Genomic DNA, 57671 nt, shown 5'->3' with positions numbered 1-57671 from the left:
AAGCGGGTAACAGAGCGCGAAATAGATCAGCGCGACGAGCCCGTACACGACGAACGGCCGGAACGTCGCGTTCGAGATCGCGATGCCGACCTTGGTCAGCTCGGTGAAGCCGATGACCGACACCAGCGCCGTATCCTTCACGGCCTGCACGCCGAAGCCGACCGTCGGCGCGATCGCGATGCGTGCGGCCTGCGGAAGGATCACGTGACGCAACTGCTCGACATAACTCATGGCCAGGCTCGCCGAGGCCTCCCACTGCCCTTTCGGCACCGCCTCGACACAGCCGCGCCAGATTTCGGCGAGGTACGCACTGGTAAAGAACGTGAGCCCGGCCGTGGCCGCGACCCACGGCGGTACGTCGAGCCCGACGAGCGGCAGGCCGAAGAACACGATGAACAGCTGCATCAGCAACGGGGTGCCCTGGAATACCTCGATGTACAGCTTCGCACTGCCGCGCAACACCGGCGAACCCGACACGCGCATCACGAGCACCCCGAGGCCGACGAGGCCGCCGGACAGGAACGACACGATCGACAGCACGATCGTCCAGCGCGCGGCCAGCAGCAGGTTGGCGAGAATCTGCCCGAACGTGAAATCGATCATCGCACACCTCGCACACGACGGGAGAACAGGCGGCGCCCCATCGAACCGAGTGCGCCGCGCAGCAGCAGCGCCATCGCCAGGTACGCGAGCGTGATGACGAAATACGTCTCGAATGCGCGGAAGTTGCGCGATTGAATGTAGCCCGCCGCATAGGTCAGGTCGGCCACCGAGACCTGCGACACGACCGCCGAACCGAGCATCGTGATCACGATCTGGCTCGAGAGCGCGGGAAACACCTTGGCGAGCGCCTGCGGCAGCACGACGTGGCGCAGCATCTGTGCGCGCGACATCGCAAGCGCGGACGCCGCCTCGAGATGCCCGTTCGGGACGGCGGCGACGCCCGCGCGCACGATCTCGACCGAGTACGCGCCGAGATTGAGCGTCATCGCGAGAATCGCGGCCGTGTATTCGTCGATGTGCACGCCGAGCGCGGGCAATCCGAAGAAGATGAAGAATAGCTGGACGACGAACGGCGTATTGCGGATCGCCTCGACGTACGCGCCGATCAGCGGGCGCAGCCGCACGACCACCGGCGCGTCGACGCTGTACGCGGCCGCGCCGAGCACGCCGATCGCCACGCCGAGGACGGTCGCGACCGCGGTCAGCGCGAGCGTGATCGCCGCGCCGCTCGCGAACACGCCGGCGTATTCGGCGAGATCGCCGAATTGAAGCTGGTAGCTCATGACGATTGAGTAAGTTCAGGTTCGGACAACGACACCCGCCGGACCGGCGCTGCCGGCCACGGCGGTGCATCAGGCGACACGGCGGTCCCTCACAGCCCCGCCGGCAACGGCTGGCCGAGCCATTTCCGCGACATCGCGCCCAGCGTGCCGTCCTGCTTCGCATGCGTGATCGCATCGTCGATCTTCGCGAGCAGGCGCGGCTCGTTCTTGTTGACGCCGACGAAGCACGGCGAATTCTTGATCACGAACTTGACCTCGGGCCGGCGCGGAGGATTCTTCGCGAGAATCGCCGCCGCGACGATGTTGCCGGCGGCGATCAGCTGCACTTGCCCCGACAGGAACGCCTGGATCGTCGCGTTGTTGTCCTCGAAGCGCTTGATCGTCGCGTTCGGCGCAAGCTGCGTTAGCGCGATCTCCTCGAGCGCGCCGCGCGTGGCGCCGACCGTCTTGCCGGTCAGGTCGGCGGGCCCACTCACCTTCACGTCAGCCGGCCCGAACACGCCCTGGAAGTACGGCGCGTACGCGGTCGAGAAGTCTATTACCTTCTCGCGCTCGGGCGTCTTGCCGAGCGACGAGATCACCATGTCGACCTTGTTGGTCGTCAGGTACGGAATCCGGTTCGCGCTGTTCACGGGCACAAGCTTCAGCTTCACGCCGAGCGATTTGGCGAGCAGCTCGGCCATGTCGATGTCGTAGCCCTGCGGCTGCATGTCCGTGCCGACCGAGCCGAACGGCGGATAGTCTTCGGGCACCGCCACGCGCAGCGCGCCGTTTTTAGCGATGGTGTCGAGCGCGTCGGCATGCGCCGGGGCAGCAGCGAACAGCGCCATCGCGGGTGCTGCGATCAGCGCAGCCAGCCAGGTGCGTCGGGGAAACGGTCGAGTCGTCGGGCTCACAGTGGTTCTTCCTTGTCTGGTTTGTCGCCGGGCAGCGCGCAACCGTTGCGCGGCCCGAGCCATTTCAGCAAGAACCGGGCCATCGCCGGGCGAAGCCAGCCCCGCCGGCACCGGACGGAGTGCCTGGCGAACAGCATTCCTCATTTCGGTGCACGACCCGGCACCGGCCGTGGCGGTTGCCCATTCGCTGCGCGCGCCGGCGCACCAAATTAACCAATCTGTTCACGCGCCGGCAGGCAACCGGCTCGATGTGCGCGTGATGGCCAGCCCCGTATGCACGGATTCGACCAGGCCCAGTCGAAATTTGCATTCCGTTTGTGATCCGAATTACGGCTGAATACGTTCACGACGTACCGTACCTCGCCGCGCCCGGCGACGCACGATCAGGATGACCAGGCTTGATTCCGCACCCCTATTTCTCCGGTACCGGTGGTTCCGGTCGTCTCGCGACCGGGATGAATCCAATCACATTCGTGCACGAGGATGCAGCCATGGCATCGATTCCCACCCCGTCGACAACCCGCGAGACCGACAAACGCAACTGGCTCGAATCGCACGAAGCCGGCTATCACAAGACCCTCGGCAATCGACAGGTGCAGATGATCGCGATCGGCGGGGCCATCGGCACCGGTCTGTTCCTCGGCGCCGGCGGCCGTCTGCAGGCCGCCGGACCGTCGCTCGCGATCGTCTACCTGGTATGCGGCGCGTTCTCGTTCCTGATCCTGCGCGCGCTCGGCGAACTCGTGATGCATCGCCCCAGCAGCGGCAGTTTCGTGTCGTACGCGCGCGAATTCCTCGGCGAGAGGGCGTCGTTCGTCGCAGGCTGGATGTACTTCCTGAACTGGGCGATGACCGGCATCGTCGACATCACCGCCGTCGCGCTGTACATGCATTACTGGGCGCCGTTCGCGGCCGTGCCGCAATGGGTGTTCGCGCTCGTCGCGCTCTGCATCGTCGCGACGATGAACCTGATCGGCGTGAAGTGGTTTGCCGAGATGGAGTTCTGGTTCGCGCTGATCAAGGTCGCCGCGATCGTGCTGTTTCTCATGATCGGCTCCGTAATCCTCGGCACGGGCGTGCCGGTGGCCGACCACGACACCGGCATGCATCTGATCACCGACAACGGCGGATTCTTTCCGCACGGACTGATGCCAGCGCTGGTGCTGGTGCAGGGCGTGGTGTTCGCGTTCGCGGGCGTCGAACTGGTCGGCACGGCTGCCGGCGAATGCAAGGATGCGCGCAAGGTGCTGCCGCGCGCGATCAACAACGTGATCTGGCGCATCGCGATCTTCTACGTCGCATCGGTCGTGCTGCTGGTCTGCCTGCTGCCCTGGAGCGCATACAAGGCAGGCCAGAGCCCGTTCGTCACGTTCTTCGGCGCGCTCGGCGTGCCGAGCATCGGTTCGATGATGAACCTGGTGGTGCTGACCGCAGCGCTGTCAAGCCTCAACTCGGGCCTGTATTCGACCGGGCGCGTGTTGCGTTCGCTGTCGATGGGCGGCTCGGCGCCCGCGATCCTTGCGCGGATGAGCGCGCAATCCGTGCCGTACGCAGGCATTCTCGTGACGGTCGCGATCTACGTGGTCGGCGTGTTGCTCAACTATCTCGTGCCGTCGAGCGTATTCGAAATCGTGCTGAACATCGCGTCGCTCGGCATCATCAGCACGTGGGGCTTCATCGTCGTGTGCCAGATGAAGTTTCGCGCGGCGGTCAGGCGCGGCGAGGTGGACGACGTGTCGTTCAGGATGCCGGGCGCACCCGTCACATCGTGGCTCACGCTGCTGTTCCTGCTCGGCGTGCTGGTCCTGATGGCATTCGACTACCCGAACGGCACGTGGACGATCGCGTCGATCCCGCTGGTCGCACTGTTGCTCGTGGCCGGCTGGAAGTGGCTGAGCAGCCGCGCGCACCGCGCATTGCTCAAGCCGACGATTCCGTCGGTCACGCTCACGCAGAACGTGCTCGAGAACGGTGACAACTAAAGCAACGCGTAATTAGGGTGTGCTCCCCCCCGGCCTGACGTCGGCAACCGCACCCAACCAAAAGAGAAGAACTCCATGGCACCATTTGACGAAATGCTTGCGGGCGATCAGGTTCGCCCGCCCTACTCGCGAGTCAAGGCATGGCTCGACACGCAGAATCCCGCGAGCCTCGCCCAGAAAGCCCACGACGCGGAAGGCGTGTTCCGCAAGGCGGGCATCACGTTCGCCGTCTACGGCGACGCGGAGGCCGCCGAGCGGCTGATTCCGTTCGACATCGTCCCGCGCATCATCTCGGGCGCCGAATGGAGCCGCCTCTCGCTCGGCATCGAGCAGCGCGTGATGGCGCTGAACGCCTTCCTCGACGACATCTACCACCGCCAGGAAATCGTGCGCGCGGGCATCGTGCCCAAGCACCTGATCGCGCACAACGAAGCGTTCATCCCGGAGATGATCGACTTCCGGCCGCCCGGCAACGTTTACACGCACATCATCGGCGTCGACATCGTGCGCACCGGCGAAAACGAGTTCTACGTGCTGGAAGACAACGCGCGCACGCCGTCCGGCGTGTCGTACATGCTGGAAAACCGCGAGACGATGATGCAGCTCTTCCCGGAGCTGTTCCAGCAGGTGAAGGTGCGCCCGGTCGAAACCTATCCGCAGATGCTGCGCCAGTCGCTCGCGGCCGTATGCCCGCCGGGCGGCAACGCCGACAACCCGACCGTCGCCGTGCTCACGCCGGGCATTCACAACTCCGCGTACTACGAACATTCGTTCCTCGCCGACCAGATGGGCGTGCATCTCGTCGAAGGCAGCGACCTGCAGGTAATCGACGGCCGCGTCGCGATGCGCACGACCGAAGGTTTCCAGCCGATCGACGTGCTGTATCGCCGCGTCGACGACGCGTTCCTCGATCCGCTCACGTTCCGCCCCGATTCGGTGCTCGGGGTCGCGGGGATCATGGACGTGTACCGCGCCGGCAACATCACGATCGCGAACGCGCCCGGCACCGGCATCGCCGACGACAAGGCGATCTACTCGTACATGCCGGAGATCGTCGAGTTCTACACGGGGCGCAAGGCGCTGCTGGAGAACGTGCCGACCTGGCGCTGCGGCGAGGCCGACAGCCTGAAGTACGTGCTCGACCATCTCGACGAACTGGTCGTGAAGGAAGTGCACGGCTCGGGCGGCTACGGGATGCTGGTCGGCCCGTGCGCGTCGAAGGCCGAGCTCGAGGCGTTTTCCGCGAAGCTGCGCGCGCGTCCGGCGAACTACATCGCGCAGCCGACGCTCGCGCTGTCCACGACGCCGATCCTCACCGACGCCGGCCTCGCGCCGCGCCACGTCGACCTGCGGCCGTTCGTGCTGGTGTCGGACCGGATCCGCATCACGCCGGGCGGGCTGACGCGCGTGGCGCTGAAGGAGGGATCGCTGGTCGTCAACTCGAGCCAGGGCGGCGGCACCAAGGACACCTGGGTGCTGGCCGACTGAGCCGGATGCGACCGCGCGCGCCGCAGCCGGCGCGCGAACCGAACGAAGACGGAGTGGACACGAGATGCTTCTGGGACGTACTGCAAGCGGGCTCTACTGGATGTACCGCTATATCGAGCGCGCGGAGAACATCGCGCGCATCGTCGATGCCGGGCTGCGGATGGCGCTCACGCGCACGTCCGACGCGCCGGCCGAATGGTCGTCGGTGCTCGTCAGCTCGGGCGCGGACGACGGCTACCGGGAGAAATACGACGCGTATGCGGCCGATACGGTGACCGACTACCTGCTGCGCGACCGCGACAACCCGTCGAGCGTGCTGTCGTGCATCGAGGCCGCGCGCTCGAACGCGCGGATGGTGCGCACGGCGCTCACGCGCGAGGCGTGGGAAAGCGTGAACGGCGCGTGGCTCGCGCTGCGCCGCGCGCTGGCGCAGCCGGTGCCGGAGAGCGAGCTGCCGGCCGTGCTCGACGAAGTGAAGCGCGAAACCGCGCTGATCCTCGGCAGCTTCTACAGCACGATGCTGCGCAACGAGATCTTCGATTTCGCGCAGATCGGTGCATTCATCGAGCGCGCGGACAACACCGCGCGGATCATCGACGTGAAGTACCACCTGCTGCTGCCGTCGGTGTCGCACGTCGGCACGATCCTCGATACCAACCACTGGGAATCAATCCTGCGGTCGGTCGAAGCGCACAACTCGTACCGCTGGGTGTACGGCGTGAAGTACAAGCCGATGAACATCGCCGACTACCTGCTCCTGAACGGCCGCATGCCGCGCTCGCTGCGCCACTGCTACGGGCGCGTCATGTCGAGCCTCAACTTGCTCGTGAAGGAGCATGGCACCGCTCACGCGTGCCACGACACCGCCGCGCAGACGCTCACGATGCTGTCCGACAGCACGATCGAACGCATCTTCAAGAACGGCCTGCACGAGTTCCTGACTGGATTCATTCGGCGCAATCAGCAACTGGGGCTCGACATCGCCCAGGCCTACAATTTCGATTGAGTACCGCAATGCATATCGGAATCGCCCACACCCTGCGTTATACCTTCGACGCGCCATTGCCGCAGGCACTGCAGCGCCTTCGACTGCGACCGTTGTCGAATCCCGGCCAAACGGTCGGACGTTGGGAATTGCTCGCAAACGACAGGCAGCCGGAATTGTCGTACATCGACGGATTCGGAAACCATGTCGACCTGGTGCGTCGCCCGAACGACGACCAGGAGATCGTCATCGTTTCACGCGGCGAAGTGACGACGCACAACAAGGACGGCGTGCTGGGCTCCGCGGACGATCGGATCAATCCGTGGCTGTTTCTGCGCGAATCGCCGCTCACGCGCCCCGGAGACTCGCTGATCGAACTTGCGTCGGCCCTGAAGAGCACGCAGAACCGTCTGCTGCAACTACACGAGTTGATGGACATCGTGCACGATCGCCTCGCATCGGGGTTCGAGAACGGCAACGACGCCACCGATGCGGAAGCGGCATGGATCCGTTCCGGCGGGACATGTCGCGACCATGCGCATGTCTTCATCGCCGTGGCGCATCGGCTCGACCTTCCCGCGCGCTTCGCTTCCGGTTATCTGATCAGCGACGATGACGAAACCGGAGCCGCTGATCATGCGTGGGCTGAAGTTTACGTCGGCCCGCTCGGATGGATCGGCTTCGATCCGGCGAACAACCTCTGCCCGGACGAACACTACGTGAAGCTGGCGACCGGCATCGACGCTTGCAGCGCCGCGCCCGTCACCCGCATCCGGTCGAATTCGGGCGCGGAAACGCTGGCTGTGGACATCGCGGTCACCCTGCCGGCCCGATGAGTCGAGCGACGAAAATCCCGGCACTCGCACCGACGATGCAAACGACCCGCGCCCTGCCATCCGACTTCGAGCTGCCGGATTCGATCGACGCGATCGACCGCTATCGCGCCCCGGCGCTCGACAAGGGACTCGACATTCTCGAACTCCTGTCCGAGCAGAAGGAAGGCCTCACCCGCACCGAAATCACGAAGGAACTCGGCCGCAACGCGAGCGAGATCTACCGGATGCTCGAGCGCCTCGTCGCACGCCGCTACGTGATGCGTTCGACCGGCGGCGATCGCTACACGCTCGGCCTCAAGCTGTTCGTGCTCGCGCACCGGCATCCGCCGATGAACCGGCTGATCGCCGATGCGTTGCCGCCGATGCAACGCTTCGCCGATGCGGTCGAACAGTCGTGCCATCTGACCGTCTACGACCGCGGCAACCTGCTCGTGATCGCGCAGGTCGACGGCCCCGGCACGTGGGGTGTATCCGTGCGGCTAGGCTCCCGTATCGCGCTCGCAGATACGGCGTCGGGGCGCGTGATGCTGTCGTTCCAGGGCCCCGAGCAGCGCGCGCACATGTTGGCCGAGCATCGCAAGGTCAAGGGCGAGGCGCCGCTGAACGAGCAGGAACTCGCGTATGCATGCCAGTCCATCCGGCAGTCCGGCTACCTGCGCCAGGACAGCCGCCAGGCCTATGGCGTGACTGATCTGAGCGTGCCGATCCTCGGGTCGTCGGGTCATGCAATCGCAGTGCTGACCTGTCCGTACATGCGCCGGATCGACGCGCACATCGCGCCGACTGTCTATGCAGCACTTGAACGGCTGTGCGATACCGGCCAACTGCTTTCGAGACTTTGAGCGTCGAGATGTTGTCAAACGAGGAGTGGTAAGTACACTGAGATTCGGGCTTCATTACTGATACCCGCCCGCATAAAGCAGCGCCTAAATGACCCCGCCTTGATTCCACGTACAGCAAGAAGTTTTATAACTTTTTGCCTGTATGGAGAAGAACGTGGTACCGAGACGGCGGTACACGAAGGAATTCACGGTTGAGGCGGTGCGGCTCGCTGAGAGCGTCGGTCAGCATGAATCCGCTCGCAGGCTGGGCGTGCCAGTGGCGACGCTGGGAAACTGGTGCCGTGATCAGCGCGATGGCAGTGCGCAGGCTGCAGCGGGGCCGGCGTCGAGTGCACCGAGCTCAAGTCGTCGTCCGGTCAGCGACCTGGAGGCCGAGAGCAGCCGTCTGCGTAAGAAACTGGCCAGCGCAAAGCTAGATATCGAAATTCTTCGAAAGGCGACTGCGTACTTCGCGAAGGGGGTGCGGTAAGGTACTTCCGTACCTTACCGCACCCCCTGGGGAGCTAATCTCGGATCTGGTGTACGGCGGCAGGCGGGGAATATGAGGAAGGCGGTGGCGGTTGGCTCAGAATGTTGCTTTCTCAGGGTAACAAACCAGCGACCGAGCTCCACCACCATGGCGAAACGTACGCACGAAGAGAACAACAGTCAAGCAACAGAGACGGAATTCAAGGCGCTGCCGGGCCTGAACGATCTGATCCAACAAGGCGCGGCAAATCATCCAACAGGCGATCGAGGTGGAATTCGCAGCATTGCTCGAACGGTATTCGAACGTGAAGACGCTGGAAGGCCGGCGTGCGGTCGTGCGTAACAGCTACCTGCCCGAGCGCGAGGTCGTCACGGCCATCGGCGCGGTGCCCGTTAAAGTGCCGAAGGTGCGCGATCGCTCAGGCTCGGGCGTGAAGTTCAATTCGAGCCTCGTGCCGCCGTATGTGCGCCGCTCGCCGCGGGTGTCGGCTGCGCTGTCGTGGCTCTATCTGCGCGGCGTCTCGACGGGTAACATGAGCGAGGCGTTGAGCGTGCTGGTGGGCGAAGATGCCAAGGGGCTCTCGCCGAACGTCGTGATGCGGCTTAAGGCGCAATGGGCCGAGGAGTTTGAGCAGTGGAACAGGCGCGATCTGAAGCAAGCGTGCTGGGTCTATTGGTGGGCCGACGGCATCAGACCGGCGCACGCAGTGAGGACAGCGACGGCCAATGCCTGCTGGTGAGCATCGGCGTGAAGCCCGACGGCAGCAAGGAGCGTGTAGCGATCGCCGACGGCTATCGGGAATCGAAGGCATCCTGGCGGGATCTGCTGCTTGATTTGAAGGCGCGTGGCTTGCAGGCCGGCCCGTTGCTGGCAGCGGGTGACGGCGCGATGGGCTTGTGGGCCGCGCTCGAAGAAGTGTTCCCGCAGACCAGGCAACAACGCTGCTGGCTCCACAAGATCGGCAACGTGCTCAACGCGTTGCCGAAGGCGCAGCATGGCCGTGCGAAAACAGACCTGGCGCAAATCTGGAATGCCGCCACTCGTGCCGAGGCACTGGTTGCCTTCGAGCGATTCGTCGCGACGTATGGCGCCAAGTATCCGAAGGCCGTTGAGAAGCTCACGAAGGACCGCAATGAACTGCTCGCGTTCTACGACTTCCCGGCGGAACACTGGCAGCACCTGAGAACGACCAATCCGATCGAGTCGACGTTTGCCACCGTGCGCCATCGCACGAGCCGCGCCCGAAATTGCCTGTCGCGCGCAACGTTCCTCGGCATAGCGTTCAAGCTTGTGGAGTCGGCCGAGCAGTCGTGGCGTCGCATTCGCGGCACCGAAAGAATCGAACAGCTTCTGAAGGGCATTCCCTTCGAAGATGGCATCCCGGTGATCGAAAGCGCACCGGCTCAGCAACCGCTTGCCGCCTGATCATGCACGCCGTCGCGCGTACACCAGTCTTTACATTAACTCGATCGGTTGAATCACTCAAGCGACCGGTTGAGTGATTCAACCGGTCGTCGCAACACCTTAATCCAGGAGGTGTTTCATGGGTCGTCCATCGAAGTGGATGCAACAGTTGACGCGGCGAGGAGCGATGCGTTCGCCAGGCGCACCATCGCTTCGTCGTGAGGTTGAGCGCCAGTTTTGGGAGCAGGTCGCGACCGGAACGACAAGCCGCATTTTGGTTCTGCCGATGTGGCTTCAATGAATAAATAAAAACCCAATGTGACCGATGGAAATCGCCGACGAACCTGAGATTTAAAAAGCGCCGCATCGAGGTGCCCTCAATCGCGCTCTCGTACTGTCAATAGCTGTCGGTCTGATAGTGTCTGCGCTTGTGACGACGTTGCGGCCGCGGAGGCGGAACATCGTCGTCATCATAGCCATATCTGGGCGCACCGAGTGCGGCACCGGTCACATTCGCAGCGCCACCGAGTGCGGTTCCTGTAATGTTTGCCACACCGCCAAGCGCGGCACCGGTGACATTGGCTGCTCCTCCCAGTGCCACACCAGTGATATCGGCAGCTCCACCGAGCGCCGACCCGACAATGCCTTGGGCTTGAGCAGACGCTTGAGTCAGCGCAACGGTCACGATACTCGCGAATACTAAAATCAATGCATTTTTGCTGATGAACATATGGCACCTCTTGCCGGATAAATCTTTATACCTCTGACCACCAAATCAGGTCGACTAAGTATCCTGACGGCAATGATTTCCTACCATATGGCTTACAGAATGTTACGTTAACTGATCAATAAAGGTTTTCCTGTCAATTACATCGAAAAACGTCGCCAATCATAAGAAATAAGCGGCATTATATTCAACGGTTTTTTAAACTGGCAACTTTGCCATAACTCCGCAACGCTTGATCGACTATGCTCAGGTACCTACCGGCTGGTGTCGGCGGATGACCCTCCGTATGAGGCGATTCATCTCAATCGTTCGCCCGGCTACCGGCATTTCCTTGGCGAGTGCGACTTCCCAAGCGCCGGCGGCGTAGCAATCTAGATAGCCCCCCTCCCAGAACTGCACCCAGCCCCACAGTCACTAGCCAACCGAGTGTCCTCGTCCATTCGCCGCTATCCGCGAGCCCGGCGCAAACGACCGCAGCCATTGTGAATGCGACCGATACCAGCGGCAGTACCTTGTACCCGCTCATTCGCTTTCTCCTGTCGTACGCATCACGCGCCTCCGCCACGTAACGAATACGCGAGCGCCGCGAAGCCGATGATCGCTCCCTGCAGCATCAGGTGTCCTGCCTCGCCGAGCCCGAAGCTCGTCAGAAGGTTGAACAGGAAAACGACCATGAACGCAGCGATCGCCGGCCCGGCCATCCCGCCGCGCCCGTCGCCGAAGGTCACGCCACCCAGCACCGCGGCCGCGAGCGAATTGAGCGCAAGGTCCTTGCCGAGCGTCGCACTGCCGACGCCGACGAAGCTCAGCAGCAGCAACGCGCTGCACGCCGACACGACGCCCGACACGACATGCACGATGAAAATCACGCGCAGATGAGGCAGCCCCGACAGCTCCGCCGCGCGCGGACTGGAGCCCACCGCATCCACCACCCGCCCGAATACGGACCACCGCATGAACAGCGCCACCGCAACGAGGATCGCGAGCCACACCAGCAGCGCGACCGGCACACCGCACGGCCGGGCCGCGCCGATCGTGGTCAACAGCTCGGGCACATCGCCCGATGCACGGAACTGGCTGATCGCGACGACGATGCCGGACAAAATCATCGACACCGACAACGTGACGATGACAGCCGAAGCGCGCCGGTAAGCGATCAACAGGCCGTTGAACGCGCCGACCGCCGCGCCGAACAGCACGCACAGCACACACGCGAGCGGCGTCGGCATCGTCAGTATCCCGCTCGTCAGCAAGCACGATACGGCCGCCATCACGCCGCCCACGGACAGATCGAGCGAACGGCAGCGCATCGTCAACGACTGCCCGATCGTGACGATGCCGAGCGGGACGGCCTGCCGCAAGATCAGCAGGAACAGCAGCGGCGAAAGCAGGTTCGGGCGCACGAGATACGCGCATCCGACCAGGCAGGCGGTGCCGGCATACGCGGGCGGTAACGCCAGGCACCAGCGCACGCCGCGTTGAAAGGGCGCCGCCACGGGCGAGCGTGCCAAAGCCATCGATCTCATGTCACAACCCCACGGTTTTTCGGCGCTGCCCGCCGACTGCCAGCAGCAGGAGCATCCCGACCGCCACGCTGGCCAGGAACGGCGAGATGCCGAACAGATTCAGTCCATTGGTCAGCAAGCCCAGCGTCGCCACGCCCACCAGCACGGCCGCGACTCCGCCTACGCCGCCCGTCAGTTGCACGCCGCCGAGCGCGACCGCCGCCACCGACTCGAGCGCGAACTCCGCGCCGATCGTCGGATCGCCCGCCGACACGCGGGCTGCCAGGTAGATGCCTGCCGCGGCCGCCATCAGCCCGCACAGCACATGCGCCGCGATCGTCGTCGCCCTGACGCGCACGCCGTTCAAGTGCGCGCTGTGCGCGCCGGCGCCGATCGCATGGAGATGCAGGCCGAGACGGCTGCGCGCGACGACATGCCACGCAAAACCGATCGACACCGCGCACCACGCGAGCGACAGCGGCACGCCGTACAGGTTGCCGGACGCAAGCCAGCCGAGCGCGGGCGCGATCTGCCCGCCCGGGACCGGCAGCACCAGGTAGCACACCCCCTGCAGAATCGTGGCCGTGCTGAGCGTCGTCACGAACGGGTGAACGTTGCCGATCGCCACGCCGACCCCGTTGAGCAACCCGACCGACGCCCCCGCCAACAGCGCAAGCAGCACGCCCGACGCGGGATCGGGCTGCATTGCGACGATGCAACTCGCGAGGCTCACGACGGAGCCGACGGACAGGTCGATGCCGCCTGCGAGTGTCACGAACATCTGCCCGAGCGAGACCATCAGCAACGCCGCAATCTGCCCGCTGAAGTTGACGACGTTCTGCATCTGGCGGAAATCCGGCACCGCGACCATCAGCGCGATGCACAGCAATAGCGGCAGGCTTGCCGCGTAACGCGTCACCCCGGTGCGAGTGGCCTTCATGCCTCCTCCCCGTTCACGGATGCGCGACTGCCGCGATCCGCCGCCGGCTCCGTCAACGCGAATGCGAGCAACTGCTCCTCGGTGGCCTCCGCGGCACGCACGTCCGCGACGAACGCGCCGTTGCGCACCACCAGAATGCGGTCGCACATACCGATCAGTTCCGGCAGGTCTCCCGACACGGCGAGCACGGCTCCGCCCTCTTCCGCGAATCGCCGCAGCAACGCGTAGATCTCGGCCTTCGCGCCGACGTCCACGCCGCGCGTCGGCTGCTCGACGAGCAGCACGTTCACGCCAGCCGCGAGCCAACGCGCAAGCATCACCTTCTGCTGGTTTCCGCCCGACAGCGACTGCACGGCGTCGGCCGGCAGCCCGCGCAGCCGGATCCTGTCGATCCATGCCGCGACGACCGACGGCGCGCGGTGCGCCCGCCGCCAGAGCGGCCGGCCGCGCAGGAAGCCGAGCGCGATGTTGTCGCGTACCGAGAGGCCGAGATACAACCCTTCCGACTTGCGGTCTTCCGGCATCAACGCAATGCCTTGCCGCACCGCCGCCTGCACGCCGCGCGCGGGGTCGTGCCGCGCCATCGCGCCGTGCCGATCCGCGATGCGGATCTCGCTCTTCGCCGGTACGTCGATGCCGGCGAGCGTCCGCAGGATCTCCCGCTGGCCATGCCCTTCGAGCCCCGCGATGCCGACGATTTCGCCGCGGCCGACCGACAACGAAACGTCGGGGCCGCCCGCGCGCACCGACAGCGACGCGACGTCGAGCGCCGGCTCGGCGCAGCTGGCGCGCCGACGCGGCGGAAACAGCGCCGTCAGTTCGCGCCCGACCATGAGCTGAACCAGCCGCCGCTCCGACAGGTCGGCAGCGGCGTGAGTCGCGACGAGGCGGCCGTCCTTCAGCACCGACACGGTGTCGCAGAAGCGAAAGATCTCGTCGAGCCGATGGCTGATGTAGAACACCAGCTTGCCTACGTGCCTGAGCCGCACGAGCACCGCTTCGAGTGTGTCGATCTCGGCGCGGTTGAGCGGCGCAGTCGGCTCGTCGAAGATGAATACGCCCGCGTCGTCGACGAGCCCCTTCGCGATTTCCAGCATCTGCTGCTCCGCGATCGTCAGATCGCCGCAGAGCCGTTTCGGCTCGAGCGCGACGCCGCCGCGTTCGAGCACCTCGACGGCATTGCGCACGATGGCGCGACGGTCGAGCGCGCCGTACCGCCGCGGCTCGCGCCCCAGGCAAAGATTCTCGGCCACCGTCAGGTTCGGCAGGATCGTCAGCTCCTGAAACACCGTGGATACACCCGCGCGTCTTGCCTGCGCGGGCGTCGCGAGCCTCACGCGCTCGCCGTCGACACGGATCTCGCCCGTGTCGGGCAGGTGGACGCCCGACAGCAGCTTCATCAGCGTCGATTTGCCCGCGCCGTTCTCGCCCGTGATCGCATGAATCGATCCGCGCTCGCCGGCGAGCGTGACGTCCGTCAGCGCATGCGTGCGGCCGAATGCCTTCGACACGCCGGTCAGCGCGACGCGCGCCGGACGCCGCGTCGTTCCCTGTTGAATGGTCATCGCGCGCCTCAACGATGGAACAACTGGGTCAGCCTGGCGTCCGGCAGCGTCGACGGAAACCAGTAGCCGTCGTTCAGGTCCGGACGAAGATAGCGATCGAGCGTCGCGTTCGTGATCGGCGCGGGTGCGGAAAAATACGCGCGGTACAGCGGCTGGCCCTGCAGCAGCGCGACCGCCGCGCGCACGGTGGCCGCCCCGAGCCCCGGCGTAAAGATCGGCGCGACGCTCTTCACGCCGGAGCGCTTCCAGACGCGCAGAAAGCCGTTGTTCGCCTCGCCGGTCATCGGCACCAGCGGCTTGCCGGCTTCCTTGAACACGTCGATGCACGCGCGCGTCATCTCGGCGCCGGAGAACCAGATGCCGTCCACCGGCTGCCCCGACAGCACGAGGTTCTCGCAGAGCTGCTTGCCCTTCACGTAGCTCCAGTCGCCAAATACCTCGTTGGTGATCTTCAGCCCGCACCCATCGACTGTCTTGCGGAATCCGTCGTAGCGAAGCTGCTCCTCGTCGACGCCTGCCACGCCGCGAAACGCCCAGATCCTCCCGTTGCCGTGCAGTTCGTTACAGAGGAATTCCGCGCCCTGGCGGCCGAACACCCGTCCGCCGCCCATGATCTCCACCGTCGACTTCGTGTTGCCGCCGTACGCGCCGAACGTCACGACCGGAATGCCGCGCTGCGCCGCCTCCGCGATCAACGGTGCACCGATCGCTTCGGAAATCGGCCCGATGATCAGCAGGTCGATCTTGCGCGTCAGCAGATCCTCGACGTCCGACACCTGCTTCGCCGCCTTCCAGTCGGCCTCGGTGAAGATGAACTGGCCGATCTCCTTGTGCAGCGCCGCCTCGTCGCGCATTTCCTGGATCATCTGCACGATCCAGCTGTTGCCGACTCCAGCGAACGACACGCCGATGCGCCACGGCGGCGCCTTCTTGAACGCGTCGCGCGACGTCTGTTGCGTCGACGTCGGGGACAGCAGGTCGCCCGGCAGCAATGGCATGTCGGCAGCGTGTGCGCCGAACGCTGCGCACCCGATCAACATTCCACCCAGCGAGAGTACGAGTTTTCTCATCACGGCATTCATGTTGGTCTCCTTCAGAACGCGTGGCGGATGCCGACTACGGCCCCGCTCGTCGAGCCTTCGCTTGCGTAGAGCGCACCGTTCAGGGAAAGCCCCGTATTCATCTTTCCGTGGTTGTTGACGAACGCGAATTGCCCGTACAGCGTCGTGCGCTTGGACAGGAAGTATTCGACGCCGACGCCGGTCAGGATCGAATGGTTGGCCGTGTCGTTGCCGTCGCTCGTGTACCACGCGCCGGCGTCCACGTTCAGCGCCGGCGTGACGGCAAAGCTCAGGCCGCCGCCGTATACGCGGTTGTCGAACGAGCCGGCCAGCTTGTAGTTCACGAACGACGCTTTCGCGGTCAAGCGGCCGTATGTGTAGCCTGCCCCGATCGTGCGTCCCGTGAAAGCGACCGTGGTCGGTACGGGTGTCGACGCCGCCGTGCCGCCCGCGTTGCCGCTGTAGAGCGCCGTATCGACCGTCAATCCGCCGATTTCGTATTTCAGTCGCGCGCTGTATTGCCGCCCCGCCTGGAAATTGCCGGGCTCGCCGCCCAGCGCGAGCATCACGCTGCCTTGCAGGCCGGCGATGACCGGGCTCGTATAGGAAATGGCGTTCGGGTTGAACAACCCCGTATCGAGCACGTTGCCGACGTAGATGACCGCAGCGCTGCCGAAATACGACACGTTGCGCGGGTCGGTGTTGATCAGCGACAGCACGAACGGCGAATACTGCACGCCGGCCTGCACCGTGCCGAGGTCGCTCGTCAGGCCGACCCAGGCCTGGCGGCCAAAGAAATTGCCGTTCGAATTCGCGATGCCGCCGTTCGCCATGCTGATGCCGCTCTCGAGCGCGAAGATCGCCTTCAGGCCACCGCCGAGATCCTCGGTGCCCCGCATGCCGAATCGCGACCCGGCCGTGCCGCCGTCGATCATCGAGAACTGATGCGCGCCGCTGCCCGCGGTGCGGCTCGTATAGAGCAGCCCCGCGTCCAGTATGCCGTACAGCGTGACGGCGCTCTGCGCGTATGCCGATGAAGCCACCATGCCGGATGCCGCGATGGCAAGCGCGATGGTCCGACTGCCATGATTTTTCATAACCTGTCTCCTAACCGATCAATTCGTTTTTATATTTCGTATACCTTATTTATTTTTCGACTTCTTTCCTCCTTCGATGCCGCTTCACGCGGCATCAGATCATTGTCTGCCCCTGAACGAGGCCCGCCCTAGCCCGTCACGCGCGTGACCCACGCGATCAGGTTCGCGATCACCTCGTCGCGGTTCGTTTCGTTCAGCACTTCGTGTCGCGCGCCGCCGTACACGTGCGTGGACAGATCGCGGAAGCCGACCTGGCGCAGCCGCGCCACGAGCGGATCGAACCACGCAAGATAGCCGTTCACCGAATCCTGGTCGCCCGTGAAAAGATAGAGCGGCAACTGCTTCGGTACGCGCTCGAACTGCGCGGGATCCGACGTGCGCAGCCCGTGATCGAAAATCGAGAACAGCGACGCTTCCGTCAGCGCGAAGCCGCACAGCGGATCAGCGAGGTACGCGGCCGGCACGGCAGGCTCGCGGCTCAGCCAGTCGACCACGGTGTCGGGCGCCGCGATCGCCGCATTCGCGGTTTCCAGCGTCCAGCCGGAACGCCGCGGGTCGAGAAGTTCGAGCGCACTCGTGCCCGACAGCGCGAGCCCGTCGAGCAGTGCGCCGTGATCGAGCAGGTAGATCTGCGCGGCGAACGAACCCATGCTGTGCGCGAGCATCACGAGCGGCACGCCCGGATGACGCTCGCGCAGATGGCGGCTGACGGTCGCCATGTCGTCGACGAGCGCGTTGAATCCGCCCGGGCCGAAATCGCCGAGCGTGCCGTCGTCCAGCGCCGCCTGGCCATGGCCGCGGTGCTCGGTTGCATACACCACGTACCCTTCGTTCACCAGCGCCTGCGCGACGTGCCGATAGCGCCGCGAGTGCTCCGCCATGCCGTGCACGATCTGCACGACGCCGCGCACCGGCAGCGCGCCCTGCCAGCGGAATGCCTCGATGCGATGCCCGCCGGCCGCATCGATCCGGAATGTGGATTCGGTCGTTGTCATTCTGTCTCCTCATGGGTTATCGGTGGTCCGGCGCAGCGCGCGCTACGCGGCCTGCAGCGAATCGACCAGCATGTCGCCGAACGGCAGCGATCCGAGGTTCGACTGCCCGCCGTCGATCGCGATCACCGTGCCGTTGATGTAGCTCGCGGCGCCGCTGCACAGGAACAGCGCCAGATCCGCGATTTCGTCGCGCTCCGCGGCGCGGCGCATCGGGATCCCGTCGAGCAGGCGCGCCCAGCTCGCTTCGCCGTCGGGCGCAAGACGCTTCATACCTTCGGTATCGGCGACCGGCCCCGGCGCGATCGCATTGCAGCGCACGCCGCGGCCCGCCCATTCGATCGACAGCGTGCGCACCAGCATGTCGATCCCGGCCTTCGCGGCGCATACATGCGCCTGCGCGGCCGTCGGCAAGACCGACTGCACCGCGGAAATGGCCAGCAGGTTCGCGCGCTCGGGGGCCAGGAGTGGCAGCGCCGCGCTAAACGTATTGAACGTGCCGATCAGGTCGATGTCGATCACCGTGCGAAAGCCGTTGCTCGACATCGCCGCAGCCTCGGCGACGAAATTTCCGGCGGCGCCGGCAATGGAGATGTCGATCGGCCCGAACTGCGCATGCGCATCCTGGAACGCGCGGCCGAGTTCGTCCGCATGACGCACGTCGGCGGCGAAACCGGCCGCTTCGCCGCCCATCGCACGGATCGCTGCGGCGGCCGCGGCGCATTTCTCCGCGTTGCGGCCGATGATCGAGATGCGTGCGCCCTGCATCGCGAAGCGCTCGGCGATCCGCTTGTTGATGCCGCTGCCGGCACCCGTGATGACGGCATGCTGGCCGCTCAGCAAATTGGCTCTGAATACCGAGCTCATCAATGATTCTCCCTGGAAAGCGATACCTGATCGAAACGGATGTGGGCAAACTGCTCGCGTAGGCGCGACTTGAGCAGCTTGCCGGTGGCGCCGTGCGGCAATGCGTCGACGAATTCGATCGCATCGGGCAACCACCACCGCGCGACGCGTTCGCCGAGCCACGCGGACAATTCGGCCGCCGATACCTGTTGGCCGGGCCGCAGCACGCAGACCATCAGCGGGCGCTCGATCCATTTCGGATGCGGCCGTCCGATCACCGCGGCCTCCTGGATCGCGGGGTGCCCCATCGCGGCATTCTCGAGCTCGATCGAGCTAATCCATTCGCCACCCGATTTGATGACGTCCTTGGTCCGGTCAACGATCGCCATGTAGCCTTCTGCGTCGATCGTCGCCACGTCGCCGGTATCGAACCAGCCGTCGGCACGCTCGCCCGGTGATCCGCCCGCATAGGTTCCGACCACCCAGGGCCCTTTCACCAGCAGCCGGCCCGGCGTTGCGCCGTCTCGCGACGCCGCTGCGCCGGACTCTGTCTCGATGCGCATCTCGATACCAAACGGCTCACGTCCCTGTTTCGTCTGCAAGCGGCGCCGCGCATCCGCGTCGAGCGCGTCGTGCACGGGCTTGAACTGGTTGACGGCGCCGATCGGGCTGACCTCCGTCATCCCCCACGCGTGGACGACGCGCACGCGATGCACGTCCTCGAATTCGCGAATCGTCGCGTCGCTCGCAGCCGAGCCGCCGATCACGATCCGCTCTAGCGACGCGAACGAACGGCCGGTGGCGCGCAGGTGATCGATTACGCCGAGCCAGATGGTCGGCACGCCGGCCGCGATCGTCACGCGCTCGGCCTCGCAGAGCGCGTGCAGGCTCTTCGAGTCGAGCGCGGGCCCCGGCAGCACGAGCTTCGCGCCGACCATGGGCGCCGCATACGGCAGCCCCCATGCATTGACGTGAAACATCGGCACGACCGGCATCACGCTGTCTCGTGCCGACAGGCCGAAGGAATCGGGCAGCGCGGCCGCATACGCATGCAACACGGTCGACCGATTCGAATAGCACACGCCTTTCGGGTCACCGGTCGTGCCCGACGTATAGCACTGGCCGCAAATCTGGTCTTCGTCGATGAGCGGCCAGTCGAGTTCATCGGCCAGCTCGCCGGCGATCAGATCTTCGTGGAACAGCAACCCTTCGATCTGCACGGACGCGTCCCGGCCCGCATCGCTGTCGCGGCTTCCCATCAGCACCCAATGCCGGACGCCCGGCAATTGCTGGCGCAGCTCGCACACCAGCGGCACGAACGTCGCGTCGAAAAACAGGATCTCGTCCGCCGCGTGACGGGCGATCCAGGCCAACTGCTCGGGAAGCAGGCGCGGGTTCAGCGTATGGCACACCGCACCGAGGCCGGCACACGCGTAGTAAAGCTCCAGATGCCGATAGCCGTTCCACGCGAGCGTTCCGACCCGGGCATCGCTGCCGATGTCCAGCCGGTCCAGCGCGCGCGCAAGCTGGCATACGCGCCGATACGCATCCGCATACGTATAGCGATGAACATCGCCCTCGACGCGACGGCTGACGACTTCCGTGCGCGGATGATTGCGGTTCGCATGCCGCAACAGGTCAATGACCCGCAGCGGCGCTTTCATCATGGTTCCGCTCATGTCCCCTCGTTGATATGGAAATCCCTGCGGAACATCATAATGAGTCGGGCCGCCGCCACGCCATTCGGATTCGCCGGAATCGCCGCGAGCCTTGTCCGGCATGGCTTTCGGCTCGTTTACCGGCGGCGTTTCGGAATTGTTCGGATATCGCGGGATATCGTGCTGCACAATCGTCGCCGACCGGCGGCCGGCGTGATTAAAATCGATGCCCGGGACCGGATGCCGGACGCAGCGCAGACGGCATCGCGGAAAAGTCAGGATTGTTGAAAGGAGCAAGTCGTGTCATTCGGCAAAAACACGCGCATGACTTCACAGATCGCGGTCAGGCGCCGGCCGCGCCAGAGTCGCTCCGTGATGACGGTCGACGCAATCCTCGAAGCGGCGAAGACGCTGTTCGCGCGAGACGGGTTCGAGGCGACCAGCACCACGCGCATAGCCGATGCGGCCGGCGTCAGCGTCGGCTCGCTGTATGAGTATTTCACCAGCAAGGATGCATTGATCGCAAAGCTGATCAAGTGCCATTGCGAACACCTGATGAATCTGTTCGGCAAGGCATTCCAGGCAGTCGAGGGCCAAGGCATCGACGCCGTCGTTGACACATGGGTCGACACGACGGCCGATGCGTATGCAGAGAACATCGCGCTGCAACGCGTGTTACTTGAACACATGGGACGGGTCAGCCGGTTGCATCACATGAAGCGCGTGTCCCTTGCATTCGCGGATCTGCTCGAGCAGGCACTGAACGTTTGCGGTGAGCCCGTCGCGCGCCCCAACATCCATTTGGCCGCGTTCGTGCTTGAATCGACCGGCGAGGCGCTGATCCACCGGTCTATTACCTACACGGAAGATCTGTTCGGATACGAACTGCGGCGCGAACTGAAGATCATGCTCTCGCGGTACTTGCGCGCGCCCCTTCCAGAGTCATCCGTTTGCACGGTGCCTCAATCGTGATCTGTCCGGCGTTGCCTAGCGCTACGAGTCGGTCGCTCGGGATCAAAGCGCGTTGCAGATGCACATCAGGAAGATCATGGAAGTGCAGGTCCAGGACGGTCGTGATCTAGGATCAGTGTCGGCTGGAATCGCGCTCAGACAGCAACCACCTGACTTTAAGCAATATTATATCGGGGTCAGTCCGCGGGGCTAGTCGCTGGTTAGATCGGGCTAACCGGGATGTCGAGTAGCGCACGGGAATCGCACCCGCACGCTCTCACAGAACCGGACGTGAACCTCTCGATTCATCCGGCTCCTATCGTCCAACCGTAGTCTCCACAGCCCAATGCGCGAACAAGCTCGGCTGCCGGGACTTAATGTCCCTTAACCATGCTGCGGCGCGCACCTTCCGGCCGCGGAGGTGTTTGTATTTCCGTTGAGCCCAACGGACCAGAGCGGCATCTACCGCAAGGAGTACCTGGCCCAGTGCGGACCGATAAAATCGACCGTAGTACTGAATCCAGCCAAGCAAAGTCGGACGCGTACGGTCCGCCAACTCAGACAGACTCAGGTCGCGACGGTGCAATGCACTGCGACGACGCAATTGCTGCCGCATCGCCTTCGCAGCCTTGTTGCTGACCGCTGGCAGAAAGCCTACCGTCAACTTCCCCATCCGATTCCTGGCACTTCGCGGTCTGAACGTATAGCCCAGGAAGTCGAACTGACAAAGCGGATAGCTGGCTGGCCGGTTGGCCCGCTTGCAGTACACGATTTTGGTCTTTTCCGGATGCAGATCCGGCTTGCATTCGGTCAGCCGCGTCTCCAGGCCCTGCCGGAGCTCGCGCGCCTGCGCTTCGCTTTTGCAATGACAGATGACGTCATCAGCATAACGTTCGAATGGCACGCCCGGATTATGCTTCTGCATCCACCGGTCAAACGCATAGTGGAGAAACAGGTTGGCCAGCAATGGACTGACGACACCTCCTTGCGGCGTGCCCCTGTCCGGATGCACCACAGACCCGTCAGGCATTTGCACGGCCGCCTTGAGCCAACGCTCGATATAAAGCAGCGCCCACGCGCAATCCGTATGACGACGCACCGCCCTCATCATCAAGTCCCATTCGATACTGCCGAAGAAGTTCTTGATGTCGAGGTCCAGCACCCACTCGTACTCCCAGCATCGCTGCCGGGTCGCGTCGAGCGCCTGATGCGCCGAACGTCCGGGACGATACCCGTATGAGTCGCGGTGGAACACAGGCTCCACGAGCGGCTCCAGATATCGCTTGACCACCGTCTCCGCGATGCGATCAGAGACCGTCGGTATCCCCAACGGCCTAGTGCCCGCACCTCCCGCTTTGGGTATGTCAACCCGCAGAACCGGCGGCGGCATGTAGCTGCCGGAAGACATGCGATTCCAGATCCGATGCAGATTGTTTTTCAGATCCGCCTCGAAATCCGCCATCGACTGCCCATCCACGCCCGCCGCCCCACGGTTGGCCTTCACCTGCTGATACGCTTCCCACACCTCACGTTTGGAAATACAAAACGGTTTTGCCTTATCCATGCCGGTCCTCCCCTCGCGGGTTGCCTGCTGGATAAAGCCAGACGATGACGCCCCTTCGGTCCAGTCCCATTACAGGCCCTTCATCCCTACTACGGACGTCTCCGCCCCTGTGTCCCGCATCGGTACTCTCATCCTTACGGAGGCCTTCCGCTTGGATTTCTCCCTTCGCATCGGGAAGACAGGTTCCCAAGTTCCTCACCGAAGCCTGAGTCAAAGTCACGCCGCCTTTATGCCGGATGCCGAATGGGCCGTCGGCAGGCATCGCCCAAACTGGTCCCGAGGCATGCACTCCCCTCGGTTTTGACATCGATTATGATCTTTACGACACGTCATCAGCGGTTCACTCACGTTCGTCTCTTTGACTCCCACCTGCCGGGCTAAACCCGACTTTTCCAACAACGCTCACCACGAGGGCTCTTTACCCACGCAGCTTGTGGCGGTTTGAAGCCTGCTCCTGCAAGCCGACTTCGAGAGGCCGCCCCTCGTCTTCGGTAAAGCATCGCAAGCATTGGTCAGTTGATGCCCGCGTTCTTGGCACACAACGCATGGAAATCAAAGGCGCCCCAATTTTGGTCGAAACCGCCAGATCTTGCACGAAAAGAACGATTGCCCCTAATCGCGCTCGCGCCGGATCCGTGCGGGCGTATTGCCGGCCAACCGGCGAAAGCAAGTGGTCATATGAGCCTGATCCGCGAAGCCGCAGTCCTGTGCGATCTTGATCAGCGGCGTATTGGTATGGACCAGCAGCTTCGCGGCATGCATGACGCGCCGCTGCATGAGGAAGCGTAGCGGAGTCTCGCCAGTCGACGCGCGAAACGCCCGCATGAAATGCGGCAGGCTCACTTCGGCCAGCGTGGCCAGTTCACTCACGGCCAGGTCGGCGGCGAGATGTGTCTCGATGTAGTCGAGGACGCGGCGCAGCCTGAAGGGCGCCAGTCCTCCTTTGACCGCCTGCTGCTGCACACGGCCGCACATCCTGGCCAACTCCACGGCGAGCATGCCGATCAGGCTTTCGCAATAGAGCCGCTGCCCGACGCGAGGCGTCACGCATTCCAGCGCAAGCCTGTCTGTGATTGCCCAGATTGGCTTGTTTTCGAACATCAAACGAGACTGGAAGCAGTCCGTCCCGCCAACACCATCGGCGCCCTCGCAGGCGTCGCGCAGCAGCGCATCGTCGAAATGGACGGCCACGCAGCGAAAGCCGCGGATAAACGACGTGTGGCCGTAGGCTTCGCCGCCGCGCTCGATCAAGCTCAGGTGGTCGTTGCCGCGATAGCCCTCGGTCATCGGCTTGGCCGGCTTGTGACGTGCCTCGATACATCCGCCGACCTCGCGCAATGCTGCGCGCAGGCTAACACGTTGCGAGCCGATCGGCCTCGCAACGTCCTGCAGCTCGCCGTACTCGATGACCTCGATCTCGCCTCCCGCACAGACACACGCAGTGCGGCTCTGATGCACATCGGTGACAATCTTCACCCTGTTCCGTCTCCTGCCATTCCAGAAATTTCGACCCTTGATTCGACTCTTGAGCCAGCGCCATCACTCGATCCCGACACCATGAGGCCATGCATGAAGTCATGTGGGTTTACGTGCCGTTCGGCGCGGTCTGCCGCGGCTCGCGCCCGAAGCATCGCATGAAATCCCTCCGGTGCCGTGCCGCTCCCCCAACGATGGAACTGCAGTCGGCCGCCGCCCACGCGCAGAAGCCTCGCGGCTCACGCCGGCTACCGGCATCCGAATTTTGCCGCAGCAGCGTGGTCCGGGCGACCTGAATTCATCGTTGTCGTCCGTCATGTGGATGCGGCAAAGCGTGCAAGACCGTCTGTGCTGCCGTGCATGACGCGACTCGGGCATGCGCGCGCGCAGCCGCGCTGTTGCGAATGGCCCACCGCAATAGCCCACATGACAGGCGCATCGCGGGTTCGGGAAAGCCGCGCACCAGCCCTGTCAGCGGTTCGCCGAGCATGGCGCTGATCCAGGGCGGCAGCAGACGGATCGCCGCACCCAGGAAAATCCGCATGGCCAGCCGTTCGGACGCACGGGCATCGGGGTGCGTAGCCAACTGCGCGATCACTTCATGCATCCGGCCGCTGGCGACCAGGCTGCCGCGCTGGCCGCTCATGTACGCGAGCAGCACTTCCCGGCTCTCCGGCACCTCGGTTGCGCCAAGCCGACGCGCCACCACCGCGGTCTCGGCCAGATAGCGGTCCTGATCCGCCAGTGTCAGCTGCGGATTCACGTAGCGCAGGTGGGCATCCAGGAAGCTGGAGACTTCTGCGGCATGCACCCACTTCAGCAGCGGGGGATCGGTCGCGGCATAGGGCCGGCCATCGGCACTGGTGCCAGCGACATCGCGATGAATGCGGTTGACGTGGTCGATCAGTCCGTTGGCGTCACGGGCACTGCCGTAGGTCGTGCCAGCGATGAACTGCGCCGTGCGAGCCAGTCGGCCGCGCATATCTTGCCGGAATCTCGAATGCTCGAGCACACCCGCCAGCGCAAGGGGATGCAGCGCCTGGAGAATCAGCGCACGGATGCCGCCGACCATCATGGCGGGAAAGTCGTCATGGACTAGCCACGCCACGGACCTTGGGCCGAACAGCCCCGGGTCGCCGGGGGGCGTCGACAGGTCGATGGGAAAGCCGGTCCGCGTGCGGGTAATCGCCCCGATCTTTCCGTCGATATGACGCCGCAGCAATTCCAGCGGCGAATATGGCATAAGCAGCATCGCCCGTTTTCCCTTGTTTGAAAGGCTGGATTCTAAGAGCGCGGCCGCGCAGCATTTCACACCGACCCACAAAAATGATCACGTCGTGAAAAAAGTGCACGCGCCGTACAAAGATTTGCGCGACATGCTGCCTACACTGCTGGTCGCCCGTGAACGCCTTGCACGCTTTGGAGCCCGATCATGACGACACCGCGTACGGCATCGGCGACATTTGACGGGGGCACCCGATGATTGCACCTCCCGTGCGACCTGATTCGAAGATGTGTCACGCATGAGCCAATCTCGTAGCGATTGGCTCACGCATTTTCCAACCGACCTCTGACTGACTCATGAGCATCAAGATCCTTGCATTCTGCGGTAGTACCCGCAGCGGTTCCTTCAATCAAAAACTCCTTGAAATCGCCGCACAGGGCGCCCTCGAATCGGGTGCACAGGTGACTCACGTTCATCTGAACGACTACGTGCTGCCGTTCTACGACGGCGACCTTGAGCGAGAATCCGGTCTGCCGGAAGCCGCGAGGGCCTTGCAGAAGCTCGTCAAGGAATGCGACGCCCTGCTCATTGCATCGCCAGACTATAACGGCGGCTATAGCGCGGTTCTGAAGAATTCCCTGGACTGGATGAGTCGTCCGAACGGTGATGGACAAGCGGGACTCGCCTGCTTTGCCGACAAGCCGGCAGCCGTTCTGTCCGCATCGCCCGGCTTGTTGGGTGGTTCGCGAGGTCAAGCTGCAATCCGAGGGGTGCTCGACAAGCTTGGAATGCTCGTGATTCCGCAAACCTTCGCTCTCGGGTCGGCCCACGAAGCCTTTGACGCGCATCGTCGTTTGAAGGATGTGCGCGCAGACGCCATGGTCCGCGCGGTCGGATCGGCATTGGCGCAAACAGCCGTCAAGCTCCGGCGCTAACACCGAATTGCTGGGGACAACGCGAAGTTCATGGTGGCTCAAGCATCCGCGGCAACCTGGTGAATCCCGCTCGCCGGTCCTCCCGGGGATCGGCTATCCGGTGATACCGCGTCGCTCCGTAAGCGGACCGTCCGCGCGGGCCGCAACACCGTAGCACAAGCGCCAGCATGTCGGCGGGACCAGCGGTTCATGCTCGTGCAGAGGGTGCGCAAACGGTCCGCGCGAGCAGGCGAGCCTCATCACTTGCAGCCCGTGCCAGGCTGCGTCAAGGACGTGCCCCACCCCGCTGCAGCAACCAAACAGATTGATATTTGAATGGACGATCTTCTGTCGATGCGGCTGTTTGTCAAAGTCGCCGATTTGCAAAGCTTCGCGCGCGCCGCCGCCGACCTCAACATTTCAAACGCATCGGCATCGCGCCTGATCATGGGCCTCGAGGACAGGCTTGGCGCGCGGCTACTGTACCGTACGACGCGCAGCCTATCGCTCACAGACACCGGACGTGTCTACCTGATGCAGATCCGCAAGGTGATCGACGAGATCGACATCGCCGGAGATACGATCACGATGCTCCATCACGAGCCGATCGGGTCGCTGCGGATCGTTGCGCCCGTGATGTTCGGCATTCATCTGCTTGCACCCGTCATCGGGTCGTTCAAGCATCGCCATCCGAACGTGGTGCCCGAGATCACGATCGTCGACCGTCACGTCGATCTCGTGTCCGAAGGGTTCGACGTTGGCCTGATGGTCACACAACGCATCCGCGGCGCCAATACTGTGAAGCGCCTGCTCACGCGTCTGAAGTTGGTCGCGTGCTCGACTCGCCGCTATCTCGAGCGGCACGGTCGACCGCGCCATCCGGGCGAACTCGAACAGCACGCGTGCCTGTGGTTCCAGACCGACTATGCGAGAGACTGCGTGTCGTTCGAGCATCACGCGACGTGCGTCGCGGTGCGGCCGAGGAAGACCGCGTCGTCGAACAATCCGGGCCTGATTCGGCAACTCGCGCTCAACGACATGGGGATCGCAATCCTGCCTGCCTACCTCGTCGACCAGGACATCCGTGAGCACCACCTCGTGCCGCTTCTGGACGACTACCGACTCCCGGATCTCGAGATGAACATCGTCTATCCGAGCCGGCGCCATTTTCCGCGCAAAGCGCGGCTGTTCGTCGATCTCGCGCTCGAGCACTTCGCGGCCTGAATGTGGCAGCGCTCTTCGTGCGAAGGGAAGATATCAACCTCTTCCCGGCAGCGCTCGCCATCACCCGAACGAATTGTCGTGTACCGCCCCACTACGCATACGCCGCATGCCGCTTGGCGCCGATTTCGGCAACCGGCGTCGTACCCAACTTGCGCACAATCAGCATCGCGATCTCCAGCGACTGCTCATAGTTCAACCTCGGATCGACGGTCGACTTGTAAGCGCGGGCCAAATCGGCCTCAGTCAGATTGCGCGCGCTGCCCAGGCATTCGGTCACGTCCTCCCCGGTCAGCTCCAGATGCACGCCGCCCAGATGCGTGCCGCAGGCGGCATGAATGTCGAAGGCAGCCTCGAGCTCGGCGCGGATGTTCTCGAAGCGCCGAGTCTTCACGCCGCCCGGGGTCGTTTCGCCGTTGCCGTGCATCGGATCGCAGCACCACAAGACACGCCGGCCCTCGGCCTTGACGGCATGCAGATGCTTCGGCAACTCCGCTTCGATCTTCGCCGCGCCCATGCGCGTGATGAGCGTCAAGCGACCGGCCTCGTTCGTGGCGTTCAGCGCGTCGATCGTGCGCAGCAACTGGTCGGTGCTCACCCCGGGCCCGACTTTCAGGCCGATCGGGTTGCGGATACCGGAGCAGTATTCGACATGCGCGCCGTCCAGCTGCGCGGTGCGCGTGCCGATCCACGGAAAATGCGTCGACAGGTTGAACCAGCCCCAATGCCGCGGCACTTGCCGCGCCATCACCTCTTCGTAGTTCAACAGCAGGAGCTCATGCGACGTGTAGAAATCGACTCTCGCATCGCTGCCGGAGGGCTCACCCGCAAGCGCCTCCATGAAGCGCAGCGATTCGCCGATCGAGCGCGTCATCTTGCGATACTCGCCATAAAGCGGCGAATGCGAGGCCCGGCCAGGTCCCAATGCTCGGGGTGGTGCAGATCGGCAAAACCGGCATCGCTCAGCGCGCGCACGAAATTCATCGTCAGCGCCGATCTGGAATGCGCCTCGAGCAGGCGCTGCGGGTCGGGCTCGCGCGCGTCTTTCGTAAAAGCGCTGGCGTTGACGATGTCGCCGCGGTAGCAAGGCAGCGTCACGCCGTCGCGCGTTTCGGTATCCGCCGAGCGCGGCTTGGCGTACTGGCGGGCAAAGCGGCCGACCCGAACCACCGGCAGCATCTGCCATGCACGAGCACCAGGCTCATCTGCATCAGCACTTTGAGCCGATTGGCGATGATCGGCGCTGTGCAATCGGCGAAGCTTTCCGCGCAGTCGCCGCCCTGCAGCAAGAAGCATCCTCCCGCCGCAGCGTCTGCGAGCTTGCGTTTGAGCGTCAGCATTTCCCATACGGCGACGAGCGGCGGCAGTGCTTGCAGCTGAGTCAGGGCGCGATCGAGCGCCGCCGCATCGCGATAAGCCGGTTGTTGCAGCGCCGGCTTCGTCTTCCAGGAAGCGGGCGTCCAATTCTCGGCCACGCGCGCCGAAGAGAGATTGCATTCCACAGTTCCACTCCAATACTGAAATGCTGCCGATCCGTAGACCAAAATAAAGTCGTCACCGTTCGCGAAGTAAAGATGTCACTTCGCCGGTTCGCAGTCACCCAGGAGCTGCGAAACCGCCCCGCTGAACGACGCAGAGTGCGCCAGGCACAGGCGGTCCCGTTGCTCGACGACATGAAGCGCTGGTTCGAAGCGACGCTCGCCACGCTCTCTGCGAAATCCGACACGAGCAAGGCAATTCGGTATGCGATGAATCGCTGGCCGGAACTGGTCTATTACTGCAGCGACGGGCGGGTGGAGATCGACAACCTGATCGCCGAGCGGGCGCTGCGTGGCGTCGCGATCGGGAGGCGCAACTACTTGTTCATCGGCGCCGACTCCGGTGGTGAACGGGCCGCCGCGATGTATAGCCTGATCGGCACGGCGAGCCTGAACGGCCTCGATCCGGAGGCGGATCTCGCCTACGTACTCGAGCGCATCGCTGACCATCTGATCAACCGCATCGAAGAACTCCTACCTTGGAGCGTGGCGCCGTCGCTGCCGTCTACCGCTCACGTCGAGCCCATCCGATAGCATCGCGGATACCATCCGTCAACGACATGCGCTACGGTGCTGACCGGGTGCTTACCGCTATGACAACGCCCTGGCTGAAACGATCAACGGCTTGTACAAGACCGAACTCATTCATCGCCGCACCTGGAAAACGCGGGAATCCGTTGAACTGGCAACGCTGGAGTGGGTGGCCTGGTTCAATTATCATCGATTGATGGAACCCCTCGGCTATATCCCGCCCGCCGAAGCTGAGGCAAACTACTATCGGCAACTTGAAACAGCTGCCACTGAACCCGCATTAACTTAAACCAACCAGCCTCCACGATTCCCGGGGCGGTTCAGTTGTGCTGCGGCGGATACTCTCCGCAGTACGCCTCCGGTCAAACCTCCGTGTTGCGAACGAAGTTCTCCGGAACCGCCGGTCCCCACAAGTAGAGCGATTCTTCCGGGGGAAAATCACCCGCAAGCCATGGGTGACCCGCCGAAACGAAATCGATGTCGGCTGAGTACTCACAGAATGAGCCCCAGGGGTCTTCGACATAGTGGAAATAGTTCGAACCCAGCACATGCCGGCCCGTACCCCAGCCTTTCGTGTAGCCCGCAGCCGCCATCTGCGACGCGCCTTCGCCCACCAGGTTGATGTTGTCCACGTCCCATGCCGAGTGGTGCCAACCTCTTGCGCTGCTTTTCGCGAACGCGACCAGATGGTGATCGCTACCGTGCGGGGCATGGGTAAACGCAATGATGTCGAGCGAGCGGTCGGAAAGTCGCAAGCCCAACGTCTTGCCGTAGAACTCAACTATACGCGGCACATCAGGAGAAAAGAGCAGTACGTGTGACAAACGACGTGGCCGCACGGTCTTTGACTCCGAACGGGTATGCGAACCGCGCTCGTCCGCCGCGCTGCTGCTTAATACGCACTGAATCTTGGACGATGGACTGGTTTTGGGGCCCGATTTGACCTGGATGAGATTGCCATCAAGATCGCGAAACCAGAAGCCGACCGAGTCGGGTGCAAGGTCCGTTTCGATCGCGACACCGGCTGCCTGCACCTGCGCACGCAGCGTGTCGAGATCCGCCTCGAAGCAGTTGAAACTCAGCCACGCAAGGCGCTTGGTCAATGCCGGCAGGATGCGCGCCCAGCGGTGGCCATCCGCCGCCCGGAGCTCCAGTTCCTGTCCTTGCACACCCGCCGTTGCAACGTCGAGCCCGAAGGCGTGAAAGAAACGAGCAGCGTCGCCGATTGAAGGAACATTAAGCGCGAAGTGATCAATCGAATGCACACTCACACCGGAAGCAGTAAATACCGGGTTAGACATGACCGTCTCCATCCGTGGGTTGACGCGCCGGCTCTGAGGACGGCTCACGCGGGTCGTGCTGCTCAGTTGGCGGCTTCGTCAGCGACGACGTTCCTGAGTGTGCCGATCTTCTCGACCGTCACCTCGCACACGTCACCCGCCTTCATCAGCAGTCTCGGCGCGCGCGCCCAACCGATGCCCGATGGTGTACCCGTCACGATCACGTCTCCCGCCTCGAGTGTTATAGCCTCGCTCAGGATTCTGATGAGACTGGCGACATCGAACACCATGTCGTCGGTGCTGGCCGACTGGACGACTTCGCCGTTCAGACGCGTCTCGAGCCGCAGCCCCTTGGCGCCGGCAGGCAGTTCGTCCGCCGTCACCAGATCCGGACCAAAGGCGCCTGTTCCGTCAAAGTTCTTGCCTACCGTCCATTGGGGAGACTTGAACTGGTACTCGCGCACCGAGCCGTCGTTAAAGAGCGCGTAGCCCGCCACGCAGGACAATGCGTCTTCCCTGCTGATATACCGGCCACCCTTGCCGAGCACCGCAGCGATCTCGCCCTCGAAATCGAGTGAATCGGATGCGTTCGGCCGGATCATCGGCTGCCGATGGGCGATCAGACTCGTATGGACGCGAAAGAAGATTGTCGGGTAGTCAGGCTGCTCGTATTTGCTTTCCCTGGTGTGGTCAGCGTAGTTCAGGCCGATGCAGATGATCTTGGGTGGACGGGTAAGCGGCGGCAGAAAAGTCACGTCGTCTGCGCTCACGACTTCCGCACTCATCCGGTCGCGCCCATAAGTGGCGAGGTCGACACCGCGTGCAAGCAGAGACTCGAGTGAATCGTCTCCGATTACGCGAATGTCATTGCCCTCGCGCACGCCGAGCCACGATTTCCCATCCTTAACAAAGGACACATACCGCATAACGATCTCCAGTACATTGAAATGAAAAGGTGTGTGCCTGTCACTAAGCGACAGGCAACGCGTATTGCTCAAGCCACGCTGCAAAGGCGTGGCAAATTTCATCACTCGCGCGGCGCGCCGCCGCCGAAGCGTCGAAGAATGCGAAGAATGGATGGAACATGTCGTCGAATCGATGCACCTGTACCGGAACGCCCGCAGCACAAAGTCGTTCTGCGTAGACGAGACCTTCTTCAAGAAGCGGGTCCTGTCCGGCAACGGCGATCAGCGCGGGCGGCAAGCCCGTGAAATCCGCGGCGTGCAGGGGTGATGGCGGAAACGTTGCGGCCTGCGCCAAGTTGGCCCCCATATAAAGCCGCGAAATGTCGCGCAAGTCCGACGGCGACAGCATCGGGAAGTCGCTCCGCTTCGCCTCGATCAGGGAGATGTCGCGGGACAGATCGACACCCGGCACCACGAGCAGTTGTGCCGCGAGGCGGACTCCCCGGTCACGCAGCGTCAGCGCGGACGAAGCCGCGAGGTTGCCCCCTGCGCTTTCCCCCGCTACCGCAATACGCGACGCATCGCCCCCCAGAGCCGCGACGTTGCGGATAGCCCATAGCGTGGCCGTCAACGCGTCGTCGTGCGCGGCAGGAAACGGGTGCTCCGGCGCCAGCCGGTACTCGACCGACACGACCACGACGCTCATGTCACGGCATAGCTTGCGTGCGATGTCGTCCATCAGTTCGACGCTGCCGAGCGCGAATCCGCCACCGTGGAAAAACACCACCGTCGCCAAATCCGGTCGAGCATCCTGGGGGCGATAAACGCGCACCGGCACACGAGCACCGTCGAACTCGGCGAGCGCATCCTCAACCGCGCCGACGACGGGCAATGGAAAACGTTCGCGCGCCGCCATGATCGCGCGCCGCATCCGCTCGCGGGCCTGCTCCGGTGTGCCGGAGAACGGTGGCGGTGCGCTGGCGGCACGCGCTGCCGACACAATGGCCGCCAGTTCAGGATCGAGCGACGCGGGCATGATGGTATTTCTCATTGCAATCCGAGAATGTAGTGCTGGGAGGCAAACGCGCGTTGCCGCAGCGCGTCGAGGTCGATATCCAGCATGTGGCCATGCCGCTTCACGGGCCGCCCCGAGACAAAGACGGTATCGACGTTGCCCGGATGGGCAGCCAGCACCACAGCGCCTACCGCATCGGAAACCGGCGTGAGATTGAGGTCATCGCCTCGGATCATGATGATGTCGGCCTGTTTGCCAGGCGTGAGCGAACCGACTTTGTGATCGAGACCATTCGCGCGCGCGCCCGCGACCGTGGCGAATTCGAGCACGTCACGCATCGACAGCGTGGCCGGTGCATTCGCCACACTCGAATGATTGCCGCCCATCCACGAACGGTAGTAGGCGAACGCATGCCGCATCTGCGTGAACATGTCGCCGGAGCATTTCGTTTCGGTGTCGCCGCTCAGACTGGGCCGGATGCCAACTGCCAGCAGGCGATCGAGCGGAATGTCGCCTATGCCTTGCGCGTTCAGTTCGCAATGCACGCCGAGCGAGGCGCTGACGCCCGCATCGGCCATCATTGCAATTTCATCCTCGCCGCAGAAGCAGCAATGCACGAACGTCAGGTCGTCGCTCAGTACGCCGGCGTCGTGCATCTGTGCAATGGCCCTCACGGATGCATTGCGTGCATAGGCGCCCATATGGATGGTCGAGCGAATATCGAGTTCGCGGGCGAGTTGCAGATCGGCGAGCCAGACGTCGCGCTGCGCCATCTCCGGGCCGCGCGCCGCCATCGCCAGCGTGAGCAGTTGATCGTCGGACGAGAAGAACCGTTCGCGCAGGCGACGAATGTCGTCCAGGTGGCCACGCTGACTGTCGAACATCCACGAAGCACCATCCACCAGCGGCCAGCCGTGAGCAAACACGCCGCGGATGTTTGCATCGCGCAAGCCCAGAATAGCAGCGTCGGAGTGGTCCGGCGTGTTCTGCACATGCGACCAGTCGAGCATCGTGGTGATCCCGCCGTCCAGCGCGGAAACTGCGCCGAGCAGGGTACCGATGTAGACATCCTCCGGCCGGAACGCGGCGCCTTTGGCACCCAGCATCTCGGCGAAGTAAATCTGCGGATTGATATCCGCATAGCGATGGCGCACACAGGTCTGCCACGTATGACGATGCGTATCGATGAACCCGGGCAGCACGATCATGCCGCACGCGTCGACGCGCTCGGCGTCGGGGGCTTCGATTTGGGGCTCGACGGCAACGATGTTTGCCCCCTCGACGAGGATGTCACCGTGGCGCAGGTCGCCGATTGCGGGATCCATGCTCAGGATCCAGCCACCCGTCAGCAGAATTCGTTGCTCGTTCATGATGTCACCGCTTCAGCCATTTGCCGATTTGCGCTTCGGCTTCGCCGGCGCGCCCCACCTCCGTGCTGGCCCACGCCACGTAGCCGTCCGGGCGCACCAGCAAAGCCCTCACGCCGTCCATCGACGCGGGGAGATGCGCGGCGCGCGCCTGCAACACTGTGACCGGCAACCCGGAAACATCGAGCGTCTCGAACTGACGGCTAAACCCCTCCAGATCGAGCAACACAAAGTGCCGGCTGCGCAGGGTTTCCGTCACCGCGACGGAACGTCCATCCAGCAACACGAGATCGAAGTCGGGACAACGCAGTCCCGTTAGCGGATGGCTATCCGCATCGCGCGGATAAGGCGATTCCAGACCGCATAGTTCCAGCACCAGTTTGCGTTGCACGTCAGGCAGCGGAACGATGTGCGCCTGCATGCGGCGCTTGAGGGCCACCGCCTCCGGTTCGAAATTGAACTGCAGCGCGCACTGCGCTTTCACGCTGTCGAGCAGCGCATGCATGACGGGAAGACGTTCCGTGTCGTAAGTGTCGAGCGTGGCAACATCCGCCACGCCGTTGATCACGTTCGCGAGCTTCCAACCGAGATTTAACGCGTCCTGCAGACAGAAATTCATGCCCACGCCGCTGGCCGGGTAATGAATGCGCGCGGATTCGCCGACAAGGAACGTACGTCCTTCGCGCAACCTCGGCACAGCACGCATCTGGTCGTCGAACCGCGACGCCCAGCGATAATTCTCGATGCCGTAATCGGTTCCATGAACATCACGGATGCACCGCAATGCTTCTTCGAGCGTAACGGGCTCGTCTTTCGGCGCGTGACGGCGGTCACGGTGCACGATATTGAAACGGGTAATTCCTTCGCCGAACGTATAGCCACGCACCCAGCCCATTTCGTTGTCGACATTGATCCGCCCGCCAGGCCACGGCGCCTTCAACTCTGCATCGAGCACGATGCCGCGGAACGTCCCGGCGCGGCCCTCGAACGGCAGACCGATTTTCGAGCGGACGGTACTGCGGCCACCGTCGGCGCCGATCAGGTACTGCGCACGCAGCGTCGAGTTGGCACCGGAGACGTCGGCCACGTCGACCTCGACACCATTAGCCTGCTGGCGGACGTCCCGTACTTCAGAGCCGCGCTGCACATGCACACCGCTTTCCACGGCCCAGTCCCACAACACCTCTTCGGTCAGGTTCTGCGGCAATCCCAACGTGAAACCAAAGCGCGTTTCCAGATACTTCCAGTCGATCGGATGGAAGCCTGCCCAGATGTGGGACGCTCGGAACGGGTAGTCGGCGATCTTGCGAGTTTTCTCGATGAATCTGTTTGCGATGCCTCGCGCGTCGAACAACTCCAGCACGCGTGGCAGGATCGTGCCGGCGCGCGACTGGACACCTTCGGTGCGGCGCTCCAGCACCAGCGTCTTAACGCCCGCTCCCGCCAATTCCGCCGCGACAGTAAGGCCCGATGGACCGCCGCCGACCACTATGACATCCCACTTCATCGTATTTCTCCGTCTACTTGGTGGATTCGGATCCCGCACCGCGATCCTGTAACGCCGGGCTCGACCGAGCCGCCCAGGCGAATGCGCGAGGCGTGCCCATCAGCCGTCCTCTACTTAAAAAAGATGCGTCATCCCAACTTCCATCTCCAGTTGTCGGGACGATGTTGCCGGCGCCTGATTCCTAAGGACTGCCAGTTGTTCAGTACCGGCTATTTGCAGCACGCTCAGCAGATAAAGACTCGTGCGCTTCGACAGCGCGTAGTCGAGGTGGGCGTGAAGCTGGTTCCATTTGTAGGTATCCAGCTTCGTGTACGAATAGCCGCCGCCGATTCGCATTTGCGGCGTGATGTACTTGTAGGCACCCACGTCGATGGTCTGCGCCGCTTCCGACTGGCCTGCGGCCTTCAGGAGCGTATAGCTGTAGTTGCCCATGACGCGCACGGTGTCACCGGCGTAGGCCACGCCGAGTGTCATCGTATTCTGGTTTTGGCTAACGGTCCGCGAATGATTGGCAGCGAAATTGATGCGATACAACTCACTCACACCCAGCCGGGTGTAGGGCGCATACGGGACACCGTCTACCGATTCCCACACCAGCAGCGACTGGAACGGCCCACTTGTGAAACTGGCTTCAGCGCCGACCGTGCGACCCGTATTGGTGGTCGAACTCTGCTGTCCAAATCCATATTGGGTGCCAAACTGAAGGACACCGCCGAAGACAGGCGATTTGTACTTGATCAGATTGTTAAGCGAGTTGCCGACGGTCCGATCCAGATTGCCAGGATGGGTCGCCAGAAAAGACGTGAAGCGTTCAGATGTGAACGGAACAAGATCGGAAAGCAGGTCATACATGGAGCCGAGCGTGATCGTCCCCATCTTGTTGGATCTCAGACCAAGGTAGCTTTCGAAAGGCGAGCTTGTGCCGTTGTTGAGAAAAACATACTGACTAAACCGGAAGAACGCGGATGCATCCGTATCCAGTTCTTCCCTGCCAGATAATGCCCAGAACGGCACCGCATGGGTTCCGGTCATCTGATACAGACTACGGCCCTTGCCCGCATTGTTGCTGTATGCAATGCCGGTTCCGAGCAACCCCGATAGGGTCACGCTCGATTTGGCATAAGCACTGCCTGAAATAGCCATATATATCGTTATACTAATTAATAATTTTGTTTTCATTTCCATGTCTCCTGACCTCCTCCACAAACCCTGTTCAGGTACGACCGCTATAACTGCGATTCGCAGCACGAACAGGGATCACACTTATCGCTTTATCCGGCCGAGATCGTCTACAGGACTTTCTGTCTATGGTTCGATCTTCATCGCGCGTCACCAATGTGAACGCCTAAGGCGACGGGGCCAAGTACGCCGTCCCGTCTCAGGAACGTGCGGTAAAGTACGATTGCGGCCCAAAGCGCGACGGCTCCCGCCACGGCGAATACCGAAGCCATCGCGCGCGGCAATGCATCGGGGCCGCCTCCAAAGCCACGCTCGCTGACCAGTGCGATCAACGTGGGAGAGCCGCCTTGTCCAATCAGCCCATCGAGAACGAGAACAATCGCCATGACGGCGCCTACGATGGATGCAGGCGCGGCTTTCGCAACGACAGTCGATGTGACCGCCATGAATGTCCACGAGAACAGCACCACCATGGCATCGACGACCCAGAATGCGCTCACCGATCCGATCAGACACATCGTGACTGTCAGCGCCGTCACGGCAATCGTCACGAGCACGCCGACAAGCGCAACGCCCGACAGGCTCCTGCCCCCTTTCCGATCCATCGCCATGCCGGCGAGCCACAGACCAAGCGGACCCATCGTCAATAGCAGGCCACCCTGCATCAGGCCGATTTCCCGCAGACCGAGATGAAAGCGGCGCGCGGTCATGGTCGGCATCCAGCTCCCAAGACCGAAGGTAATCATCGCGTGGGAGACGGCGAACAAGGTCAGTGGCAAGAATATCGCCCGATTAGCGACAAGATAGCGGCCGACGCCGGACAGACACCGGCTCGCATCCGCCGATGCCTCTTCTTGCCGCCCTGGCTCCTTCGCCAGAAAAATGAGCAGGCTCATGGGCAGTCCGACGACACCGATCAGAAACAACGTGACCTGCCACGGCGAGACCGTGCCGATGAAGGGGATCGAGCGGATACCGGCGGACTGGATGGCACCAAGCAACGGGCCGCCGAGTACGAGTGACAGCCCGGTTCCGAGCATCAGCGACATCGTGTACACGGACAATGCGCGCGCTCGACGTTGTTCGTCGACCCCGTCACGAATCAACGAGTATGACGAAGGTGGAATCAACGCTTCCGCGCCACCCACGACGATGCGCGCCGCGAGGACCGCCACGAACGCCGACGCGACTGCGTTGGACGTCACGGCGAGCGACCAGACCGCCACGCCCAGGGCAATCACGACGCGTCGGTTGACCCGGTCCGCCAACCAGCCGGCGGGCAGCCCAACCACAATGTTGGCAACGGCAAACGCCGCGCCGATCAGAAGGCTGATCTGGACGTCGCTCGCGCCGAAGTCCCGTTGAATCGGCCCTACCATCAGCACAAGAATGTTCTTGTCGACCTGAGCCAGCATGCTCACCACGGTCAGGCAGGCAACCAAGCCCCACTGCCGCAGGATTGACTGGCCGTTACGGCGGTCCTCCATAGTCTCTGTCTCCAAAGTTTTTGTGCGCGCCACAAAGTGTCGCTATGTGCAGCAAGTATAGATTTCGCAAGACATTTACAAAATTTATTGTTTAAATGTCGAGCATTTATCTGGTCAATGTCACGCGGAAATGCGCTTCAACAAACTGGACCTCAATCAGCTGGTCGTGCTCGATGCGATCCTCTCCACCCGCAGCGTGGGCCGCGCGGCCGAACGGCTGTTTCTCAGCCAACCGGCAACAAGCTGCTCCCTCGCCCGCCTACGCGAATACTTCGAAGACGAGCTTCTGGTGCCCGTCGGGAAGACACAGGTTCTGACACCGCTAGCCACGGAGCTCGTCAAACCTGTCAGAGACGTTCTGCTGCAAATCCAGACCATCACGCGCGCCAGACCGACGTTCGATCCCGCGACCTCGACGCGACGCTTCACGATTGAGTCGTCCGATTACGTGATCAGTGTGTTTCTTTCTGAAGTGGTGAGAAAAGCGGCCACGCTTGCGCCATTGATGCAGTTCGACCTGAGAGCGCTCAGCCCGCAGTCGCCGGAGCATCTGGAAGGCGGCGAGGTGGAGCTGCTGATCGCCCCCGAGTCCAACACGGTTGCGGGGCACCCGGCCGAGAAACTGTTTGAAGACACGTTTTCGTGTCTGGTGTGCTCGGACCACCCGGCCAAAGGCAGTACGATCACCGCCGATCAATATTTCGAGCTGGCGCATATCGGTGTCGAATGGGGAGGCGGCAGGCGCGTGACGCTGGACGCGCGGACGGTCTCCACCGGCAAACAGGTTCGCCGCCAGGATGTCATTTCGCCGACTTTCACCCTGGTTCCGGAACTGCTCCTCGGTACGTCGAAAATCGCGACGCTGCCCACGCGGCTGGCCCTTCAGATGGCACAGCGGTTTCCATTACGGATTCTGCAATGCCCGATCAAAATCCCCAAGTTCGTGGAGAAGGTGCAGTGGCACAAATATCAGGAGCGCGACCCGGCCATCTCCTGGTTGCGCGCGCTATTGCGGGAGACGGCACTTGGCCTGCCGGTTGCTGAGCAGGCCGAGAGCGATGGGACGAATTCCGGCAAACAATCTCGACGGCAGAAGATGGCGCAGTAGGCGGAATACGGCGCACCGCACACGCGTGCGATCCTGTCGGTTTGACTGCATTTGATAGCAGTCGGCTTGATCTGGGGCTGGCTTATGCCGGCAGCAATCGCGACGGCGTGCAGTTACCCACATGGAGGTAGTCGTACTTTTTGCGCAAATTCTTGCGGTTTTGTCTTAGAAATCTCTATGGATTAGGAAGTTGCGATAGTGCCGGTCGCGCCATAAAAGGGGAGGCGCGGAACCATGCTGTAGGCGGCTATCCGGGTGGCCACCTCCATTTTCGGCACGAAAGGTACGACTATCCTATTTAGCTACGTTCGTTCGCCGATGGTGACAGCCCTTGGCTCCATGAACGTGTGGCGGAAATAGTCACGCACCGCGTGCATCGCGGGGCTCAGCTCGATGTTCTTGCGCCACGCGAGGCCGACGCTCATCGGCGGTACCGGGTCGCGCAGCACGATCGTCTCGATGCGCCGCCCTTCGAGCGACCACGGGCGATACACCATGTCGGACAGGATCGCGACGCCGCTGCCGTTCGCGACCATGCTGCGTACCGCCTCGACCGACGACGTGCGCAGGATCACGTTCGGTCGATACGGTGTCTCGTTCCAGTAGCGCAGCGCCGTCTGCCCGGCCTCGTCCACCGTCAGCATCACGAACGGCTCGCGCGCGACCTCGGCGAACGTGACGCTCTCGCGCTTGAGCAGCGGATGATGCGCACCGACCCACAGCCGGCGCACCGAATGGATCACGGGCTCCAGCACGAGCTCGGGGTTCGACACGTTCGACGTCAGCAGCACGGCCATGTCGTACCGGCCCGCGATCAGCCCCTCCTCGATCGACTCGCGGTTCAGCTCGTGCAGGTGGATCGTCAGGCGCGGATAGAGCGTATTCAGCCGCAGCACGTGATGCGGCAGGAAGTAGCCGAGCACCGTGTAGCTCGCGGCGATCGCAAGCGTGCCGGTCAGCGTGCTTTCCAGGTTCGGAATCCGCATCGCCTCGTCGACCGACGACAGGATCGTGTACGCGTGATTGAGAAAGCGCCGCCCGGTGTCGGTGAGCGTCACGCCCGCCGACGTGCGCAGGAACAGCTGCGTGCCGAGGCTGTCCTCCAGCTCCCGGATCGCGCTCGTCACGGCCGACTGCGAGATGGTGAGCTGGATCGCCGCCTGCGAAATCTGTCCGAGCTCGGCGGTCGCGACGAAGTACTTGAGCTGTCTGAGGGTCAGGGCCATATGGGGTAAATAACCGGTGGGGGCGCGACAAACATCATATCAACCGCTCCGCCGGCGACAATCTCGCGCCGGCAAAATCCGCTACGCCCAGCACCGGCGGCGCTATGCGGCCGATTCTGGCGATATCTGAAAAATCGATACCTCGGCATATAAAAATAGAACTTTTTTGACGCAACCCGCGCGGCTAACCTCCGTTCAACACGGTTTCGCCCTGCGCCGCCGCGCACGCGAACCGGAGAACCTGGAGGAACGATCCGTATGAGGAAGCACAGTGTCGACCTGAATTCCGACATGGGCGAAGGTTTCGGCCCGTGGACGATCGGCGACGGCGTCGACGAGCAGATCATGCCGCTCATCAGCTCGGCGAACATCGCGACCGGTTTTCATGCCGGCGATCCGAACATCATGGCGCGCACGGTGCAGTTTGCGCGCGACGCCGGCGTCGGGATCGGCGCGCATCCCGGCTTTCGCGATCTGGTCGGCTTCGGCCGCCGCACGATCACCGAAACGCCGCAGGCGCTCGTCCACGACGTCCTGTACCAGCTCGGCGCGCTGCGCGAGTTCGCGCGCCTGAACGGCGTGAGCCTGCAGCACATCAAGCCGCACGGTGCGCTCTACATGCACGCGGCCACCAACGAAGCGTTCTCGCGGCTGTTGATCGAGACGCTGCAGCGCGTCGACCCTGGCCTGTGGCTGTACTGCATGGAAGCATCGGTCACCTATCGCGTTGCGATGGAGTACGAACAGCCGGTGATCCGCGAGTTCTACGCCGACCGCGACTACGACCGCAGCGGCTCGATCGTGTTCACGCGCCGCGTGGGCCGCCTCGACCCGCAGCAGGTCGCCGACAAGGTGCTGCGCGCGTGCATCGACGGCAAGGTGCGCACGATCGACGGCGACGACATCGACATCGATTTCGATTCGGTCTGCATCCACAGCGACACACCCGGCGCGCTCGACCTCGTGCGCAACACGCGCCACGCGCTGATCCGCGAAGGCATCCGGACCGCCGGGCCGCAACCGCTCGCCGCCCATCACTGATTCAAGGAGACACACGATGGCATTGCACGATATCGTCAGCCCGCTGCCGGGCACCTTCTACCGGCGCCCGTCGCCCGATGCGGACTACTACGTCGCGGTCGACGCGACGGTCGCCGCCGGCGCGGTGGTCGGCCTCGTCGAGGTGATGAAGCAGTTCACCGAGATCGAAACCGATGCGGGAGGGCGCGTGGTCGAGCTGCTCGTCGAGGACGGCGAGCCGGTCGACGCGGGCCAGGTGCTGATGCGGATCGAGGGGTGACGCGATGAAACCGGTAACGTCCCCCGACACCTTCTACCGCCCGTCGCGGATCCAGACCGTACTGGTCGCGAACCGCGGCGAGATCGCGGTGCGCGTGATCCGCGCCGCGCGCGAGCTCGGCATGCGCGCGGTCGCCGTGGTCAGCGACGCGGACCGCGACAGTCTCGCCGCGCGCATGGCCGATGAAGCCATCCACATCGGCTCGTCGCACGCGGCGAAAAGCTACCTGAATCCCGCCGCGATTCTCGATGCCGCGCGGCAGTGCGACGCGGACGCGATCCATCCCGGCTACGGCTTCCTGTCCGAAAATGCCGCCTTCGCCGCGCAGGTCGAGGCGGCCGGCCTGATCTTCGTCGGCCCGGACTCGCAGGTGATCGCCACGATGGGCGACAAGGCCCGCGCACGCGAAACCGCGCGGCGCGCCAACGTGCCGACCGTGCCCGGCAGCGACGGTGTCGTGCAATCGCTCGACGAGGCGCGGAACGTCGCCGCACGCATCGGCTATCCGATCATGATCAAGGCGGCCGCCGGCGGCGGCGGGCGCGGCATCCGCGTCGCGCACGATGCCGCGCAGCTCGACGCCGAGCTGCCGCTCGCGCAGCGCGAGGCGCAGGCGGCCTTCGGCGACGGCGGCGTATACCTCGAACGCTTCATCGCGCGGGCGCGCCACATCGAGGTGCAGGTGCTCGGCGACGGCCGCCACGTCGTCCACCTGTTCGAGCGCGAATGCTCGCTGCAGCGGCGGCGCCAGAAAATCCTCGAGGAAGCGCCGTCGCCTTCGCTCACGCCCGCGCAGCGCGACGCGCTGTGCGCGTCGGCCACGCGCCTCGCGCAAGAGGTCGGCTATCGCAGCGCGGGCACGCTCGAATACCTGTTTGACGACGCGCGCGGCGAGTTCTACTTCATCGAGATGAACACGCGCATCCAGGTCGAGCATCCGGTGACCGAGGCAATCACCGGCATCGATCTCGTGCGCGAGACACTGCGTATCGCCGACGGCGAGCCGCTGCGCTTCGCGCAGCACGACATCGCGATGCGCGGCGCGGCACTCGAATGCCGGATCAACGCGGAAGATCCGTTGCAGGATTTCCGCCCGAACCCCGGCCGGATCGACGAGCTCGTGTGGCCCACCGGCCCCGGCGTGCGCGTCGACTCGCTGCTCTATCCGGGCTACGTCGTGCCGCCGTTCTACGATTCGCTGCTCGCGAAGCTGATCGTGCACGACGAGAGCCGCGCGGCGGCGCTGCGGCGCCTGGCCCGCGCGTTGGGCGAGCTGCACGTCGGCGGCCTGAAGACGACCGCGCCGCTGCACGTCGCACTGCTCGCGGACGACGACGTGCGCGCCGGGCGCTATCACACGAATTTCCTCGAAGCGTGGATGCTGCGATGGCGTGAGGCCGCGACGGCTGCCGCGCAACAACACGCAGCCGAAAACACAGACGCCGTGCGCGTCGGGGAGGCGATGTGACGACCCGTTATACCTTCGGCGGCGACGAGTTCGTGTTCGTCGAAATCAGCGAATCGATGTCGCTCGAGGCGTTCTTCAAGGGCACGGCGATCACGCGTGAACTGCAGCGCCGCGCGGTGCCGGGCATCACCGAGATCTGTCCGGCGAATGCGTCCTACCAGGTGCGCTACGACCCGGACGTGATCGAGCCCGATGCGCTCGTCGTGCTGCTGAAGACGATCGAGGCCGAGGTCGGCGACGCGCCGCTCGAACTCGATACGCGCATCGTCGAGGTGCCGGTGCTCTACAACGACCCGTGGACGCACGAGACGCTGATGCGGTTTCGCGAACGCCACCAGGATCCGTCGTCGACCGATCTCGAATACGCGGCGCGCATCAACGGCAAGCGCGACGTCGACGCATTCATCGCCGCGCACTCGGGCTCGCCGTGGTTCGTGTCGATGGTCGGCTTCGTCGCGGGCCTGCCGTTCATGTACCAGATGGTCGAGCGCGAACGCCAGCTCGAAGTGCCGAAATACCTGCGGCCACGCACCGACACGCCGAAGCTCACCGTCGGCCACGGCGGCTGTTTCGGCTGCATCTACTCGGTGCGCGGCGCGGGCGGCTACCAGATGTTCGGCGTGACGCCGGCGCCGATCTTCGATCCCGGGCAGCGGCTCGACTACCTGCGCGAATTCATGGTGTTCTTCCGGCCCGGCGACATCGTGAAATTCCAGCCGATCGATCGCGATGCGTACGACGCGGCAGTGGCGGCCGTCGAAGCCGGCACCTTCTCGCTGCGCGTGCGCCCCGTGAAATTCTCGCTCGACGCGTTCCGGCGCGATCCCGATGCGGTCAACCGCTCTCTCGTCGAGGTGCTGAATGCAAACTGACGCGCACAACCTGATCGAGGTCGTGAAACCCGGCCTCGCGACGTCGGTCCAGGACATGGGCCGGCAAGGCTACTACCACGTCGGCATTCCGCCGTCGGGCTCGCTCGACCAGTACTCATCGCGTGCGGCGAACCTGCTGGTCGGCAATCCCGAGGAAGCGGCCGTGCTCGAATTCACGCTGCTCGGCCCCGAGCTGCTGTTCCATACGGATGCGCTGGTCGCGGTCACCGGCGCCGAAATGACGCCGAAGATCGACGGCATCGGCCAGCGCTGCAACGTCGCGCTGCGGATCCGCGCGGGCAGCGTGCTGTCGTTCAATTACGTGAAAGCCGGCGCGCGCGCGTATCTCGCCGTCGCGGGCGGGATCGACGTGCCGGTCGTGCTCGGCAGCCGCTCGACCTACACGCTCGGCGCGATCGGCGGCCACGCGGGCCGGCGCCTGCAGAAAGGCGACCGGCTACCGATCGGCGCGCCCATCGGCAAGCGCCGCGAAGGGCGCGAGCTGCCGGCGGCCGTGAGCCGGCCGCTGGAAAACCAGGTCGAGTTGCGTGTATTGACGGGCCTGTACCACTACCGGCTCACCGACGATTCGGCGCGCACCTTCTTCGACGACGAATGGACGGTCGCGCCCGAAGCCGACCGCATCGGCTACCGGTACAAGAACGGCCGCGCGCTGCAGTTCCGCCCGCGCGAACAACCGTTCGGCGCGGGCGCCGATCCGTCGAACATCGTCGACGCGTGCTATCCGATCGGCTCGATCCAGGTGCCGGCCGGGCTCGAGCCGATCATCCTGCATCGCGACGCGGTGTCGGGCGGCGGCTACGCGACGATCGGCACGGTCATCAGCGCCGACCTGGACCTGATCGGCCAGATGCAGCCGAACCATCGCGCGCGCTTCGTGCGCGTGACGATGGCCGATGCGCTCGCGGCACGCCGCGAGTACCAGCGGCGCCTCGCGCTGCTGCGCGCCGTGCTGCAGGACTGAGCGCCGGACGCCCGGCCAGCGTGCCGGGCGCCGTTCGCCGCCCGCCGTTTTCATCCTTCGCTTTCGTTTCCCGTCCGTGCGGCCCCGCGCGGCGCGGCGGGGCCGCTTGCGCGCCGTTTCTGCCGGACCGGTTGCCCGCCCGACGTCGGGGCAACCCTGCGGATCGCCTGACCCGCGGCCCAGACGTCGTCCGCTGTTTTGCTCATCGAGGAGCACACTCATGGCCAACCTGGCTCAGGCCCGCACCGACGAGGATCTCGACCTGTCGACGCTCGCCATTCCCGATCACGCGCGCATGCCGCCCTTTTCGCTGACGATGGCGTGGTGGGCCGTCTGCAGCGCGGTATTCTACATCGTCGTCGGCGCGACGCTCGCGCTGACCTACGGCGCACGCAACGCGCTGATCGGCATGGCGCTGTCGGTGGTCTCATACGGCGTCGTCAATTCGATCATCAGCCGCTATGCGATTCGCACCGGCCTGTCGGTCGCGCTGTTCTCGCGCGTGCTGTTCGGCAGCGCGGGCGCGGCGCTCGCCACGCTGATCTTCTTCGCGACGGCGATCTACTACGCGGTGTTCGAGGGCTCGGTGATCGCAGTCGCCGCGCATCACCAATTTCCGGCGCTCGACTACAAATGGGCCGCGCTGATCGTCGTCTGCTACAGCGTGCCGCTCGTGTTCGGCAGCGTGCAGCACTGGCTCGACAAGTTCAACGGCGTGCTGCTGCCGTTCTATCTGCTCGGGCTGCTCGCGGCGGTCGGGCTCGCGACGACCGAGTACGGCTATCACGCCGCGTGGCTCGATTTCGGGCCAACGGGCGGCGCACCGGCCGGCGGCTGGTGGCAGTGCTTCGTCTACTACATGGGCGTGTGGGTGCTGATGATGTTCACGTTCGACTACGCGCGCTTCGGCCGTAAGGAGGACGCCCGCTATCACGGCCGCTTCAACTTCGGGATGCCGTTCTATCTCGTCACGTTCCTCGTCAACGGCGCGGCCGGCATCTATCTCGTCAGCACGATTCCGGGACTCGGTACGCTATCCGAAGTATCGGTGGTGCTCGCGCTGCTGAAGCTGATGGGCGTATGGGGATTGCTGTTCGTGTGGGTCACGCAATCGCGGATCAACACTGCGAACTACTACCTCGCGACCGTCAACATGCAGGCGTTCTTCCAGAAGGTTGCCGGGCTGCGCGCGCCGAAGTTCGTCTGGGCGCTCGTGGTCGGCGCGGTCGTCTACGCGCTGATGATGGCCGACATCTTCTCGCGGATCCTGCAGGCGCTCGCGTACCAGGGCATCTTCGTCGTCGCGTGGGTCGGCGTCGCGCTCGCGCACATCCTGTCGGCGCGCTACGGTCAGCTTGTAGGCGACGATGTCGAGTGCCGCGACGCCCATGTACCGGTGTTCAATCCGGGCGGACTGACTGCATGGTTCGCGGGCGCATTCACGGGGCTCGCGGTGAACCAGGCGACCGGGTTCACCGCGTCGCTCTCGGCGCCGGCGACCTTCGTCGTATCGTGGGTCGTCTATCGCGCGCTGCTCGGCACCGCGAAGCGGACCTGGTTCGTGCGGGACATGTAAGCGAATCAGTCATTCGGCAGATATTCATAAAAAAGCAACGATTCGAAAGGTGAAGAGATGTTTAACGAACAACGAAACCAGAGTGGAATCGAGACGACATCGATTCGCATTTTCGCGACACTAACGTCATCGATAATTTTCAGCGTCGCCCACGCAGAATCCAATGTGACGCTCTACGGCGTGATTGATACTGGAATCGATTATGCAAACAGCGAAGTCAAGGCCAGCAACGGCCAAATTGTCCCCAACAGTGGCGGACATGTCTTCCAGATGTCGAGTGGTGTGCCGTGGGGAAGCCGGTGGGGTATGGTCGGCAAGGAAGATTTGGGGGGTGGCCTGAAGGCGATCTTTCGGCTCGAGAGCGGATTCAATTCCGTCAATGGCAGCCTCGGAGGAAACAATCAGCTCTTCTCTCGAAACGCTTACGTCGGCCTGCAAAACGATAGCTTGGGAACGCTGACGTTCGGTAAGCAATGGGACACGATCGTCGACATGCTCGAACCGTTCTCGCTCAACGGAAATTACGGCGGCTGGTATTTCGCCCATCCGAACGACATGGACAACATGGATAACGGATTCTCCGTGAACAACGCGGTCAAGTACGTCAGCCCGTCGTTCGGTGGCTTGCAATTCGAAGGACACTACTCGCTCGGCGGTCAAGCAGGCCAGTTTTCCAATCAGGCAAGCTATAGTGCGGGCGCGACCTACCGTTTCCAGGGGCTGGCTGCTGGCGTCGCGTACTTGCGCGTGAACAATCCTGGCGTTGCGATCGCCAGTTATCAGAGTGGCGGAGGCTTCGTCAACACCGTGTACGGAAGTGCACTGGAACAGGCACACAGCCAATCCGTGTTGGCAACAGGTCTGTCGTACCAGTTCGACAAGGTGAAGCTGCTAGGCAACTTCACCTATACGACATTCCAGCACGGCGACGCAGGGCAAAACGTTACGTTCCAGAATTACGAGCTCGCGGCGATCTACTCGTTGAGAGAAAACCTGGCGTTAGCTAGCGGCTATACATACACAGCGGGACGCGACCACGCGACTGACAGCACACCAAAATATCAGCAGATCAACTTGATTGCTCAATATTCGCTTTCGAAACGGACGGACATATACGCCATGGCTGCCTTGCAACGTGCGTCAGGCGATGCTCAGTTCGCTCAGATCGCGGGCTTAAATCCTTCAAGTACCAAAAAGCAGGCCGTCGTTCGTCTCGGTATGACGCATCACTTCTAATTCCGGGAAGTCTTGCAATCGCTGGCAAATGCCGACAGCGTTTGCCGGTATCCCTATTGGCGTCGTGCCATGATGGAGGGGAAATGGTAGTCTGATTGAACGTTGACCCATCAGTGAACTCAACCGACGAACGGTCGATTTGCTTTCATAAGAAACATCGATTGACCACCGATCTATGAACACGAGCTAGCGTCGTGAGTTGCAAATTCGTTTCATTAATCGGTTTTGCTGCCTGCGGTGACGAAGTGCTGCGTGAAGAGACGTGCGGATTCGCGCAAACCGTCGTCGGTGAGGAGCACGGATTTCGCCTTGTTGACCGGATCGCCGAAGAGGCCGCGCTCATAGAGTCGGTTAAGCGCATCCCAATCGAAGCTCTTCCCGGCGCGGTTGTGGTTATGCTAGGGAAACACTGATTTATCCGGCTCGGCGGTCATCGCCGACGCAGCCGAGGACGTTGTAGAAGATAGTTCACGGAACGAACCGACGACGATGAAACGGCAAATGAGCTTTGCGGAAGCGGAAAGCGCGGGCAAGAAGCGCGTGACTCGGCGACAGCGTTTCCTGGACGAGATGGAGAAGCTGGTGCCGTGGTCGCGGTTGCTGACGGCAATCGAGCCGTACTACCCGAAAGGAGCTCGCGGGCGCCCGCCGATCGGTCTGGAGCGGATGCTTCGAATCTACTTCCTGCAGCAGTGGTACAGCCTGTCGAACGAGGGGCTGGAGGATGCGCTGTACGACAGCATCGCGATGCGGGCGTTTGCCGGGATCGATTTGGCCGTCGAGAACGTGCCGGACGCGACCACGCTGCTGAAGTTCCGGCGCCTGCTTCTCGAACATGACCTGACGCGCAAGCTGTTCGACGAGATTGGCATCTCGCTGTGCGAACGCGGGCTGATGATGAAGGAAGGCACGCTGGTCGATGCAACGATCATCGAAGCGCCGCCGTCGACCAAGAACGCCGAGAAGTGTCGCGATCCGGACATGCATCAAACGAAGAAAGGCAACGAGTGGTACTTCGGCATGAAGGCGCACATCGGCGTCGATGCCGATTCGGGGCTGGTTCACAGCGTGGTCGGCACATCCGCCAACGTGTCGGATGTTTCGCAAGCACACGCACTGTTGCACGGTCACGAGCAAGAAGCGTTCGGCGACGCGGGCTACATCGGCGTGGACAAGCGCGATGAAATGAAGAGCAAGTCGGTGAAGTGGCGCGTGGCGGCCAAGCGAGCAAAAATCAAGGCGATGCCCGACGGTGCGCAGAAGGATTTGATGATCGCGCTCGAGCGAACCAAGGCGCAAATCCGCGCGCGGGTCGAGCATCCGTTTCATGTCGTCAAGAATCTGTTCCGTCATCGCAAGGTGCGCTACAAGGGGTTGCTCAAGAACACCGCGCAACTGTTCAGCCTGTTCGCCTTGGCGAATCTGGTGATCGCGCGAAACCGGCTGCGCTCGATTCATGGAAGAAGTCCGTCAAGCGTATGAGAAATGCGGGAAATCAAGCGCATCCTCGGGTCAAACTTCTCCGAATAGGTGGCGCTTCGCTTCGGTATTCGGCCATTCGTCGACCACCTCGCGCCATCACCTATTAATCAGTGTTTCCCTAGAGTTTCATCGGCCGACTTGCTCCAGGCGAACGGCCGAGGATTCGCGTTATAGACGTCGAGGTAATGCCGGATTGCCTCTTCAAGTTGCCGTGTCGAACGATGCGTGCCACGTCGAATGTACTTTTCCGTCAGCGTGGCAAACCAACGTTCCACCTGATTGAGCCACGATGCAAACGTCGGCGTGAAGTGAACCTGGAAACGCGGATGTCGAGCGAACCAGTTTTTGATCGAAGGCGTCTTATGCATACCGTAGTTATCCATCACCAGATGCACCTCCAGATCAGCGGGCACGTTGGCATCGATCGTACGCAGGAACTGCAAGAATTCACTACTGCGATGGCGACGATGCAATTCACCGATGACTTCACCGGTGCCAATGTCCAGCGCGGCAAACAAGGTCGTGGTGCCGTGGCGCATGTAGTCGTGAGTACGACGCTCGGAGATACCAGGCACGAGCGGCAGTATGGGCTGCGCACGGTCCATCGCCTGGATCTGGCTCTTCTCGTCGACACACAGCACCATCGCCTTGAGTGGCGGATCGAGGTACAGGCCGACGATGTCGCGAACCTTGTCGACGAACAGTGGATCGCTCGAGAGTTTGAAGGTTTCCTGCCGATGCGGCTGCAGGCCGAAGGCTCGCCAGATTCGCGACACCGCAGTCTGCGAAAGACTCATCTCCCGTGCCATCGTGCGCGTACTCCAGTGGGTCGCTCCTTTGGGTATGGACTCCAACGTCTTCGCGATAATGGCATCGACCCGTGCGTCATCGATCGGGGTGCACCAGGACGCGGCGCGTCGAGCAGACCGTCCAGCCGATGCATCACATAGCGCCCACGCCACTTCGACACAGTTTGCTGGGTGACCCGCAGTTTCGCCGCGACCGTCTTGTTGTCGATGCCCTCGGCGCAGGTCAGCACGATCCGCGCGCGCAACGCCAACGCTTGGCCCGTCTTGCGGCGCATCGTCAGAGCCGTGAGCTGCTCGCGTTCCGTTTCGCTCAACACGAGGTCCGCCTTGGGTCTTCCGCTCATTGCCGCCTCTTCGTGTCCGTGGCATTTACTACACGGTACTACAGGCCGCAACTTGTTCAACGAATTTCTAACTCCCGTCACTAGCTCCAGGACATCACTTACCATGCTACAAACACCTGACAGCATGCTACCCGACTGCGACCCACTGGAATTGAACGAGACAATCGATCGCTATCGCGCGCCGGCGCTCGACAAGGGTCTCGACATTCTCGAACTCTTGGCCGGACAGAAAGAAGGACTCACCCGTACCGAAATCGCGAAGGAGCTCGGCCGCAGCTCGGGAGAACTCTTCCGCATGCTCGAACGCCTCGTCGCGCGCCGCTACGTGATGCGTTTGACCGGGGGGGATCGCTATTCGCTCAGCCTCAAGCTGTTCGCACTTGCGCACCAGCATCCGCCGACGAACCGGCTTATTACCTATGCGATGCCACAGATGCAGCGTTTCGTCGATGCGGTTGAACAATCGTGCCACTTGTCCGTCTACGATCGCGGCAACCTGCTCGTGATCGCTCAAGTCGACGGGCCCGGAACTTGGGGAATATCGGTCAGGGTTGGCTCGCGTATATCGCTCGCCAACACTACGTCAGGGCGCGTGATGCTGTCGTTCCAGGATCCCGATCGGCGCGCACAAATGCTGGCCGACTATCGTAAGATCAAGGATAAAGCGCCGCTGAACGAGCAGGAACTCGCGTATGCATGCCAGTCCATTCGACAGGCCGGCTACCTCCGCCAAGACAGCCGCGAGGCATACGGAATAACCGATCTGAGCGTGCCGATCCTAGGTGCGGACGGCCATGCGATCGCGGTGCTGACCTGTCCGTACATGCGCCGGATCGACGCGCACATCGCGCCGACGCTCTACGCAGCGCTCGAGCGGCTTCGCAATACTGGCCAACTTCTTTCGACAATATGAGCTCGGGAATACTGACCGATGAATATCGACCGGAGAAAATAGAGGTGGCCTCGCAAAATCGGACAGCCAGATAAGCGGATCGGCCGAGGCCTGAGCCAGCGATAATTCTGGCAAACGAACCGAGGAAATGACGAAGAGAACCCGACGCACGCACTCAGCGGCGTTCAAAGCGAAGGTGGCGCTGGCCGCGCTCAAGGGCGAGCGCACGCTGGCCGAGCTGGCGCAGCAGTTCGATGTGCACCCGAACCAGATTACCGAATGGAAGCGGCAATTGCAGGAGCGTGCGGCGGACGTGTTTGGCGCGGCAGGCATGCCGTCGAGCGAGCCGCCGGTGGACCTGAAGGTGTTGCACGCCAAGATCGGCCAGCTGACACAGGAGAATGACTTTTTAGAAGGTGCGCTTACCAAGGCGGGATTGCTGAGCGCAAAACGATGATCGATCGTAGGCATGCGCTGCCGGTTTCGCATCAGACGCGGCTGGTTGGCATCGCGAGATCGAGCGCATATTACCGACCGCAGCCGGTCAGTGAGGCCGATCTGTTGCTGATGCGACGAATCGACGAACTGCATTTGGATTTTCCATTTGCCGGGGCACGGTTACTGGCGCGCCCGTTGCGCCGGGAGGGCCATGAAGTTGGTCGCCGTCGCGTGCGCACACTGATGAAGCGAATGGGCGTGGAGGTGCTGTACTGCAAGCCGAACACAAGCCGCCGCAACGCGCAGCACAAGATCTGGCCGTACTTGCCGCGTGGCATGAAGATCGCACGGGCCAACCAGGTGTTCGCCCTCGACACGACCTACATTCCGATGGCGCGAGGTTTCGTGTACCTGACGGCGGTGGTGGACTGGGCGAGCCGCAAGATTCTCGCGCACCGGATTGCCATCATGCTGGAAGCCACGCATGCCGCCGAGGCACTGTAAGAATCGTTCGCCCGCTACGGGCTTCCCGACATCGTGAACACCGATCAAGGCAGCCAGTTCACTCCGGGCGCGTTCACCGAGGCCGTACTGGGGCGAGGCGTGCGGCTGCCGATGGACGGCAAAGGGGCTTGGCGTGACAACGTGTTCGTCGAGCGCTTAGAGCCTATCCGAATGTTTGTGTGTGGGGCATAAACTGATGGCCAAGGAGAATGAAATGAACGCGTCCCACCCCGTGGTCTCGACGTGGTCACGGCGCAGACCACCGAACTCGATACGCAGATCGCGTCGCATCGACGCCGATGCGCGACGCCTGAAGGCCTCCGCCGGACTCGTGCGCGCACTCGGAGGCGGCTGGCACGACGCGCGTTCATGAACGTTTCTTCATCGGCGCGCCCGGTGCCTGCACTGGCGCGCCCGATAACGTGGTTCCTGCCGGCATCGCCCTCGCGGCACCGGCCATTGACACTTGAAACGGACCACGCCATGAAGACCCTGATGTTCGCCACCCTTCTCTCTGCCCTCTGCGTCGCGCTGCCCGGCCGGGCCAGAGCGATGCCACCCGCTGCGGCGCCAGCGTCGCAGACGCTCGCATCTGCCGCGCCCGTACCGCTGCCGTCTCAACTGGCATGGAACTGGAATGCTCCGCAAGCCGCGCCGCTGACGCGTGCGGAGGTTTATCGCGAACTCTATTCGCACTGACTGTGCGCCAGCAAGCGTGCCGTGCGACACGCGGCACGTTCGGCGCAATATCGTGGCGTCACCCGCCCGCGTCGAACCGGAACCCGAATCGCGGGACCGTTTCGATCCGCGCGGAGAACGCATGTGCGGCCAGCTTGCGCCGCAACCGAACGACCAGCGCATTGACCGTTTCGGGTTCGATGTCGGCATCGCCCCACGCGTAACGCAGCACGGCATCGCGCCCGACCGGCCGCCCCGCTTCACGCAGCAGGCATTCGACGAGACGGAATTCCCGTGCGCTGAGCGCCAGCCGCCTGCCATGCTCCTCGAGTGCACGCGTCGCCGTGTCGAGCCGGACCGATTCACGCATCTCGATGACACCCGTACGGCGCCACAGCGCGCGCAGCCGCTCGTGCAGCTCCACGAACGAACACGGATGGGCAAGACACACGTCGCAGCCGGCCTGCAGCATCCGCGCACGCTGCGCGGGTGTTGCGCCCGTGACGATCGCGGCAATCGTCGCGCCGCCGGCCGATACGACGAGTCGCGGCAATCCGGCGAGGATCGCCGGGTCGGCCGCCGCATCGGGTACAGCAATCACGATGGCGTCGAACCGGTCCTGGGTCGCCGCGAAGCAGCCGTCGCGCCATCCGTCGACACGCTCGACGCCGTGCATGCTCTCGCGAAACGCCTTGTCGAGCCGCGCGGCCTCCGGTGTCGGCGGTGCAATCAGCAGGATGCGCATCGTTCGGTTTCCTGCGCCGTCATGCGAGCGAGCGCGGCCAGCATTCGACCGTAATCACCGCGCCGGCCGGCTGCCCATCGCCAATCCGCAGCGCGAAACCGTGCACGCGCATCACGGCCGACACGATGCTCAACCCGAGCCCCGACCCGTTCACATGGCGCGTACGCTCGCCGCGATAGAAGCGCTCGAGCACGGCGTCGCGCTCGCCCGTCGGAATGCCGGGACCGGTGTCCTCGAACCGCACGAGCGGGCCGTTCGGTGTCGTGTGGAGCACGACGCGCACACGTCCTCCCGGCGGTGTGAATTTGATCGCGTTATCCGCGAGATTGCTGAACGCTTCGAACAGCAATGCACGGTCGCCATGAATGCCGTCGACCGGTGCCGCGTGGAGCGCGAACGACACGTCGACGGCTTCGGCCAGCGGCTCGTAGAGGTCGCACACGTCGCGCAGCAATGCCGCGACGTCGACCTCGGCAAAGCCGCCGCGCCGGCTCAGCGTGCCGATCTCGGAGATGCGCAGCATCGCGCGAAAGCGTTCGAGCAGCCGGTCGGTTTCGTCGCGCGCAGACGCCAGCAGTGCCGCCGACGCTGGATCATCCGCGCAGAACGGCTGATCGGCCAGCCGCGCCAGCATCGTGTGGACACGCGCGAGCGGCGTGCGCAGGTCGTGCGCGATGCCGTCGCAGGTATGGCGCACCTCGCCCATCAGCCGCTCGACCTCGTCGAGCATGTGGTTCACGAGATGCGCGAGCAGATCGAGTTCGTCGTAGCGGCCAACCGGCAACCGCTTGCCGAGATCGCCCTCGGCGATCTGCCGCGTGACGCGCCGGATCGCGGCGACGCGGCGCATCTGCCGCATGCCGAGCATGCTGCCGCCTGCAATGCCGGCGATCAGGATCATCACGCCGCCGATCACGAGCCCGCGGATCGCGACATCGCGGATCTGGATGAAATGCGACAGGTCGCGCGCGACGACCAGCGTCATCCCGTTGTCGCGGCGCACGGCCATCGCGCGCGTGATCGGTGCGGGCTGACCATCGAGCGGCGCGAGCGTGCGGTTCAGCGTGCGTCCGTCGCGATCCGTGCGCAGCGCGGGCAGTGTCGCGATGTCTCCTGCCACACGGCGACCGGCCGCGTCAAACAGCCCGTAGAAACTCGTATGCATGTGCTCGTGCTCGAGCCGCCGGTGAATCGCGAGCGGCAGTTCGGCATCGGGGATCGAATCGAAATAGATCAGCTGCCACGCGAGCACCTCGTCGGTGTCGCGCGTCATCGTGTGCGTCGCGGCGACGTTGATCACGCCCGCGAGCAGCAGCAGCGACACCGAGAAGATGGCCGCGTACGCGCACAGCCAGCGGAACGTCGTCGTATGCCAGCGGCGTGTGAAATTCGCCGCGCGAGCCGCGTCCATTCCCGCCTCCGTCACGCGAGTATGTAGCCCGAGCCGCGCACCGTCCGGATCATCGGTTGCGCGCTGGGCGGATCGATTTTCTTGCGCAGCCGGCCCATGTGGACGTCGATCAGGTTGGTGCCCGGATCGAAGTGATAGCCCCACACGGTCTCGAACAGCATCGTGCGCGTGATCGTCTGGCCCGCGTTGCGCATCATGAATTCGAGCACGCGGAATTCCGTCGGCAGCAGCGGAATCTCGTCGCCACCGCGGCGCGCGCAGCGCGAAATGAGGTCGAGCTCGAGTGCGCCGACCTTCAGCAGCGTCTGCTGCGGGACGCCCGATGCCTGGCGGCGGCGCAGCAGCACCTCGATGCGCGCGCTCAGCTCGCCGGAATCGAACGGCTTCGTCAGGTAATCGTCGCCGCCCGCGCGCAGCCCGCGGATGCGCTCGTCGACGTCGCCGAGCGCGCTCAGCATCAGCACCGGCGTATCGATGCCCACCGTGCGCATCGCGGTCAGGATCGCGAGGCCGTCCGGGCCCGGCAGCATCCGGTCCAGCGTGATCGCGTCGTATGATGCGCTCATCGCGCGCATCATCCCTTCGCGGCCGTTGTCGATCCAGTCGACCTCGAATCCGCGCGCAGTGAGTTCGCCAACGATTTCGTTCGCGGTCACCGCATCGTCTTCGACCGTCAGTACTCGCATGCCTGTCCTCGCAATGAACTTCAATACGGGCGCACACCTTGCGCCCGCGACTATCGTAGACGACACGATCGCCGCCCGGCGTTACATGAAAATAGCTTCATCTGGCACCACATGAACAGGCGTGAAACAAGTTTCATCCGTGCGTCGCCCGCGTCGTCGCGCGATCCGCCTACGCTGACGTCATGCGGCATCGGGCCGCGAAACCAGGAGTTACCGGATGAAACTTTCGACTACCACCGCCTGCATGCTGCTCGCATGCGCCAGCACCGCCGCGTTCGCGGCACCGCACTTGACGCCACAGGAATGCAACGCTTACCCGTTCGTTCACACTCAGCGCGAGGTCACGCATGCGGACCTGGTGCGCGAGCTGATCGAACTCGAACAGGTTGGCTATAACCCCGCGCACAGCGGCCCGTACTACCCGGACGATCTTGACGAGGCGAATCGCCGGCTCGCCACCGAGTACCGTACGGACTGTACACATGCACTGACGGCCGACGCAAACCCGCACTGAACGACTGCTCGGCACGGCCGCCAAAGCGACAAGACGGCGCGCTCGTGCCGCCTTGTATTCGTGGGTATTCTTGAACACGAAGCCTTGCACGATGATACCGCTCAATGCGATAGCATATTCACGCTGACTTCGTATGTCACCCTAGTGTCGTGAGTTAGAAATTCGTTGAACAAGTTGCTGCCTGTAGTACCGTGTAGTAAATGCCACGGACACGAAGAGGCGGCAATGAGCGGAAGACCCAAGGCGGACCTCGTGTTGAGCGAAACGGAACGCGAGCAGCTCACGGCTCTGGCGATGCGCCGCAAGACGGGCCAAGCGTTAGCGTTGCGCGCGCGGATCGTGCTGACCTGCGCCGAGGGCATCGACAACAAGACGGTCGCGGCGAAACTGCGGGTCACCCAGCAAACTGTGTCGAAGTGGCGTGGGCGCTACGTGATGCATCGGCTGGACGGTCTGCTCGACGCGCCGCGTCCTGGTGCACCCCGATCGATGACGCACGGGTCGATGCCGTTGACCTGAGACGTTTCTTGTAGCCATCTGGCAAGTGAGTTCTCTTTTATCCTAGAGGCAAGGAGAACTCGATGAAGAAGCGATTTACCGACGAGCAGATCATCCGGATCTTGCGCGAGGTCGAGAGCCGGGACGAGCCGGTGAAGGA

The 57671-nt window shown here is 63.4% G+C and carries 49 protein-coding genes and 7 pseudogenes (1 of these 56 running past the window's edge); 26 read left to right on the top strand and 30 right to left on the bottom strand.

Translation table 11 applies throughout. The features are described 5' to 3' along the window. The 3 genes from DPV74_RS10255 to DPV74_RS10245 all read right to left on the bottom strand — a co-directional run. Window positions 1-603: the 5' portion of an amino acid ABC transporter permease gene (locus tag DPV74_RS10255; protein ID WP_091926117.1), read on the bottom strand. The gene continues 48 nt to the left of window position 1, outside the view; 603 of the gene's 651 nt are visible here — the first part of the coding sequence; it begins with the start codon at window positions 601-603; the stop codon falls past the left edge of the window. Beyond that, window positions 600-1286: an amino acid ABC transporter permease gene (locus DPV74_RS10250; RefSeq protein ID WP_091926115.1), complete on the bottom strand. Its 687-nt coding sequence runs from the start codon at window positions 1284-1286 to the stop codon at window positions 600-602. The genes DPV74_RS10255 and DPV74_RS10250 overlap by 4 nt, the downstream gene beginning before the upstream one ends. Before the next feature lie 89 nt (window positions 1287-1375). Beyond that, window positions 1376-2182: a transporter substrate-binding domain-containing protein gene (locus DPV74_RS10245; protein ID WP_091926113.1), complete on the bottom strand. Its 807-nt coding sequence runs from the start codon at window positions 2180-2182 to the stop codon at window positions 1376-1378. Between the two features lie 491 nt (window positions 2183-2673). On the opposite strand from DPV74_RS10245, the gene ansP reads away from it, so the two are divergent. The 7 genes and pseudogenes from ansP to DPV74_RS10210 form a co-directional block, all read left to right on the top strand. Then, complete coding sequence (gene ansP / locus DPV74_RS10240; protein WP_119337089.1) at window positions 2674-4164, top strand: L-asparagine permease; 1491 nt, start codon at window positions 2674-2676, stop codon at window positions 4162-4164. 75 nt (window positions 4165-4239) lie between these two features. Further along, on the top strand, window positions 4240-5652 hold the full coding sequence (locus DPV74_RS10235; RefSeq protein WP_119337088.1) for a circularly permuted type 2 ATP-grasp protein: 1413 nt from the start codon (window positions 4240-4242) through the stop codon (window positions 5650-5652). Between the two features lie 64 nt (window positions 5653-5716). Then, on the top strand, window positions 5717-6658 hold the full coding sequence (locus DPV74_RS10230; protein ID WP_069245754.1) for an alpha-E domain-containing protein: 942 nt from the start codon (window positions 5717-5719) through the stop codon (window positions 6656-6658). An 8-nt stretch (window positions 6659-6666) separates the two neighbouring features. Beyond that, window positions 6667-7473, top strand: coding sequence for a transglutaminase family protein (locus tag DPV74_RS10225; RefSeq protein WP_119337087.1), 807 nt, complete (start codon window positions 6667-6669; stop codon window positions 7471-7473). 35 nt (window positions 7474-7508) lie between these two features. After that, window positions 7509-8315 carry an IclR family transcriptional regulator gene (locus tag DPV74_RS10220; RefSeq protein WP_091926004.1) on the top strand — a complete coding sequence of 269 codons (807 nt, stop codon included), beginning with the start codon at window positions 7509-7511 and terminating at the stop codon, window positions 8313-8315. Window positions 8316-8457: 142 nt separating this feature from the next. After that, window positions 8458-8789 (top strand): annotated as a pseudogene (locus DPV74_RS10215) (transposase); the annotation flags it as partial. 233 nt (window positions 8790-9022) lie between these two features. Next, window positions 9023-10209 (top strand): annotated as a pseudogene (locus DPV74_RS10210) (IS256 family transposase); the annotation flags it as partial. Window positions 10210-10585: 376 nt separating this feature from the next. On the opposite strand, the gene DPV74_RS10205 reads toward DPV74_RS10210, so the two are convergent. The 9 genes from DPV74_RS10205 to DPV74_RS10165 form a co-directional block, all read right to left on the bottom strand. Continuing rightward, window positions 10586-10918 carry a hypothetical protein gene (locus DPV74_RS10205; protein WP_162923008.1) on the bottom strand — a complete coding sequence of 111 codons (333 nt, stop codon included), beginning with the start codon at window positions 10916-10918 and terminating at the stop codon, window positions 10586-10588. 545 nt (window positions 10919-11463) lie between these two features. After that, complete coding sequence (locus DPV74_RS10200) at window positions 11464-12432, bottom strand: ABC transporter permease (protein WP_063805235.1); 969 nt, start codon at window positions 12430-12432, stop codon at window positions 11464-11466. A gap of 10 nt (window positions 12433-12442) precedes the next feature. Next, window positions 12443-13360, bottom strand: a complete 918-nt coding sequence (locus DPV74_RS10195; RefSeq protein ID WP_059620515.1) for an ABC transporter permease — start codon at window positions 13358-13360, stop codon at window positions 12443-12445. Then, window positions 13357-14925 (bottom strand): sugar ABC transporter ATP-binding protein, encoded by a 1569-nt coding sequence (locus tag DPV74_RS10190; RefSeq protein WP_059620516.1) that lies wholly within the window; start codon window positions 14923-14925, stop codon window positions 13357-13359. Before DPV74_RS10190 ends, DPV74_RS10195 begins: the two co-directional genes overlap by 4 nt. 8 nt (window positions 14926-14933) lie before the next feature. Then, window positions 14934-15923, bottom strand: a complete 990-nt coding sequence (locus tag DPV74_RS10185; RefSeq protein WP_162923007.1) for an ABC transporter substrate-binding protein — start codon at window positions 15921-15923, stop codon at window positions 14934-14936. A 95-nt stretch (window positions 15924-16018) separates the two neighbouring features. Then, window positions 16019-17083: a porin gene (locus DPV74_RS10180; protein ID WP_059620518.1), complete on the bottom strand. Its 1065-nt coding sequence runs from the start codon at window positions 17081-17083 to the stop codon at window positions 16019-16021. 128 nt (window positions 17084-17211) lie between these two features. Further along, window positions 17212-18078 (bottom strand): alpha/beta fold hydrolase, encoded by an 867-nt coding sequence (locus DPV74_RS10175; RefSeq protein WP_059620519.1) that lies wholly within the window; start codon window positions 18076-18078, stop codon window positions 17212-17214. A 42-nt stretch (window positions 18079-18120) separates the two neighbouring features. Then, window positions 18121-18942: an SDR family oxidoreductase gene (locus DPV74_RS10170; RefSeq protein ID WP_034178709.1), complete on the bottom strand. Its 822-nt coding sequence runs from the start codon at window positions 18940-18942 to the stop codon at window positions 18121-18123. Beyond that, on the bottom strand, window positions 18942-20600 hold the full coding sequence (locus DPV74_RS10165) for a long-chain-fatty-acid--CoA ligase (protein WP_059700040.1): 1659 nt from the start codon (window positions 20598-20600) through the stop codon (window positions 18942-18944). Before DPV74_RS10165 ends, DPV74_RS10170 begins: the two co-directional genes overlap by 1 nt. Before the next feature lie 279 nt (window positions 20601-20879). On the opposite strand from DPV74_RS10165, the gene DPV74_RS10160 reads away from it, so the two are divergent. Further along, window positions 20880-21551 carry a TetR/AcrR family transcriptional regulator gene (locus DPV74_RS10160; RefSeq protein WP_134257254.1) on the top strand — a complete coding sequence of 224 codons (672 nt, stop codon included), beginning with the start codon at window positions 20880-20882 and terminating at the stop codon, window positions 21549-21551. Between the two features lie 295 nt (window positions 21552-21846). On the opposite strand, the gene ltrA is transcribed toward DPV74_RS10160, so the two are convergent. The 3 genes from ltrA to DPV74_RS10145 all read right to left on the bottom strand — a co-directional run bounded on the left by ltrA (window position 21847) and on the right by DPV74_RS10145 (window position 25822). Further along, the gene (gene ltrA / locus DPV74_RS10155) at window positions 21847-23094 is read right to left on the bottom strand and encodes a group II intron reverse transcriptase/maturase (RefSeq protein ID WP_162923006.1); all 1248 of its coding nucleotides are present in this window, start codon (window positions 23092-23094) and stop codon (window positions 21847-21849) included. A 612-nt stretch (window positions 23095-23706) separates the two neighbouring features. Continuing rightward, window positions 23707-24570 carry an AraC family transcriptional regulator gene (locus DPV74_RS10150; protein ID WP_119337085.1) on the bottom strand — a complete coding sequence of 288 codons (864 nt, stop codon included), beginning with the start codon at window positions 24568-24570 and terminating at the stop codon, window positions 23707-23709. A gap of 298 nt (window positions 24571-24868) precedes the next feature. Next, a complete protein-coding gene (locus DPV74_RS10145; protein WP_240439954.1) occupies window positions 24869-25822 on the bottom strand; it encodes an oxygenase MpaB family protein in 954 nt (317 codons plus the stop codon). A 329-nt stretch (window positions 25823-26151) separates the two neighbouring features. On the opposite strand from DPV74_RS10145, the gene DPV74_RS10140 reads away from it, so the two are divergent. Both DPV74_RS10140 and DPV74_RS10135 read left to right on the top strand, forming a co-directional pair. Next, window positions 26152-26730: an NADPH-dependent FMN reductase gene (locus DPV74_RS10140; RefSeq protein ID WP_111021682.1), complete on the top strand. Its 579-nt coding sequence runs from the start codon at window positions 26152-26154 to the stop codon at window positions 26728-26730. A 315-nt stretch (window positions 26731-27045) separates the two neighbouring features. Beyond that, entirely contained in the window at window positions 27046-27933 is an 888-nt protein-coding gene (locus DPV74_RS10135; RefSeq protein ID WP_119337084.1) for a LysR family transcriptional regulator, read from the top strand. A 91-nt stretch (window positions 27934-28024) separates the two neighbouring features. Here DPV74_RS10135 and DPV74_RS10130 read toward each other — a convergent pair whose 3' ends face one another. Both DPV74_RS10130 and DPV74_RS10125 read right to left on the bottom strand, forming a co-directional pair. Next, window positions 28025-28804: a 3-deoxy-7-phosphoheptulonate synthase gene (locus DPV74_RS10130; protein WP_257943088.1), complete on the bottom strand. Its 780-nt coding sequence runs from the start codon at window positions 28802-28804 to the stop codon at window positions 28025-28027. Further along, a pseudogene (locus DPV74_RS10125) lies at window positions 28801-29405 on the bottom strand (3-deoxy-7-phosphoheptulonate synthase). Before DPV74_RS10125 ends, DPV74_RS10130 begins: the two are co-directional and overlap by 4 nt. Between DPV74_RS10125 and DPV74_RS10120 the strand changes: the two are divergent. Both DPV74_RS10120 and DPV74_RS10115 read left to right on the top strand, forming a co-directional pair. Beyond that, window positions 29301-30002 (top strand): transposase, encoded by a 702-nt coding sequence (locus DPV74_RS10120; RefSeq protein WP_240439953.1) that lies wholly within the window; start codon window positions 29301-29303, stop codon window positions 30000-30002. The pseudogene DPV74_RS10125 and the gene DPV74_RS10120 sit on opposite strands and share 105 nt — an antisense overlap. A 58-nt stretch (window positions 30003-30060) precedes the next feature. Then, window positions 30061-30288 (top strand): annotated as a pseudogene (locus tag DPV74_RS10115) (IS3 family transposase); the annotation flags it as partial. A 73-nt stretch (window positions 30289-30361) separates the two neighbouring features. On the opposite strand, the gene DPV74_RS10110 reads toward DPV74_RS10115, so the two are convergent. From DPV74_RS10110 to DPV74_RS10080, 7 genes are all read right to left on the bottom strand, one after another. Then, window positions 30362-31300: a VOC family protein gene (locus DPV74_RS10110; RefSeq protein ID WP_162923005.1), complete on the bottom strand. Its 939-nt coding sequence runs from the start codon at window positions 31298-31300 to the stop codon at window positions 30362-30364. A 62-nt stretch (window positions 31301-31362) separates the two neighbouring features. Continuing rightward, complete coding sequence (locus tag DPV74_RS10105) at window positions 31363-32205, bottom strand: fumarylacetoacetate hydrolase family protein (RefSeq protein ID WP_119337082.1); 843 nt, start codon at window positions 32203-32205, stop codon at window positions 31363-31365. Between the two features lie 43 nt (window positions 32206-32248). Next, window positions 32249-33235, bottom strand: a complete 987-nt coding sequence (locus tag DPV74_RS10100) for an alpha/beta hydrolase (RefSeq protein ID WP_034178706.1) — start codon at window positions 33233-33235, stop codon at window positions 32249-32251. After that, window positions 33232-34569 (bottom strand): amidohydrolase family protein, encoded by a 1338-nt coding sequence (locus DPV74_RS10095; RefSeq protein WP_119337081.1) that lies wholly within the window; start codon window positions 34567-34569, stop codon window positions 33232-33234. The genes DPV74_RS10100 and DPV74_RS10095 overlap by 4 nt, the downstream gene beginning before the upstream one ends. A gap of 4 nt (window positions 34570-34573) precedes the next feature. Further along, window positions 34574-36073 carry an FAD-dependent oxidoreductase gene (locus DPV74_RS10090; protein WP_091926001.1) on the bottom strand — a complete coding sequence of 500 codons (1500 nt, stop codon included), beginning with the start codon at window positions 36071-36073 and terminating at the stop codon, window positions 34574-34576. 114 nt (window positions 36074-36187) lie between these two features. Further along, entirely contained in the window at window positions 36188-37258 is a 1071-nt protein-coding gene (locus DPV74_RS10085) for a porin (protein WP_240439952.1), read from the bottom strand. A gap of 134 nt (window positions 37259-37392) precedes the next feature. Beyond that, complete coding sequence (locus tag DPV74_RS10080; RefSeq protein ID WP_059620525.1) at window positions 37393-38739, bottom strand: MFS transporter; 1347 nt, start codon at window positions 38737-38739, stop codon at window positions 37393-37395. A 130-nt stretch (window positions 38740-38869) separates the two neighbouring features. Here DPV74_RS10080 and DPV74_RS10075 point away from each other — a divergent pair, with 130 nt between their 5' ends. Then, a complete protein-coding gene (locus DPV74_RS10075) occupies window positions 38870-39847 on the top strand; it encodes a LysR family transcriptional regulator (RefSeq protein WP_059620526.1) in 978 nt (325 codons plus the stop codon). Between the two features lie 302 nt (window positions 39848-40149). Here DPV74_RS10075 and DPV74_RS10070 read toward each other — a convergent pair whose 3' ends face one another. After that, the gene (locus DPV74_RS10070) at window positions 40150-41073 is read right to left on the bottom strand and encodes a LysR family transcriptional regulator (RefSeq protein ID WP_034178700.1); all 924 of its coding nucleotides are present in this window, start codon (window positions 41071-41073) and stop codon (window positions 40150-40152) included. Window positions 41074-41331: 258 nt separating this feature from the next. Here DPV74_RS10070 and DPV74_RS10065 point away from each other — a divergent pair, with 258 nt between their 5' ends. From DPV74_RS10065 to DPV74_RS10035, 7 genes are all read left to right on the top strand, one after another. Beyond that, window positions 41332-42114 carry a 5-oxoprolinase subunit PxpA gene (locus tag DPV74_RS10065; protein WP_059700035.1) on the top strand — a complete coding sequence of 261 codons (783 nt, stop codon included), beginning with the start codon at window positions 41332-41334 and terminating at the stop codon, window positions 42112-42114. A gap of 16 nt (window positions 42115-42130) precedes the next feature. Then, the gene (locus tag DPV74_RS10060; protein ID WP_059620528.1) at window positions 42131-42373 is read left to right on the top strand and encodes an acetyl-CoA carboxylase; all 243 of its coding nucleotides are present in this window, start codon (window positions 42131-42133) and stop codon (window positions 42371-42373) included. A gap of 4 nt (window positions 42374-42377) precedes the next feature. Then, complete coding sequence (locus DPV74_RS10055) at window positions 42378-43841, top strand: acetyl-CoA carboxylase biotin carboxylase subunit (protein WP_059700034.1); 1464 nt, start codon at window positions 42378-42380, stop codon at window positions 43839-43841. Continuing rightward, complete coding sequence (locus tag DPV74_RS10050; protein WP_059700032.1) at window positions 43838-44713, top strand: allophanate hydrolase subunit 1; 876 nt, start codon at window positions 43838-43840, stop codon at window positions 44711-44713. The genes DPV74_RS10055 and DPV74_RS10050 overlap by 4 nt, the downstream gene beginning before the upstream one ends. Then, complete coding sequence (locus DPV74_RS10045) at window positions 44703-45698, top strand: biotin-dependent carboxyltransferase family protein (RefSeq protein WP_059700030.1); 996 nt, start codon at window positions 44703-44705, stop codon at window positions 45696-45698. The genes DPV74_RS10050 and DPV74_RS10045 overlap by 11 nt, the downstream gene beginning before the upstream one ends. A gap of 220 nt (window positions 45699-45918) precedes the next feature. Continuing rightward, a complete protein-coding gene (locus DPV74_RS10040; RefSeq protein ID WP_059700028.1) occupies window positions 45919-47274 on the top strand; it encodes a cytosine permease in 1356 nt (451 codons plus the stop codon). Window positions 47275-47331: 57 nt separating this feature from the next. Next, entirely contained in the window at window positions 47332-48510 is a 1179-nt protein-coding gene (locus tag DPV74_RS10035; RefSeq protein WP_091925926.1) for a porin, read from the top strand. A 215-nt stretch (window positions 48511-48725) separates the two neighbouring features. Here the strand turns inward: DPV74_RS10035 and DPV74_RS10030 are convergent. Then, window positions 48726-48908 (bottom strand): annotated as a pseudogene (locus DPV74_RS10030) (DUF6429 family protein); the annotation flags it as partial. Between the two features lie 91 nt (window positions 48909-48999). Here DPV74_RS10030 and DPV74_RS10025 point away from each other — a divergent pair. After that, entirely contained in the window at window positions 49000-49992 is a 993-nt protein-coding gene (locus DPV74_RS10025; protein ID WP_091925924.1) for an IS5 family transposase, read from the top strand. A 107-nt stretch (window positions 49993-50099) separates the two neighbouring features. On the opposite strand, the pseudogene DPV74_RS10020 reads toward DPV74_RS10025, so the two are convergent. Further along, a pseudogene (locus DPV74_RS10020) lies at window positions 50100-51145 on the bottom strand (IS630 family transposase). A gap of 103 nt (window positions 51146-51248) precedes the next feature. Between DPV74_RS10020 and DPV74_RS10015 the strand changes: the two are divergent. The 3 genes and pseudogenes from DPV74_RS10015 to DPV74_RS10005 all read left to right on the top strand — a co-directional run bounded on the left by DPV74_RS10015 (window position 51249) and on the right by DPV74_RS10005 (window position 53678). Further along, complete coding sequence (locus DPV74_RS10015) at window positions 51249-52058, top strand: IclR family transcriptional regulator (RefSeq protein WP_091925919.1); 810 nt, start codon at window positions 51249-51251, stop codon at window positions 52056-52058. A gap of 127 nt (window positions 52059-52185) precedes the next feature. Beyond that, window positions 52186-53138, top strand: a pseudogene (locus DPV74_RS10010) (IS3 family transposase); the annotation flags it as partial. Window positions 53139-53462: 324 nt separating this feature from the next. Then, a complete protein-coding gene (locus tag DPV74_RS10005; protein ID WP_091925913.1) occupies window positions 53463-53678 on the top strand; it encodes a hypothetical protein in 216 nt (71 codons plus the stop codon). Between the two features lie 58 nt (window positions 53679-53736). On the opposite strand, the gene DPV74_RS10000 is transcribed toward DPV74_RS10005, so the two are convergent. The 3 genes from DPV74_RS10000 to DPV74_RS09990 are packed head-to-tail and all read right to left on the bottom strand — an operon-like array spanning window position 53737 to window position 56499. Further along, the gene (locus tag DPV74_RS10000) at window positions 53737-54402 is read right to left on the bottom strand and encodes a response regulator transcription factor (RefSeq protein WP_034178692.1); all 666 of its coding nucleotides are present in this window, start codon (window positions 54400-54402) and stop codon (window positions 53737-53739) included. A 19-nt stretch (window positions 54403-54421) separates the two neighbouring features. Continuing rightward, window positions 54422-55813 carry a HAMP domain-containing sensor histidine kinase gene (locus tag DPV74_RS09995; protein ID WP_119337080.1) on the bottom strand — a complete coding sequence of 464 codons (1392 nt, stop codon included), beginning with the start codon at window positions 55811-55813 and terminating at the stop codon, window positions 54422-54424. 11 nt (window positions 55814-55824) lie between these two features. After that, entirely contained in the window at window positions 55825-56499 is a 675-nt protein-coding gene (locus DPV74_RS09990; protein WP_091925908.1) for a response regulator transcription factor, read from the bottom strand. 217 nt (window positions 56500-56716) lie between these two features. On the opposite strand from DPV74_RS09990, the gene DPV74_RS09985 reads away from it, so the two are divergent. Continuing rightward, entirely contained in the window at window positions 56717-57013 is a 297-nt protein-coding gene (locus DPV74_RS09985) for a DUF4148 domain-containing protein (RefSeq protein WP_059619724.1), read from the top strand. Between the two features lie 225 nt (window positions 57014-57238). Beyond that, a complete protein-coding gene (locus tag DPV74_RS09980) occupies window positions 57239-57532 on the top strand; it encodes a helix-turn-helix domain-containing protein (RefSeq protein ID WP_240439951.1) in 294 nt (97 codons plus the stop codon). Window positions 57533-57671: the final 139 nt, after the last annotated feature.

The sequence above is a fragment of the Burkholderia sp. HAN2018 genome (assembly GCF_024704855.1).
GTDB classification, from domain to species: Bacteria; Pseudomonadota; Gammaproteobacteria; order Burkholderiales; family Burkholderiaceae; genus Burkholderia; species Burkholderia cepacia.
Note: the sequence above shows the minus strand (reverse complement) of the source record. Positions and strands in the feature narration are given on the sequence as shown.

Excerpts from the sequence above, each read along its gene's own strand:
- DPV74_RS10095 (WP_119337081.1), bottom strand. The coding sequence starts at position 34,569 with ATGAACGAGCAACGAATTCTGCTGACGGGTGGCTGGATCCTGAGCATG.
- DPV74_RS10000 (WP_034178692.1), bottom strand. The coding sequence starts at position 54,402 with ATGCGCATCCTGCTGATTGCACCGCCGACACCGGAGGCCGCGCGGCTC.
- DPV74_RS10230 (WP_069245754.1), top strand. The coding sequence starts at position 5,717 with ATGCTTCTGGGACGTACTGCAAGCGGGCTCTACTGGATGTACCGCTAT.
- DPV74_RS10180 (WP_059620518.1), bottom strand. The coding sequence starts at position 17,083 with ATGAAAAATCATGGCAGTCGGACCATCGCGCTTGCCATCGCGGCATCC.
- DPV74_RS10145 (WP_240439954.1), bottom strand. The coding sequence starts at position 25,822 with ATGCTGCTTATGCCATATTCGCCGCTGGAATTGCTGCGGCGTCATATC.
- DPV74_RS10235 (WP_119337088.1), top strand. The coding sequence starts at position 4,240 with ATGGCACCATTTGACGAAATGCTTGCGGGCGATCAGGTTCGCCCGCCC.
- DPV74_RS10035 (WP_091925926.1), top strand. The coding sequence starts at position 47,332 with ATGTTTAACGAACAACGAAACCAGAGTGGAATCGAGACGACATCGATT.
- DPV74_RS10185 (WP_162923007.1), bottom strand. The coding sequence starts at position 15,923 with ATGCCATTGCTGCCGGGCGACCTGCTGTCCCCGACGTCGACGCAACAG.
- DPV74_RS10040 (WP_059700028.1), top strand. The coding sequence starts at position 45,919 with ATGGCCAACCTGGCTCAGGCCCGCACCGACGAGGATCTCGACCTGTCG.
- DPV74_RS09985 (WP_059619724.1), top strand. The coding sequence starts at position 56,717 with ATGAAACTTTCGACTACCACCGCCTGCATGCTGCTCGCATGCGCCAGC.
- DPV74_RS10175 (WP_059620519.1), bottom strand. The coding sequence starts at position 18,078 with ATGACAACGACCGAATCCACATTCCGGATCGATGCGGCCGGCGGGCAT.
- DPV74_RS10170 (WP_034178709.1), bottom strand. The coding sequence starts at position 18,942 with ATGAGCTCGGTATTCAGAGCCAATTTGCTGAGCGGCCAGCATGCCGTC.
- DPV74_RS10200 (WP_063805235.1), bottom strand. The coding sequence starts at position 12,432 with ATGGCTTTGGCACGCTCGCCCGTGGCGGCGCCCTTTCAACGCGGCGTG.
- DPV74_RS10055 (WP_059700034.1), top strand. The coding sequence starts at position 42,378 with ATGAAACCGGTAACGTCCCCCGACACCTTCTACCGCCCGTCGCGGATC.
- ansP (WP_119337089.1), top strand. The coding sequence starts at position 2,674 with ATGGCATCGATTCCCACCCCGTCGACAACCCGCGAGACCGACAAACGC.
- DPV74_RS10070 (WP_034178700.1), bottom strand. The coding sequence starts at position 41,073 with ATGGCCCTGACCCTCAGACAGCTCAAGTACTTCGTCGCGACCGCCGAG.
- DPV74_RS10165 (WP_059700040.1), bottom strand. The coding sequence starts at position 20,600 with ATGAGCGGAACCATGATGAAAGCGCCGCTGCGGGTCATTGACCTGTTG.
- DPV74_RS10225 (WP_119337087.1), top strand. The coding sequence starts at position 6,667 with ATGCATATCGGAATCGCCCACACCCTGCGTTATACCTTCGACGCGCCA.
- DPV74_RS10205 (WP_162923008.1), bottom strand. The coding sequence starts at position 10,918 with ATGTTCATCAGCAAAAATGCATTGATTTTAGTATTCGCGAGTATCGTG.
- DPV74_RS10140 (WP_111021682.1), top strand. The coding sequence starts at position 26,152 with ATGAGCATCAAGATCCTTGCATTCTGCGGTAGTACCCGCAGCGGTTCC.
- DPV74_RS09980 (WP_240439951.1), top strand. The coding sequence starts at position 57,239 with ATGAGCGGAAGACCCAAGGCGGACCTCGTGTTGAGCGAAACGGAACGC.
- DPV74_RS10025 (WP_091925924.1), top strand. The coding sequence starts at position 49,000 with ATGAAACGGCAAATGAGCTTTGCGGAAGCGGAAAGCGCGGGCAAGAAG.
- DPV74_RS10130 (WP_257943088.1), bottom strand. The coding sequence starts at position 28,804 with ATGACGCGCTCGATCGGCGAATCGCTGCGCTTCATGGAGGCGCTTGCG.
- DPV74_RS09995 (WP_119337080.1), bottom strand. The coding sequence starts at position 55,813 with ATGGACGCGGCTCGCGCGGCGAATTTCACACGCCGCTGGCATACGACG.
- DPV74_RS10085 (WP_240439952.1), bottom strand. The coding sequence starts at position 37,258 with ATGGAAATGAAAACAAAATTATTAATTAGTATAACGATATATATGGCT.
- DPV74_RS10190 (WP_059620516.1), bottom strand. The coding sequence starts at position 14,925 with ATGACCATTCAACAGGGAACGACGCGGCGTCCGGCGCGCGTCGCGCTG.
- DPV74_RS10080 (WP_059620525.1), bottom strand. The coding sequence starts at position 38,739 with ATGGAGGACCGCCGTAACGGCCAGTCAATCCTGCGGCAGTGGGGCTTG.
- DPV74_RS10195 (WP_059620515.1), bottom strand. The coding sequence starts at position 13,360 with ATGAAGGCCACTCGCACCGGGGTGACGCGTTACGCGGCAAGCCTGCCG.
- DPV74_RS10045 (WP_059700030.1), top strand. The coding sequence starts at position 44,703 with ATGCAAACTGACGCGCACAACCTGATCGAGGTCGTGAAACCCGGCCTC.
- DPV74_RS10075 (WP_059620526.1), top strand. The coding sequence starts at position 38,870 with ATGCGCTTCAACAAACTGGACCTCAATCAGCTGGTCGTGCTCGATGCG.
- ltrA (WP_162923006.1), bottom strand. The coding sequence starts at position 23,094 with ATGGATAAGGCAAAACCGTTTTGTATTTCCAAACGTGAGGTGTGGGAA.
- DPV74_RS10220 (WP_091926004.1), top strand. The coding sequence starts at position 7,509 with ATGCAAACGACCCGCGCCCTGCCATCCGACTTCGAGCTGCCGGATTCG.
- DPV74_RS10110 (WP_162923005.1), bottom strand. The coding sequence starts at position 31,300 with ATGTCTAACCCGGTATTTACTGCTTCCGGTGTGAGTGTGCATTCGATT.
- DPV74_RS10105 (WP_119337082.1), bottom strand. The coding sequence starts at position 32,205 with ATGCGGTATGTGTCCTTTGTTAAGGATGGGAAATCGTGGCTCGGCGTG.
- DPV74_RS10065 (WP_059700035.1), top strand. The coding sequence starts at position 41,332 with ATGAGGAAGCACAGTGTCGACCTGAATTCCGACATGGGCGAAGGTTTC.
- DPV74_RS09990 (WP_091925908.1), bottom strand. The coding sequence starts at position 56,499 with ATGCGAGTACTGACGGTCGAAGACGATGCGGTGACCGCGAACGAAATC.
- DPV74_RS10135 (WP_119337084.1), top strand. The coding sequence starts at position 27,046 with ATGGACGATCTTCTGTCGATGCGGCTGTTTGTCAAAGTCGCCGATTTG.
- DPV74_RS10100 (WP_034178706.1), bottom strand. The coding sequence starts at position 33,235 with ATGAGAAATACCATCATGCCCGCGTCGCTCGATCCTGAACTGGCGGCC.
- DPV74_RS10250 (WP_091926115.1), bottom strand. The coding sequence starts at position 1,286 with ATGAGCTACCAGCTTCAATTCGGCGATCTCGCCGAATACGCCGGCGTG.
- DPV74_RS10090 (WP_091926001.1), bottom strand. The coding sequence starts at position 36,073 with ATGAAGTGGGATGTCATAGTGGTCGGCGGCGGTCCATCGGGCCTTACT.
- DPV74_RS10015 (WP_091925919.1), top strand. The coding sequence starts at position 51,249 with ATGCTACAAACACCTGACAGCATGCTACCCGACTGCGACCCACTGGAA.
- DPV74_RS10060 (WP_059620528.1), top strand. The coding sequence starts at position 42,131 with ATGGCATTGCACGATATCGTCAGCCCGCTGCCGGGCACCTTCTACCGG.
- DPV74_RS10005 (WP_091925913.1), top strand. The coding sequence starts at position 53,463 with ATGAAGACCCTGATGTTCGCCACCCTTCTCTCTGCCCTCTGCGTCGCG.